We start from the raw sequence: 57,671 nt of genomic DNA, 5'->3' as shown, positions 1-57,671 counted from the left end.
GCGCATGAGCCGTACTCAAGCTTGGTTAGTGGTTGATGATTCCCTGTTGCTAAATGGTCTTGAGAAATGTGTCGGGTTCATTAATCTCGAGACGCATTTTCAACATAGAGGCTATATCGATAGCCTCTATGTGTTGCCTGCCTATCAAGGCAAAAGGGTAGCAACATCACTTTATTTAGCGATGGAGGCGTGGGCACAAAAGCAAGGTATATCGCACCTCTATGTTGATGCCTCCAAGCTGTCAAAATCACTTTTTTTAACTCATGGCTTTACCCTCAAGCATAAGAGCTATCAGGAGAAACGAGGCCAAATTCTTCAGAGTTTCTACCTGACTAAAGCGCTTGTCGATTAAGCGATGATACTATCAGCCACTGAAAGCTGATTAATATAAGTGACTGGTATAACTTACTTGTGGCTCAATATCGCCCATCAGTCCCTGCTCTCGCTCCATAAAACGAATAAACGCCTGTGGGAGTGTTAGCGTGGCAATAGCGGTCTGCCAATCGGCTTGCTGTAGCGCTTGATAACCCTCTTTTCCTGATGCTGTATATGCTGAAGATACACCAAAATAGTGCTTTTCTAACTCAACGTGTTGCCAAACTTCTGTACCAGACTGGTGCGATAGGACCTCGAGTTTTATCACTCGCTTGCCGACACTTTGACGGCCATCATAGTAATATTTAAGCCCGTAGGTATAGGGGAAACTGCCTGCACCTGTACCTGTGATACTGTTATTGGTCGCTGAGTTGATGGCTGATTCAATGGCCTGGTATAGGTGTTTACCTTTGATACGATATTTCACCAAAGGCAGATCAAACGGTAGCAGTCGCCCTAATACATCGGCCATCGTCAGTGGTCCTTTGTTTAATGACTGACGCACGCCGCCAGCGTTGTGCAGGGCAAAATCAACCTTATCACGCAAGCGTTTAGTTTCGTGGTAAATGCTTTTACACACCCAAGGGGCTATCTCGCTACCGTGTGGTAGCGCTTTGCTTGGCAAGCGTGTATGTACTAAGTTTTTAGGAATAAAGGCCAAGACTTGATGTTCTAAGGCCTTGATAGCTGGATGATATTTATGTTCGATAACCTGTGCAATTGTTTCATCGTGCTCATCGCCAAGTATGCCTTTATGGGCATGTATCGCTTGGGTTAATGCCTGGTAGGTTGCCGCATCAATTGGCTCATTAGTTTCAATCAGCAGGTGTTGGTCGAGCATAAAGTAGTTGTGACCATCAAGCGAAATAAGCTTGCCATCTGCGGTAAACTCAAGGTTACACAGCCCTATGGTTTCGGCATATTTGCCTGCATGTAAAATCGGTGTCCCATTGACCGCTTCACCATAGGGGAGGGCACTCATGCCTAGGTGATTGAATTCACCTTGCAGTGTGTGTGAATGCCCGCCAACGATGACGCTGATACCAGACACTTGCTGCGCCAGTTGTTTGTCCATCTCCCAACCTAGGTGACTGAGTACCACTATATGTCTAACACCTTGCTGGTGCAGGGCCTGGATGGTATTGGCGGTCGTGGTCACTGCATTGACAAAATGAGTGTCATCATCAGGGCGTGCAATCTCTTTCATCTGCTCTAAGGTGATACCAATAATCGCTAAGGGTTTATCACCGATAGACTTTATCAATACCTTTGCCGTTTGAGTGTCACTGTTGTAATCGAGAAGATTATGGTGTCCAGCTAGTCTTCCTGGCTTGTTGGCAATCTCTTGACTGAGATCCATATTGCCCGCTAGTAGCGGAAAACCGATATTGTCGAGAAAGTTTTTAACCGGTTCATTGCCTGCATCTATCTCATGATTACCTAATACCATAGCGTCAGGCTTTAAACGGTTAAGGAGGTCTGCATTCGCTGCGCCTTTGAACTCGCTGAAGTAAAGCGTCCCTTGAAAGCTATCGCCACCATGGAGAAACAGAAATGATTGCCCATTTTGAGCGGCTTCTGCCCGCGCTTGTTCTACCTGGTAACTGATACGCGCATAACCTCCACTGTGACTATTAATGTCATAGGTTTTACCTTGATGCTGGAGCTTAAATTGAACGCGTGTCGGATCGAAGTGTGAGTGGGTATCGTTAATGTGAGCAAGTTTTAAGGTATATCTGACTGTCATGTAGGCCTCTTTCGTCGACCGAGGAGTATAGCATTGGTAGCAGAAATGAAAAAGGGAAGCCGACGCTTCCCTTTTAATCGCATTCCATCACCTATTTGATGTGTGACTCACTCGATTGGCTGACACTTCCAGGGATTGGTAAGTCAGTTTCGTTATCACCCGAACCTTCATCAGAAAGACGAATCCCTTTGTGCGTCATGCGTCGCTGCCATAACTTACGGGCCAGCTGCTGCATATCGGTGACAGGGTCGTTACTGTCTACAATTTCGAGTCCAAGTAAGGACTCAATGATATCTTCAAGGGTCACAACGCCTTGATTACTACCGTATTCGTCAACCACCATGGCGATCTTGGTGTTGCGCTTAATCATCAATTGAAACAGGGGTAATATTTTTGCTGTTTCGGGGACGATAACTAAGTTACGTTTAAGCTTGAGGATCGGCTCTAACGGCGTATTACGTTCGGCTAGCAAGATATCATTACGGTTGATGTAACCGATTATGTTATCGCGATCTTGCTCGAAAATCGGAATTCGGGTGAAGGGAGTGCCCTTATGTTTATTAGCAAACTCTTCTTGAGTTAATTCACAAGGCAAGCTAAACATGACCGTTCTCGGTGTCATGATGGCCGTTACGGGCATCTCTTTTACCGATAACATCTGCGTTAGAATCTTAGATTCTTGCTCATCAAGTTCGCCAGATTCATGACCTATTTTTGCCATAGCACTCAGCTCTTGGCGAATATATTGGCCTTCATCCCCTTTGCCTAATTTTTTGGTTACCTGTTGTGACATCCAGATTAATGGCTTAGTAAGACGCTCCATCCACATTAGTGCAACCGATACGGTTGGGGCGAGGCTACGCCAGTAATTTGCACCGAGTGTTTTCGGAATAATTTCCGAGAAGAATAGGATTAAGAAAGTTAAAACACCGGAGAATAGTCCCAACATATCATCACCAAACACTTTGGCGGCTTGCGCACCAGCAACGGCGGCACCGACAGTATGAGCGATGGTATTAAGGGTAAGAATTGACACCAAAGGTGATTCAACATTCTCTTTTTGTCGACTCAGGCGATCTGCTGCAGCTGGATTAGTTTCTTGTAAATTAGCGATATAGCTTGGAGTGACCGATAGAAGTACGGCTTCAAACACACTACACAGGAACGAGACACCAATAGAGACTAGGATAATAACAATAAGGGTTATCATGGGGGAGGTAAAATAACTCCGAGTAACGAGCCAACATTAGCTCGGGAGGAATTCTACCATAGTCTATTTCGTTGCTGGCTAAAATTTATTGATATCTGTATAATTCGCCGCCCTGTAGCAGGATTTGGTGTTGAGGTTAGTCAAAATGAGTGAGAAAAAGATCAATTTATTGGATCTAGACCGTAAAGGGTTAAGAGCGCTATTTTCCGAAATGGGTGAAAAGCCATTTCGTGCCGATCAATTGATGAAGTGGCTTTACCATTTTGGCGTAAGTGACTTTGAACAGATGACAAATATAAACAAAGCATTGCGAGCTAAACTTGCGGCGCGTTGTGAAATTGTCGCGCCAGAGATTTCCAGCTATCAAAAGTCTACCGACGGCACCATTAAGTTCGCGATTAATGTCGGCCAAGGGCAAGAAGTTGAAACGGTTTATATTCCTGAAGAAGATAGGGCCACTTTGTGTGTTTCATCGCAAGTGGGTTGTGCGCTGGAATGTACCTTCTGCTCTACGGCGCAGCAAGGCTTTAACCGCAACCTAACGGTATCTGAGATTGTCGGCCAAATATGGCGCGTCTCTCATTTTCTTGGATTTCAAAAAGATACTGGCGATCGTCCAATCACCAATGTGGTGATGATGGGAGTGGGTGAGCCTCTGCTGAATCTAAAGAATGTGATTCCCGCTATCGATATCATGTTGGATGATTTTGGTTTTAGTCTATCGAAACGCCGCGTAACTGTGTCTACCTCGGGGGTTGTGCCAGCACTAGATATTTTAGGTGACAGTTTAGATGTGGCCTTAGCGGTCAGTATCCATGCGCCAAATGATGAACTGCGTGATGTCTTGGTTCCAGTAAACAAGAAATACCCACTTGAAGATTTCTTGGCTGGCATACGTCGTTATATTGCGAAGTCTAACGCTAACCGTGGCCGGGTAACGGTTGAGTACGTGATGCTTGACCACATCAACGACAGTACTGATCAGGCGCATGAGTTGGCTAAGCTGATGAAAGACACACCCTGCAAGGTTAATCTTATCCCGTTTAATCCATACCCAGGTTCACCATACGGGCGTTCATCTAATTCGCGTATCGACAGATTCTCTAAAGTGTTGATGGAATATGGCCTTACAGTGATAGTGCGTAAGACTCGTGGTGATGATATCGATGCCGCCTGTGGTCAGTTAGCAGGGGATATCCGTGACAGAACAAAACGTTTAGCGAAAAAACGCATGCAAGATAGCCAGATTTCAGTCACAATAAAGTAACTTATTGTATCTGCTACGAGATAGGCTTGCCATGATGCACCAAAAGCCAAAATTTTCGATTCTTTTAATCCTGACATCAATCATGGTGTCGGGGTGTGTTACCGAGCGAACATACAGTGGCACCGATGTGCCTGTGACCGAGCGTGCCTTCGATAATGTTACCGCTGCCCGTCAGCGAGTACAGCTTGGTTTGACCTATTTGAAAAAAGGTAATAGTGAGCAGGCAAAGTACAACCTTGATAAGGCATTGGAGTTTGCGCCAAATCTTGAAGATGTACATGTCGCATTAGCTTATTATTATCAATCTGTTGGCGAAATAGAGCTAACAGAGAAATCCTACCGTGATGCGATTAATGCCAGTGATGCCACTGGCGATTCCATGAATAATTTTGGTGTGTTTTTGTGTCAACAAGAAAAGTATGACCAAGCCGAAGAGATGTTTCTTAAAGCGGTTAAGATGCCTAAATACACCCGCTCAGCATCGAGCTATGAAAACCTAGGTATTTGTAGCCGTAAATCGGGCGACTTACAAAAAGCACAACGCTATTTTGGTATGGCCCTCAATTATGACCCTCGACGGGCGACTTCATTAATTGAGATCTCTGAGATTGAACTTGAACTGGGTAACTATTCGGCAGCCAAAGCTGGCCTGGCACGTTATCACAGAGTGGTGCCTGAATCAGCCCAAAGTTTAGCGTTGGGAATTAAAATTGAGCAAGGTCTTAATGATAGTGATGCAGTAAGAAAGTTTGGCATATTGTTACTCGCCAAGTTTCCTGCTTCATACGAGGCTAAGCAATATCGAGCAAGTATGCACTAATGACTGAAAATCAAACCGATATGCTCAAGGATGAAGCATCAAGTAACAAGGATGAGGCACCTACACCTAAATTAGGTCAGTTACTCAAAGACGCTCGCGAGCAGCGGGGAAGTAGTATAGCGCAGATCGCTGAGCAACTGCACCTGCGTCCATCCATTATTGAAGATATTGAAGCCGACAACTTTGAAAATATTGCCTCAGCCACCTACGTCAAAGGTTATATCAAAAATTATGCCCGTGTTGTGGAGCTAGATAAGACGATTGTAGAGCGGTGTTTGACCGAGTATTTTCCGGTGGCAAGTTCACCCACCATGCAGAGTTTTTCGCGTAAAACGACGCGTCAGGCGCGTGATGGTCGATTAATGATGGTGACTTATTTCATCGTCTTCACTTTGCTTGCTTTACTGGTGTTGTGGTGGGTTCAGAAGTCTGAGTTGATGTCGGGGATTGACTTGTCGACATTGACAGTGGAAGAGGTGGCTGACATTTCTTCCGATGTGGACGTCAATGCCGGCGAACCTAATGCTGCAATCCATAGCGCAGATGCGCAGGCTGCGACGGGTATTGAACCTGTGTCACGTGCCAATGTAAACCCTTCAGTATTATCATTAATTGATACCGACAGTGCGCCGCAGGGTAGTACTACAACAGAACTTCCCGAGGCAAGGTTAGCGCAAGTCTCCGCTACTGATACCGAGGTTACAACTGAGGATACTGCCGCGGCGCAAACAGCCATTGCTATCCGGTTAAGCAGCGACTGCTGGATAAAGGTCACAGATGCGGACGGCAAGACCTTAGTGAATGGGTTAAAGGTGGCTGGTAAAGAGCTCAATGTCTTTGGTCAGGAGCCATTTAAGGTTATATTGGGAGCACCTCAATCCGTCGCGTTGTCTATCAATGGCCAAGATGTCGATTTAGGTAAGTATCCCAGCGGCAAAGTCGCCAGACTGACACTATCAAGTCCAGTCAATCTTTGAAGTAGAAGAGTGAATTAAGATGTACAACGAGTCCCCCATTATTAGACGTCCATCGACCCGTATTTATGTAGGTGATGTGCCCATTGGCGATGGCGCACCGATTGCGGTGCAATCGATGACCAATACTCGCACTACTGATGTTGAAGCGACCGTTGCGCAGATCCGCGCTTTAGAAAAGGTCGGTGCCGATCTTGTGCGTGTATCGGTACCAACGATGGATGCAGCAGAAGCGTTTAAACTGATTAAACAGCAAACCAATATTCCCCTGATTGCCGATATCCATTTTGACTACCGTATTGCCCTTAAAGTGGCTGAATATGGGGTGGATTGTTTACGGATTAACCCAGGTAATATTGGTAATGAAGAGCGTATCCGTAGTGTGGTCGAGTGTGCTCGTGATAACAATATCCCGATCCGTATTGGGGTTAACGGTGGTTCATTAGAGAAAGAACTAATGGACAAATATAAGGAACCTACGCCAGAGGCTTTGTTAGAGTCTGCAATGCGTCATGTGGATATTCTTGACCGTTTGAACTTCGATCAATTCAAAGTGAGCGTTAAGGCATCGGATGTCTTTTTAGCGGTCGAATCCTATCGTTTGCTAGCGAAACAGATTAAGCAACCGCTGCACTTGGGGATCACTGAAGCTGGTGGCGCGCGTGCGGGCTCGGTTAAGTCGGCTGTAGGATTGGGCATGTTATTGGCTGAAGGGATTGGTGACACACTGCGCATCTCGCTAGCCGCCGATCCTGTCGAAGAGATTAAAGTGGGTTTTGATATCTTAAAGTCGCTACGTATTCGTTCTCGTGGGATTAACTTTATCGCTTGCCCATCATGCTCGCGCCAAGAGTTCGATGTGATCTCAACGGTAAACGAACTTGAGCAACGATTAGAAGATGTTGTGACCCCGATGGATGTATCGATTATTGGTTGTGTCGTCAATGGTCCCGGTGAAGCCTTAGTGTCAGATATCGGCCTTACAGGTGGCAACCGTAAGAGTGGTTACTATGATGATGGCGTGCGCCAAAAAGCACGCTTCGATAATGAACATATTGTTGAACAGCTCGAAGCCAGAATCCGCGCAAAGGTGGCGGTGATGGAAGCGAGAATCCCAAGCAAAGATATTACAAAGTAAAAGGGTGAACCACTGCGCCATTTCAACTGGTTAATAAGCCAAGTTGTGGTGCAGTTCACTGGCGCTAATCGTCAGTTTTGCGTTTATTCTTGTTGCGCCTATAATGCGAGGCGCTTTTTTTATTTTTATACCTAATTCGAATGAGTTGACACAGTGGCAAAACAGATCCAAGCAATACGCGGAATGAACGACATTCTGCCAACCCAAAGTCCTCTATGGCAAAAATTAGAAGCAGTCCTACGTGATACCGTTGCCGCTTATGGATACAGCGAAATTCGCACGCCGATTGTTGAAAGCACGGATCTATTTAAACGCTCTATTGGTGAAGTCACCGATATCGTTGAAAAAGAGATGTACACTTTTGCCGATCGCAATGGTGACTTGTTGACGCTGCGCCCAGAGGGCACTGCATCAACGGTACGTGCTGGTAACGAACATGGTTTGCTCTATAACCAGGAGCAGCGTTTGTGGTACATGGGACCTATGTTTCGCCATGAACGTCCACAAAAAGGCCGCTACCGTCAATTCCACCAGTTTGGTGTTGAGGTTTACGGTATCGGCAGCGCCGATGTCGATGCTGAAGTGCTAATGATGTCAGCACGTTTGTGGCAAAAGCTTGGGATCACTGAGCATGTCAAACTTGAGCTAAACACCTTAGGTGACCCTGCTGAACGTGCAAATTACCGTGATGCCCTTATTGCTTTTTTAGAGCAGTTTAAAGAGCAGCTTGATGAAGATTCTCAGCGCCGCATGTACACTAACCCGCTGCGTGTATTAGACACCAAAAACCCAGACGTACAGGCATTGTTAGCTGACGCGCCAGAGTTAATGGATTACTTAGGTGATGAGAGTAAGGCGCATTTTTCACATTTATGTGAACTACTTGACGCTGTGGGTATCCAATACACGGTTAACCCTCGCTTAGTGCGTGGTTTAGATTATTATAACCGTACCGTTTTCGAGTGGGTGACAGACAGTCTCGGTGCACAAGGCACGGTATTGGCCGGTGGTCGTTATGATGGCCTTGTGGGTCAGCTTGGCGGTAAAGATACGCCTGCTGTTGGTTTTGCCATGGGGCTTGAGCGTATCGTATTAATGCTAGAAACCTTAGCGTTAACCGAAGATGTTGCCGGCGCTGTAGACATCTATGTCACAGCTATGGGAGACTCTTGTCGCGTTGAAGCGATTAAGATTGCTCAAACTTTACGTGACGTGCCAGGACTTAAGGTCATGAGTCACTGCGGTGGCGGTAACTTTAAAAAGCAGATGAAGCGTGCCGATAAGAGCGGAGCAAAACTTGCTATCGTTATTGGCGAAAATGAACTGGCTAATAACCAAGTTGCTTTAAAGTATCTGCGTGAAGATAAAGAACAAGAATTGGTTGCACGTGATTCATTAGCAACTTACATTGCGGAACTGATTTAAAGAGGAAGAATTACAGTGGAAATTTATAGCACAGAAGAACAACAAGTTGATGCTATCAAACAGTTTTGGAAAGACTATGGCAGCTCTATCGTTATTGGTGCCGTCGTCGGCTTAGGTGGTTTATATAGCTGGAACTACTATTCAGATTATAAAGTCGCGCAATCGGAAGCGGCCTCTGAAAGTTTTCAAGCCATGAGCAATTCAGTTAAATCTGATACCAGCATGTTAGCGGCAGCTGAGAGTTTTGCTAAAGATCATGGCAGCCAGCAAGGTTATCAAGCACTGCTTGAACTTATCGTGGCTAAAGCGGCTGTTGAAAGCGGTGATCTCGCTAAAGCAGAGCAAGCGTTGACCAGCGTTATTGCTGCCAAAGCCGATGAAGGATTAGTTGCGGTAGCCACATTGCGTCTAGCTCGTGTTCAAGCTGAGCAAGGGCAATTTGCCACAGCAATAGCGACATTAGATCAAATCACTGTGCCAGCATTTAATGTGCAACGTGATGAACTAAAAGGTGACTTCTTAGTGCGCCAAGGCGAGGCTGATAAGGCCAAGAGTGCCTACCAATCAGCCATTGAAAATGGTGGCGCTACGGCTAGCCCAGCACTTCAAATGAAGCTTGATAATTTGAATAAGGCATAAGGATGCTGCCCATGAAGTCTTGGTGCAAAACGTTACTCGCATGTGGATTGAGCATTGGTTTGCTGTCGGCGTGTTCTTCTAGTGATGTAGAGGAAGAACCGATCAGTCCGTTGCCGCAAATTGAGGCAAGTGTCTTTCCACAAGTAAGCTGGAGTGCCAATGTCGGTAGCGGCGTGGGTGATTATTACTCAGGTCTGCGTCCTACTGTGCGCTACGGTAAGCTTTATGTTGTCGATCGTTATGGCGAGATCATCGCGTTTGACGAAGAAACCGGCAAAGAAGTTTGGAAAAAAGACATCAGTGGCGAGTTTAAACAGAGCTTACTGTCTAAAAACAAAGGTGCCCGTTTGGCTGCTGGTGTGACAGCGGCGCGTAACATGGTCTTTGTTGGTGGCGAAAGTGGCTTGTTTGGCGCGTTAGATGCTGAAACTGGCGAAGCCAAGTGGCATGTTGTAGCGGGAGGCGAGTTGTTATCTTCGCCTACTGTGGGTGAAGATGTGGTGGTGGTCAATACCAGTGCCGGTAACTTAGAAGCCTACAGTGTGGAAGACGGCGAGAAGCTATGGACTTATGAGAGTAAGCTACCGACGCTAACACTGCGAGGTACAGGCTCTGCCGTATATGAAGCTGGTGGCTTCTTCGTGGGTACTGCTGACGGTAAAGTGGCTGTTGTGATTAAGAGCAATGGTCAAGCTGCCTGGGAGCAAGCGATTTACACTCCAACCGGTGGCAATGAGTTTACGCGTATGGCCGACGTCGATATGCAACCGCTGATCATTGGTGAAAACCTTTATGCGGTGAGTTACAACGGTAACTTAGTGTCGATGGAACTGCGCAGCGGCCGTGTCGTTTGGACCCGCAAATACTCTAGCTTTAATGAGTTAGCGTCATCAGGGTTAAACCTGTTCTTAGTCGATGACCACAGCCGAATCTACTCAGTAGATCGCCGCAGTGGTTTAGAGTCTTGGAGCAATGGTGACCTGACCAATCGTAACCTTACTTCACCCGCGGTATATAAAGATTATATTGTTGTCGGTGACTTTGAAGGTTATCTGCACTTTATTAATCGTGCAGATGGTAAGATAGCTGGGCGTGTTCAAGTGGATAGTTCAGGATTATTTAGCCAGCCGCTAGTAATAGATGATAAAATCTATGTACAGACGCGTGGTGGCAAGGTCGCTAGAATAACGCTTCCATAAGGCGCACTAAATAGTTTATAGAGCCCCTGGACGTTAGTGCTGGGGGCTTTTTATTTTAGATTTTCAGAAAGATTTGTAGATTAGAGGCAAGAAAATGATTCCAGTAGTGGCCCTCGTTGGCCGACCAAACGTAGGTAAGTCGACCCTATTCAATCGTCTTACGCGCACCAGAGATGCCTTGGTAGCTGACTACCCAGGATTGACTCGGGATCGTAAGTACGGCCGTGCACACCTTTCTGGTTATGAGTTTATCGTGGTTGATACCGGTGGTATTGATGGCAGCGAAGAGGGTATCGAAACACGCATGGCTGAGCAGTCGCTGGCGGCGATTGAAGAAGCCGATGTGGTACTGTTTTTGACCGATGCTCGTGCAGGATTAACCTCAGCCGATGAAGCGATTGCAGCGCATTTACGTCGCCGTGAAAAAACCACTTTTGTGGTGGCTAACAAAGTTGATGGTATCGATGCCGATTCTGCTTGTGGCGAGTTTTGGGCCCTTGGCTTAGGCGAAGTGTATCAGATGGCTGCGTCGCAAGGTCGTGGTGTCACCAACATGATTGAATATGCATTAGCACCTTATGCCGAAGCTCTCGGTTTAACTCGTGATGGTGAAGAGGGCGAGCCTGAAGAGGAGCGTGAATACACCGAAGAGGAAGCGGAAGCTGAGCAGAAGCGCCTACAAGATCTACCGATCAAACTGGCGATTATTGGTAAGCCGAACGTGGGTAAGTCAACATTGACTAACCGCATCTTAGGTGAAGAGCGAGTGGTGGTTTATGATGAGCCAGGTACCACCCGTGACAGTATCTATATTCCCCTTGAGCGTGATGGTCAAGAGTATGTGATTATTGATACCGCTGGTGTTCGTCGTCGCAGTAAAGTGCATGAAACCGTCGAGAAGTTCTCGGTGATTAAGACATTGAAAGCGGTAGAAGATGCTAACGTGGTACTGCTTATTGTTGATGCCCGTGAAGGTATTGCAGAGCAAGATTTAGGGCTATTAGGTTTTGCCCTCAACGCTGGTCGTGCGTTGGTGATTGCCGTGAACAAATGGGATGGTATCGACCAAGAGGTGAAAGATCGTGTTAAGAGCGAACTAGACCGCCGTCTTGGTTTTATCGACTTTGCGCGTATTCACTTTATCTCAGCATTACACGGTACGGGTGTTGGTCACCTGTTTGAGTCAGTGCAAGAAGCCTATGAGAGTGCAACCCGTCGCGTCAGCACCTCGATGCTGACCCGTATCATGCAGATGGCGCAAGACGATCATCAACCGCCATTGGTTAATGGTCGCCGTGTTAAGCTTAAATATGCTCATGCGGGTGGTTACAACCCACCAATTGTTGTGGTGCATGGTAACCAGGTTAAGAAACTGCCTGATTCATACAAGCGCTTTATGATGAACTACTACCGTCGTTCACTAAAAGTGATGGGAACGCCAATTCAGGTGCGTTTCCAAGAGGGTGGCAACCCGTTTGAGGGTATGAACAGTAAGAAGCTAACGGTAAGCCAAGAGCGTCGCCGTAAGCGTATGATGACTCATATTAAAGATACTAAGAAATAATTTTATTTCGACTATCTGTCCCAAAAGGCCAGCGATGTAAATCGCTGGCCTTTTTTGTGTTTGGCTTATTGTTGCTTAGCTAGTAGCTAGTAGCTAGTAGCTAGTAGCTAGTAGCTATTAAGCTCTAAATACGCCAATTTGTTGTTTTATTTCTGCGGCTAAGTCAGAGAGTCCTTGCGCCGCATCAACGGTATCGGTGGCGCGCTGTTCACCATCACGTGCCAGCTCAGTGATTTGATGCAAGTTACGGGTGATCTCGTCGGCTACAGCACTTTGCTGTTCTGTGGCACTGGCAATGCTGCTCGACGCAATGGCTAACTCACCAATGCTGATAGTGATTTGATTGAGTTGCGTAGCGGCTTCCTCTCCTTGGTCTGCGGAGGCCGCACCGAGTTGATGGCTTTGTCCCATCTGCTCTGCGGTAATTTTAATCTGTGACTGCAGCTCAGTGATGGTTTGACCAATCTCAGAGATTGATGTTTGAGTGCGCTGGGCAAGGGTGCGCACTTCGTCTGCAACAACTGCAAACCCTCGGCCTTGTTCACCCGCTCTCGCCGCCTCAATGGCCGCATTGAGTGCCAGTAAGTTGGTTTGCTCTGCAATACTATTAATGACTTCGGTCACTTGGCTAATTGCTTCGCTTTGCTTGCTAACGCTTTCGACACTGACATGGCTGGCATCTAGCTGCTGGCTGAGTGTCGCTAGCCCTTTGACCACATTGTCTAAGGTTTGGTGACCCTCGCGCGATGCAATGTCTACTTGCTGGCTTTTTTGGGCACCATCACCTGCATGGGTCGCTACATCCCGAATTGAGGTAGACATCTCCTCTATCGCGGTGGCGATTTGGTCGGTTTGCGCCATCAGTGCTTGCGCTTCATCGCCGTTGAGCCGTGCAATTTCCTGGGCGCTTCGGGCTTGATTCTCTAATGTGTTGACCGAACTTTGTAGTGCGTGAATTAAGGCTTTTAAACTGTCAGCCATTTGTGAGGCACTAATCGTTATTTTATCGACTTCATTATCGCTGTTTTCGCTTGGCATAATGAACTGCTGGCTGAGGTCTCCTTGACCAAGTTGGGTTAGCTGTAGTTGTAATGCGCGCAGCGGCTTAAGGGTTCTAAGCAGTACAAAAGAGAGCAGCAGTGTAATAACGAATACGCCAATGGTGGCCACAGCGGCATTGATACTTAGTAGCTTTAAACTCTCCTCGTTAAGCTCACGCATTTTGGCTTGACCCAGTAAGGTCCATTTCCAACCCGGAATAGTGAGTGTATAGGCATACATTGGCTCTTTATTGTCGTTAAGGTATTCCCATGAACCTTTGTCTTGTTTTACCTGAGTCAACGAAAGGCCATCGAGTTGTTGTTCGGTAAGTTGGGTGCCAGGCGCTTGGTGTGGATTGGCGATAATGCTGTTATCGATGTTGCGTATCAGAGTAAAGAAGCCTGACTCTTCAAGGCGAAGTTGATTCATCGAGCGTTGCAGTTCGGTGAGTGAGTCAGAGATATCAAATCCGATATAGAGAATACCGATCGTGTCGCCTTTAGGCCCTTCGATTGGACGGTAAACGGTCATGTAATCGCGACCAAACAGGTTTGCGTAACCTTCGTACTCTTTGCCATTGATGAGTGCGTTGTACCCAGGGTGTGATTTACCTAAGTATGTGCCAAGCGCTCGTTTGCCGTCGGCTTTTTTTAGCGAGGTGGAGATACGGATAAAGTCATCACCATCACGAACAAATACCGTTGCGTTGCCGCCAGTTAAGTTTGAATAACGATCGACCTTACTTTTAGAGGCGTTAATCTGCTCTTTTTCATGCACCAGTGCAGGGGTTGGTTTCCCTAAGACTCTGACCGTCTTGTCAGGCTTAAAAAATTGTCCTGGATACATGGCGCGTAACACATCGGCGTTGCGCCTTGCTAGCATCAACAGACTGTTATATTGCAGTTCGATAAGATCGGCGGTGCTTTGCATCTGTGCTTGCATAGCTGTCTTACCTTTCTCTTCGAGGACCTTGGCGGCGGTAATGTAGGATACGCTGCTTAAAATACCAAAGACAAAAACGGTGAGGACAAAGGCTAGCACACCAATCTGTTTTGCGATTGGCCAATGTTTATAATTCATCTTATTAGTCCATCTCATTATTATAGTTGGCTTAATCTAGCGAAATAGAAAGATGAAAGTTTTGATATAGGTCTAATTCAAATTAATAAGTTAGAAACTAGTAGGTTATTTGTTTGTGTTTGAGAACAGACGCTCATCACTCATGGGATAAGTGATGAGCATAGCAAGGATTATGCTGAAACCTGTGTGGGTTGCAACGCATTATCTTTGGGGGCAGCCTTCATGACTAATTGATACATAGTGGGGACCCAAATGAGTGATAGTAGAGTGGTCAATAGGGTGCCGCCAGCGATGGCGATGGCGAACGGAGGCCAGAAACCGCCCCCTGCAATGATCAGTGGGAGAAAACCACCGATAGTGGTGATGGTGGTAGAGCCAATATGGCGCCCACAACTGCTGACCACTCGGACTATTTGCTCGGTGGTCTCAGCGCGAGCGTTAGGCATATCTTCCAGTTCGGCCAAAATCACGATGGCTGCATTAATGGCTAACACCATGAGTCCTAATAAACCAATGATCACGGTAAAGCCGAATGGATAACCAAACAGATAGACGGCTAATAGCCCCAAACCTGCTGATTGTAATGCGCTGAGCAGAATTATCCCTGTCAGCCTAAAGGAGTTGAATGATAGCACCACGGTTGCCAGTAGCAGGGTGACGACCAAGACGATATTTGACAGTAAATTCCCTACAGCTTCATTGCGTTTTGCGCTCTCACCGCCTACTTCAATCTGATAACCAGCTGGTAACTTAATGGCGTCAATTCGGGCTTTGGCATCGTCGAGCACTTGTTGAGGCAATACGCCGCTAGTGAGGTAGGCCTCGACAGTATTGACTCGTTGACCATCTCGTCTAGGAATCGCCCCTAAACTGACATCGATTCGGCTGCTTGATAGCGCTGATAGCGGAATGCCATTGCCCGTAGGTGACAAGAGGTTTATCTCAGAAAGTTTAGACTGTTGCTCTCGGTTAATATCTTGGGTGCGGACTCGGATGGGCAGCGACTCGGTTTGTTCGAGTATACTACCGCCATTAATGCCCGTTGTGGCCATTTGGATCTGGTTGGCAATATCGGTGAGTGATAGGCCACTCATTAAACTGGCATCCTCATTTAATTGAAACCAGACTTTCGGTGCTCCAGCACTTAAGGTTGCGCGGGTATGGATCACATCATGGGTGGTGATCAGTACCCGGCGAACCTCATCACCTAGTTCACGCAACTTATCTAAATTGGGCCCATAAATTCTCAATTCGACAGGGGCATTAAAAGGCGGGCCTTGTTCCAGTTTTCTAACTAAAATTTGGGCTTCGGTAAAGGTCTCGTCAAACTGGCGCTGCAATCGAGGGATCAACATGTTGGCGGTGTCAAAATCCGCCACTTTGACCATTGCTTGGGCGTAGTTACTCGCACCTTGCTGACGTTGTAAAAGGTTGTAGTAAAAGGAGGGAGTATTACCGCCGATCACCCAGTCAAGTCGTTCAATCTTGCCCGTATGTCTAAGTTCAGCGTCGATGCGTTCAACCAATTTTCGAGTGTAGTGAATACTTGACTGTGGTGGTAGATGTACCTCTATTTGAAACATATCTCTGTCAGAAGGCGGGAAAAACTGCTCGGTCATTTGCCCAGCAGCCATAAATCCTGAAATTGGCAATATACCTATAATAAGTCCCGCGAGAAGAGGGCGTTTAAGTGCTTGATGTAAAGTGAATGTAAATGCCTGACTGAGCGCAGGAAAACTGATGCCTTTTTGATACCATTTACTAGCCGTACCTGTAGAGCCAAATCGACCTGCGAGCCCTGCAATAAGGGTATGGGAGATAAGGTAAGACCCTAACAACGCAAACATCACAGAGATAGCGATACCGCCAACAAACTCCCCAGCAGCGCCAGGCATGAGTACAATAGGCGCAAAGGCGAGCATGGTGGTAATGGTGGAGCCTGCTAAGGGTAACCACAGGTGCTTAAGTGTGTCGGCGACCGCAGTGAGCTTATCAATGCCTTGTTGGCGGCGCTGAGCAATGGCATCGACAATAACAATCGCATTGTCGACCATGATCCCCAAGGCAACCACTAGCCCAGTTACTGACATTTGGTGTATTGGTAAGCCAATGTATTTCATACAGGCAAGGGTGAATAGCGCCGTTAATGGCAGTGACAGTGACACAATTACTGCATTGCGAAGCCCTAAGGTAAGCATTAATACGGCAAGAATAATAACAAAACCTAGCAATAGGCTACCAATTAGATCACTTAAGCGCTGAGTGGTATACCCCTCTTGGTCAAAAAGCCACTCAATTTTTATATTTGACGATAGCTCACCATTCATCTGCTCAACCACTTTGTGCACCCGCTGTAGCCATAAGTCGACACGAGTATTATTAAGCATTCTTGCAGAGACCATTACCCCTTGTTGTTGGTTGATTAAGGCAATACTGCTCTCTGGGGTTTTGGGTTGGCGCAATACCTTAGCGACTTCAGATAAACGCACTATTTGGCCTGAGGCGTCCACTTTTAGCGGGACTTGCTTAATGCGAGTTACCGAGTCGAGTTCACCTGAAACTTCAACCAAGGCGCGAAAATTCTCATTATTGATTTCGCCAGCGGAGACTTTAGTGTCAGCATTGGCAAGAATTTGTGCAATAGCAGCAGAAGTCAGCCCTAATTGATTAACGCGATTACCGTCCAGTTGCACTAAAATCTCTTCAGTGGGGGCACCGTAGAGTTTGACAAAGTCGGTACCGCTTACAAGGCGTAATTGGCTTTGCAGCTCTTTTGCATAACGATTGATGATATCTAGCCGAGGCTTGCCACTGCCTGCCCATACTAAACCAAGGATGGCAGTGTTGGCATAGCCAAGTTGATCATCAAGCAAGGAATTTTGTGCACTCAGTGGCAGTTTGGCTTTGGCGTCACTGACTAAGTCGCGTGCACGAGACCACACGGGATCGGTTTCTGTTACGCTGTCTTTTAGCTCAAGTTGAATGACTGAAATTCCTGGGTGTGACGTTGATTGAATAAGCTTTAGCTCCTCTAAACGTCGCAATTGGTTTTCTAAAACTTCAGTTACCAAGGCTTCAACACGTTCGGCCGATGCGCCTGGATAGTGGGTGACTACCGAGGCGAAACGGTTGGTAATGTTGGGGTCTTCCATGCGAGGAAGACTATTTATCGCACCCAGCCCTGCGACAATCAGCAGGGCGATGACAAGGCTGGCTAAGCGTCCATTTTCTACCAGAGCTTTAATCATCATTACCTCGATGCCACATCTGTATTAAGTGTCACGACTTCACCGACCACTAGCTTATGTAATCCATGGGTCACATACATTTCGTTGTCCCTGACAGCCCCGGTGATGTAAGCCTGCTTGCCGCGAGTGTAGAGGATCTCAATGTCACGACGTTCAATGCGGTATTGGCCTTTCTCCTCTTCAACCAATACGTAAATGTTCCAAAGTCCACGCAGGCCGTCTGTTAATGAAGATAGTGGGATCCAATAACCTGACTGTTCGATACGCTTTCCATAGTTAAGGTACGCCAACTCACCATTGATTACCGGAGCGTCAGTAGGCAGGGTAAAACGCACAGGTACGGTACGCGTGACTGGGTTGACTTCTGCCCCTATACCGGCAACGGTGGCGCTATAGTTAGTATCGTTAACGCGCAGTGGCAGCTTTTGGCCATCGTTAAGAGCTTGAGCAATATTCACTGGTACGCCAATAATGGCTTGTGGATTGTTCAGTTGGATAAGGGTAAATAGTGGGGAGCCAAGTGCTACCACTTCGCCTAAGTTGTTATTACGCTTTGCGATGACGCCATCAAACGGGGCGATGAGTGTTGATTTTTCTATACGTAGTTGATTAGCGGCAATCGATGCCCTGAGTCGTTGCCTTGCCGCTTTCAAACTGTTGAGCTGTCCTTTTAGCTCATCTAAAGTTTGCTCTGAGGTGTAACCTTGTTTTTTGAGTTCCAGACTGCGGTTAAGCGTGCTTTTGGCTAAATCAAGATCGGCACTGTTTTGCGCTAAGCTCGCTTCAAGCTCTTGTTTTTCAGCTAAGAGTAACGATGTATCTAACTGGGCGAGGAGTTGGCCCTGTTTGACGCTGTTACCGCTATCAACGGCTAATAGATTAATTTTACCTGCGAGTTCAAAACCGATGGCGGTGGTGTTTCCTGATCGAATGTTACCAGTAAATTGTTGTTCGATTTCATAAGCGCTTGCTTCGATCAGGGTGTTGCTGGCCACTTTGGTAATTTGAATCTGTCCAACGTCGGTAACGGGCCCTGGTTGACACGCACTCAAGGTGCCAGTGATTAAGACAAGTAGGGCGGCGCGACGACGTGATGCGACGTTAAACATTTTCATTCTGATACGCTTCCATGGTTAACAGTAGGTAATAAAATCGTTAAACTAGACTTGGTAGTCTAATTTGTGTGAACTAGACTGTCTAGTCTAGTTTGTGTGAAAATATGTCGATATTAACAAATCACTTAATGTGTGGAGAGTAAATGGTCCAGTCATCAATTAGCCGAAGCGAACAGAAAAAAGCGCAGATTTTGACCGCGGCAATCGACCTGTTTTGTGGCCAAGGTTTCCCTAACACGAGTATGGATGAGGTGGCTAAAAAGGCGGGAGTGTCTAAGCAGACGGTCTACTCGCACTTTGGCAGTAAAGACGATCTGTTTATTGCATCGATAGAGTCTAAGTGTGTTGTACACCAAGTGACCGATGAGTTATTTACAAATCCTGATGATCCCGTGTCGGCATTAATGCAGTTTGGTAGCTATTTTGGTGAGATGATTATTTCGCCCGAGGCATTAGACGTATTTAAAACGTGCGTAGCGCAGTCAGATTCACATCCTGAGATCTCTCAGTTATTTTTTAACGCAGGCCCACAACATTTACTCGGTTTACTAGAGCGCTATTTTATTGAAGTGGAACAACGCCACACCTATCGTTTTGGTGATTGCCGTGATGCTGGTGTGCGACTGTGCTTGATGCTGTTTGGTGAAATGCGACTAAAGTTAGAGTTGGGTTTGCCTGTGGATGATCTGGTGGCTAACAGAGAAACCTATATTCGTGACACTGTTGCGATGTTTTTACGTGCATACCGTTGTGATTAAGTTAGCTAGAGAGTGATCGTAAAGTTAAAAGCAAGCGTATTAGGTCTCTGATAATCAATATAAAGCTTTCAAAGTTGCTATGATGTTCATAGTATAAAATGTCATTAACTGTTGCTAATGGAGTTGGCATGAAAATTCGTACACAGCCCAATTTACTGTCTCTATCTTTGCTGCTTGCAGGCCTTGCGCTGGTGCCAGCCTCCCATGCTGCGAGTAAACCGTATTCCCCCTTTAGTGTTAGCGTTTCTCGTATTAGCACAGGTGATGCCGACATAGGTGATAGCAACTTGCAACTACAACGTGACACATGGTTGTTTGGGGCCAAAGCCTCAATCCCGTTAAACCGTGAGTGGTCAATGAGTATGAGTGCAAGTTATGACAAGCTAGATTATGACTGGGGAACACGTGGCGGCAGCTTGTTTGGTAATGGTGTCACCACATGGCCTTCAGTTGACCGTTATAGCGCTAGCATAGGCGTTAGTTACCGACCTAACAAACAGTGGATGTTTCTCTTTGCGCCAAAGATTCAGTATGCGTATGCCGACGGAACTTCATCTTCTAATGCCCAAAGTTATGGTGTGGTCGCCTCGGGGATGTATCGCTTCGAAAACGGCAATATGTTGGGACTAGGTGTTGCTTACTTAAATGATATTTCAGAGGTTCGAACCGTTCCCTATTTGGCCGTTAGTTGGCAAGTGACGGAAAACCTAAAGTTAAGCAATCCATTTTCAGCAGGCTTTAGTGGTCCTGCGGGCTTGGAGCTAAGTTATCAATTAACGGATGATGTGGATGTCGGTATTGGCACCTCAAAACGCACACAGCGTTTTTTAGTCAAAGATGATGAAACCACCATGGAAATAGATGAGTGGGTCAGTTTTCTGCGAGCGGGTTGGACTGCAACCTCATCCTTGTCATTTAATGGGTATGCTGGGTACTACTTTAATGGCGAACTGGAACTCAGTGACCCCAATAGCAGTGAGCAGATTGATAACCAGATGGCGCTGGCATTTGCTGCCGAATACAAATTTTAATAGTGGATAGCAAAAAGGCCAAATCATCGTGACTTGGCCTTTTATTTTAATCTGTACTTTTGTATTTATGATTGACCAAGCATCGCTTTCTTTAAGCTTTTTTGAGCAGGTTTATCTCCCAACCAAATCTTAAGCAGTGCTTGGCGAAATAGCTCCCCTTCAATGGTGGGCTGCTGTTGGCCATTTTTATAGGCGGTAACGCCAAACGCTTTTGTGGCTGCAAAGGTAAACTGGTCACCCTCTGCTATCTCATCGGAAAATAGCGCCATAAAGGTATCAATTTGTGCTTGGATGTTGGCGACATTTCCGTCAGTCGCATCATCAAATCCGTCGTTGATGGCATCGCTCATCTTGTCTGAAGTGATCATTCCAGAAGTCATATTGAGACGAATAACAACGATTGGTGCGTTAAGGATGTCATCAATGTTTGTGGTGCGTTGCGGCAGGTAAAGGCTACCAACGTAAAGGTCCATGAAAAATTTGCTGCGAACACCTGCACCATTTAAGTTTAGCGTATGCTCAGAAACCGAAATTGACTCGGCAATATCGACATCGGAGATGACCCTGGCTTGAGCTTCAGCATTCATTAGAAATAAAACGACTAACGCTATCTTAGTGAGGGACTTCATAAAACCTCTTTGTCTTGGCCGAATATGTTGACCGTTAATATTGAGTTTGATGATGGACTAATTAACTTGCCGCGCAAAGATTGACTAGCCACGGTTGCCTATTTGGTATTCGCCACTTTGATGAAAAAATGCTGCTTGTTTTTTCTTGGCAGAGATCAAGAGTGGACCGTCGTCAAAAAATAGAAAGCACTTCCAGTTGCGCACAAAAACGTCCCAACGTGTCTCAATGACGAGGTATTTTTCGTAGCAGAAATAGACTATCGTGTCGTCGGGCCAATCGAAATGGCTCGTCATCATCTCAGGTAGTGCGTCGTCTTCGCTGTCCCAAGCACTCTGCCAGTCTTGGAGCTCACTCCACACATCACCTTTAGCGGCCCAATCCCCTTTGGCAAACTGTTCTGCGCGGCTACTCTTGTTGCTTATCCACTTGTTCCACACTTCCATTGATGACTTTTGGTCTAAAGGCTTAACGAGTGCCTTGTCATCATCGGTCACAGGGAGATCTTTATGGTTAAAAATCCATTTGCGTTTGTATTGTTCCAGTGGAATGTAAGTATGTGCCACAAGGCCTCGCTATTGGGGAATGAATTATTCGGCGCTTATTATACGGTTTGATAGGCAACAAAGGAAATGAAGTGAAACCCATACTTTTCTCCAAGCGCTTTCACTTGTGGAAACAGTTTTTCTGCGGCTTGGCTAGGTTTTTTAAAACTACCTTGTTGGTAAAGCTCTATAGCACTGGCTTTGGTTTTAGCACCAGCTTGGTGACTGGCCATTTGGGTTTATGGCAAATGCTTTTATGATTTCTTCTTCGCTTACATCTTGGGGAACTATTTTTTCATAAGCTTGTGCGGCTGTAATGTACTTAAATAGATTGCTGACAACCGATTCGATCTCTTGAGGTAAATCGTCTTTATTAAATTCTTTAGAAGTGCGAACTGGATTAGAACTTAATAAAATATCGACTAAGGCTTGTTTATCCAAAGGTAGATTGAGTGGGGAAAACTCTTGACTCATTTGATGTAACTTCCATGTGATCTCTTAATAGAGAAAACTATTAGAAATGCCGTGAAAAGTCTACAACTGAGGTTAACTGAGTAAAACAGGCGTTATTCAACTAATACCAAGAGAATGTATAACAAAAAGTGCTAAAAAGGCCTGTTCTATGGCGGCACAGGGGCGGCACCAGATTTGTTAAAATCGTAAGCGATTGAATTTTATGGGTAAAAAGGCCTATCTGGTCTCCCCACAGGGACTCGAACCCCGATCGATCGCTTAGGAGGCGACTGCTCTATCCTGTTGAGCTATAGGGAGACGTCAGTGATTATACTGTTTTTCATCTCGATGAAAAGGCTTTAGATTTAGTTGCTTAAATAGTGCACTAAATGTCTGTTATATTTTGATCGCAATGTCGTTAATTTGTATATTAAGCGCTGCATTTGCGCCTTCTAGCACTGCAGTGGCACTCTCTTGTGTGACCTGATCAATCTTAATCGTTGCCCGGCTTTTTCCTGCAACGGCTCTCATATTGTCGAGTCTATCAGGCAGATTTTGTTGCAGCACTAATTGGAAACTATCACCGACTTTAATGCCATTGTTACGGCCAAGATTGATGATCACTCTATTGTTTTGCCGAGAGACGATTTGTCCAAGCAGTGGGCGGCAATTTAGGACGTTATCGATATCTTCACTAGCCTGCATCAATACACTATCGATGTTTTTACCGTAACTGGAAGCCCAAAAGCGATTGCTGTGCGCTGGCACGGTTATTTGCTTCTCAAACTCCCACAATGCTGGTGAATTGTAATATTCGCTCCAAATCTGCTCGCCACTAATGCCATGATAAAGTGATAAGCGAAGTTGAAATTGACGTTGTGGGTAGCTGTCCCATAAACCAAACATGCTGGCTTCGATGGGATCTGTTGAGATATCAATGATTTCAGGTAACAGCACATATTGGCTGTCTGTTATTTCACTCAGCCAGCTGGGGAGGCGATAACCTCGAATATCGACCAAGGACTGCTCAATGTCTAGCCGTTCATTAGCATGAACATTTGGGAAGCTGGCTTTGGCTTGGTTGCGCATGATGAAGCCGAGTCGCTCTGACATCGCTTTTTGTAAGTTTCCAAGGTTGCCATAACGTAATTGGGCTCTATCGCTAATTTGAGCCTGAGGCACTAATATGGCGGCTTTTAACGGGTCTAGATGGCACTTTTCATCTGTTGACGCAATAATATCTACACGAAGGTTGACGGTAAGAGTTTGTTTTTCTATGCGCTCATTAAGTAATTCAACGTGAGAAACCTGGGTTTGATTAGACATTGAAAACTTATCTTGGGTAAGTCTACCATTTTGTGTTTGTTGCTCGCTTGAGAAGCTACCACCAGAGCGTAACGCAACGTAGCTTAACGCTTGTTCAATGGCATCCTCTCGAGCTTGTGTGATATTGCCATTGATGATTTTTGCTTGGCCTGTTGCCTCAATCCATTGCGCGCTAACGTTAAAATGCAATAACGCAGTAATGATGATCAGTAGGTGTAGTGGCTTCATGGTTCTGTCTCAATCGTTGTTATCTATGGCGCTAAGTTATGTTGAGGTGCCAAAATGATGGCGTTAGGCCATGACATTTAGACATCGCGCTAGCTCTCTAATGCATAAGCAATAAGTGTGCCTCTATTTTGCAGTTTTAAAGAGTGGTTGCTAAAGCTTCTATTGTGTGGGTCGATAAAGCGATGAGGGCTCAGTAACTCTATTAGCCCATGAGGTCGATAATGAAGATTAGTGTTTATTATACTTATCCAGTTGTTGGCGCATTTATTGCTTTAGATTCATTACTTATTATTGACTGTGCTTAGATATATCGCCGCATAGTTTAGTGAAAGTATTAAAGATGACTTTTTTATAGGACCTTACCATGCGTAATGCTCTCATGTTGTTCTCACTAGTACTGCTTGGTGCGTGCTCATCTCAAGATGCGATTCAGGACCATTTTATTGACGGCAATAGTTTGCCGTCTAATTCTGCCGTGAATTATTTAACACAGCAGATTGCTAACGAACTCGTCAGACAAAACGATCAACTTACCTCAAAGCAAGCGCTGTTGGTGGCAACGCCAGTGTTGTTAGATGACTTGACCACGACCAACCCTTTGGGGTTGCAGATACAACAAGGGCTTATTACCGCGATGCACGATCATCAATTCAATTTGGTTGATCTCAATGTGGGTGAAAATGTCAGCGTAACCAATGAAGGGGAGTTGTTGTTGACCCGAGATTGGCGCAAGCTACCTGCAGACTTGCCTGTTGAGCACGTGCTGGTATCGACCATGAGTCTGTCGATGGACATGCTAGTTGTTAATAGTCGAATTGTGAATGTGACCAATAATCGAGTGGTGTCCGCGGCGGCGTCAAGTGTGGGTGTTGCCCAATTACCAGGTTACCTCAGAATGGCTGAAAAAGTGACCTCGAAGGATGGTAAGTTACATCGAAATAGTCAGCCTGGACAGGCGGATATCCAAATAATAGGAGCGAACCAATGAAGACGTGGGTTTTAGCTATCGGTCTCTTGTTAGTGGGCTGTGCCTCGCAAGATAGATATATACAGTGGGAAACCGAAGCGCCAGAGTCATTTCCAAAGCTGACAGCCATTGGGTATGCACCACTCGATACACAGCCGGCCAAAGAGCAATCGCAACGGGTGTTAATGGCTATGCAAGCCTCTAAGATTGCTGCTTATCGAGAGTTAGCAGAGCAGGTTTATGGTCAGCAGTTATCGGCATCAAGCCAAGTACGCGACTGGATGCTGTCCGATGATAGTATTCAAGCGTCGGTATCTGGTGTCATTAGAGGGGCTAAGGTAGTCAAAAGCTATCCAGCAGGTGAGCACTATGTGACTGAGTTAGAACTGGACTTTTCTCAGGTTTGGGCGCTGTATCAGCAACAAAATCGGCCACAGAAAGTGAAAGAAGTGACCTATTTTTAAGCTTTATCTAATGAATAAGGTTGGTCTAACAAAAAAAGCCGCGATTAAGCGGCTTTTTTATTCGTTATTTTTAGTCAGTCGTTAGGCTTTTAAGTTATTACCTAGCGTTGAAATAGTCGAGGTTTTACCCTTTTGGTCATAGGTGAGGCTCGAGGCGTTACGACTGGCTTGCAGTGCTTGTGAAAAACGATTTAGGCTGGCCATACTGTGCTCTATCAGTTTGCCATTTAACGCATTGAGCGTTTTACACTCTTCAAGTAGATTGGTTGCGTTTTCGACCTGTTTGACTATGTCGGCATTGGTTTTCAGTTCAGCGTTATCAGGATGAGCCGATAAACTTTCATCGTTTAATTTGATCTCATTTAGCAATTTGGCTTTATTGCTAGCTAGGCCAAGCAACCGATCGGCATCTTGTTCGATCAAGGCGGCTTTCTCTGCTTCAATAACCTCTTTTAGGTTAATAAGTAGGTTATGTTGATTAACGATGATATCGGCTATTGAATTCATAAACGCTTAATTGAGATCCCTTAATTCATTTTCAAACTGTTCGATGTTACTTGCCAGCTTTTCTGCGTCGATTTTGTAACGACCTTCAGCAATGGCAGCTTTAATTTCTTCTACCTTTTTGATATCCACTTCTGGGATATCATTGAGCTTAGCTTGTGCACTTTGAAGTTGCTGCGCTTGAGACGTGATTGAAACTGAATCACCTTTAACCGTTTGAGCCGCTGCACCAGCTGCTTGGCTTGAGCTCTGCTGTGATTTATTAGCTGAAGAGGTGCCAACTCTATTATGTGTGCCCGTATTTACGTGCTTAATATCAATAGCCATTTTGTATTCCAATTTGAGTAAATGAGATCAACATACTTGTGTATCGGCACTTATTCTTAAAGCTTTAGACAAAAAATTTAAATTAGTATAGATTTTCCTGCAATTAAAATCACCTATCTTACATTCTAACTTCCACACTGCCCACGCCAACGACGATGGCATCTATAGTTTTATGTGAGCTACTGTTTTTTATTTGAATTCTATCGCCCAAATTACCGTCTCTGATCGCTTCCCCTGTGGTTTTTATCTCAAAGTTACCTGAGCGCGCGTAGATTGAAACCATGTCACCAGCACACACAAAGCAGAGGTTGCTGCTAAAGATGGGTTGGTTTGGCGCTATTCTGCGTTTAACGCGGGTGCCAGTGACGTTGTCAACCGCATCAAATTGTTGTCCTCTAAGGGTGCTTTGCTCAACGTAAGCTAATGTCACCTGGTCTGCGCTGATAAGATCACCTGGACCTAGTGTATCTGTGGCTACCACTACAGGAAATAATATATCGACTCGGACAGAAATAAATATTTGCCATGGGTATTGCAAGCTGGCGGTATCACAACTAATTTTGACTGTGTTATTGCGACTAATCGCTCTATCACTGGCTATTTCGGCAGTGAGGGGAGAATTACAAAGCGGTGGTGATAGCCTATTGTCTAGGCTTTGGGGGCTAATTTTAACCTTTGCATTACTGGGTGCGGTTATCTTTTCCTCGACAACCGCTATAGCTAAACGTGAGATGGTCGATAAAGAAGGCACACTCGCTTCTTCTGCGGCGATGACTGGCGCAATGGAGAGTGAAACGATTAAGAAGCATATTAATTTTACTTTCATATTGAATAGACTAGCTTGATTAGCCAGATTACACCTATACTTTGTGGGCGACCTGAATCTTTGACATTTTTTGATAGAAATTAGTGTCATAAATTTGACAAATTTGAGGTCTGGTTGTCATATAGGTAGATAAAGCAATTAGTATGCCTATACTCATTAATATGGATGAGTGCAGGTAAGCATTCACAGGGCAACAAGGCAAAGGCATTATGTCGAGTATTCTTGAATCAGTTAACAAACGTACCCAACTTGTTGGACAAAACCGCTTAGAACTTTTGTTGTTTAAGTTAAATGGGCGGCAAAGGTTCGGTATTAACGTATTCAAAGTAAAAGAAGTATTACAATGTCCACCATTAACAGGACTTCCTAAGCTAAACCCATTTGTTCGCGGTGTGGCTCATATCCGTGGACAAACAATATCGGTAATTGATTTAAGTGCCGCGACTGGTGGCCGTCCAATAGAAGATACCGCGAATTGTTTTATCATCATTTCCGAGTACAACCGAAGTGTTCAGGGCTTCCTTGTTAAGTCTGTTGAGCGCATTATTAACATGAACTGGGAAGCGATATTGCCACCGCCTCAAGGGGCTGGGCGTTACTCTTACTTGACCGCGGTCACTGAAATTGAAGGCGAACTAGTTGAAATCTTGGATGTTGAGAAGATCCTTGATGAAATCTCTCCTGTTAAGACTAAGATAAGTCAGGAAGTTGATGAGAAACTGACTATAGATAGAGAGCGTCATTTCCATATTATGGTTATTGACGACTCGGCGGTGGCGCGCAAGCAGATTATTCGTGCGCTTGAATCGTTAAGTTTGCAGATTGACACTGCTAAAGATGGCAGAGAAGCATTAGAAAAGCTGAAGAGTGTAGCGGCTGAGATGGATAATGTAGCGACCGAGATTCCGTTGATTATCTCGGATATTGAGATGCCTGAAATGGATGGCTACACACTCACCGCAGAGATCAGAGATAATCCGAAACTCAAGGATATTAAAGTCGTGTTGCATACATCATTGAGTGGTGTATTTAATCAGGCCATGGTCGAAAAGGTCGGCGCCAATGATTTTATTGCCAAGTTTAATCCAGATGAGCTAGCAGCTGCAGTGAATAAGCACTTAAGTCTTTAGTTTGAAGTCATTGTTATTTCGGACTAGTTTTGAAGAGTTTGGGTTGTATCAATGAGTTAGCTCATGTATAACGCACAGCTCTTTAACGCTTGCTATAGTGTAACTTGTAGCGTGTTTTCTTTTTGATATTGGGATATCAGGGTGCCGAATAAATCACTTGCTGAAGCAGAGTACAATCAATTTAGGCTTTTTCTTGAACAGCACAGCGGTATCGTGCTGGGAGACAATAAGCAATATTTGGTTCGCAGTCGCCTTGCCCCATTAATGGGGAAATACAATCTACCCTCATTGTCAGAGGTGGTAAAGCATTCGATGAAGCCTACTGAGCGTCAGTTAAGGGCTGAAGTCATCGATGCCATGACCACCAATGAAACATTGTGGTTTAGGGACCGTTATCCGTTTGAGTTATTATCCAATACCTTGTTGCCTGAATACTCTCGGCTTGGTCGTCCCATAAAAATTTGGTCGGCGGCCTGCTCGTCTGGTCAAGAGCCATATTCTTTGGCAATGACCATATTAGAGTATCAACAGCGCAAACCGGGGGCCTTGCCTGGCAGCGCGTCGATTTTGGCGACCGATCTGTCACCGTCAATGCTAGAACGCTGTAAAACGGCTGAGTATGATAATTTGGCTCTCGGTCGCGGACTATCAGATGAGCGTAAGCGGCAGTTTTTTGAATCGACTGGCAGTGGAACTATGATGGTCAAGCCAAACGTTAAGCGCTTCGTTAATTTTAGGGCCCACAATTTGCTTGAGAGTTATACCTTGCTGGGTAAGTTTGACATTATCTTTTGCCGTAATGTACTGATCTATTTTGCGCCTGAGGCAAAGGCGAAAATACTGCGGCAATTTGCTGCCGCACTTAACCCTAAAGGGATCCTGTTTTTAGGCGCATCAGAGTCAATCGCTGGCTTAACCGAAGAGTTTGACATGGTACGGTGTAATCCAGGCATCTATTACCAAAAGCGTACATAATTACATAGTTTTATACATTTTATCTTTGATTTTTCGTCGTATATGCCAGTAATTTACTGGCATTTTTTATGGCTGAATATTCCTCCTTCATCATAATGCTCACCTAATACTTTTTTGGCATGACTATTGCTTTATTTATTGCATCTGTATGAGGAGGCAATTTTATGGCGATTAATTTTGATAAGGCATTAGGAGTGCATCAGTATACGTTAGGTATACGTTCTGCCCGTGCTCAAGTGATCTCGTCCAATATCGCTAATGCCGATACACCTCACTACAAAGCCAAAGATCTGGATTTTGACAAAGCGCTTCAGGCAGCAAGGACCACTCAAGGCGGCCTCTCCATGAGCAAAAGTGATAGTAAACATTTCGATTTGGCAGCGTTGTCGCAGCAACATATTAGTTATCGCGTACCCAATCAGCCCGACACGGGCGATGGTAATACGGTTGATATTCAACAAGAGCAATCTGAGTTTATGCAAAATGCGCTTGAGTATCAGATGTCTTTGGGTTTTCTAGACAGCAAATTTGCTGGCATGAAAAAAGCACTTAAAGGAAATTAGTGATGAGCTTATTTAATATCTTTAATGTTGCAGGTTCAGGTATGTCGGCGCAGTCGATACGTCTGAATACTACTGCCAGTAATATCGCTAATGCTGATTCAGTGTCCAGCAGCATAGATCAAACCTATCGCGCCCGCCACCCAGTGTTTGAAGCTGAGATGGCCAAAGCAAGCCATCAGCAACAAACATCACAGTCGGTAAAAGTTGCCGGTATTGTAGAAAGTGATAAACCATTACAAAAAGAGTATTCGCCAGATCATCCATTGGCGGATGCAGATGGGTTTATTTATAAGCCCAATGTGAATGTGATGGAGGAGATGGCAAATATGATCTCTGCATCACGTTCTTATCAAATGAACGTACAAGTAGCTGAAGCGGCGAAATCTATGCTTCAGCAGACTTTACGAATTGGCAAATCCTAGGAGGTAGGTAGTGAGCCTCATTAACCCACTAAGCAGCCAGTCCCCTTTAAGTACTCAAGGTACAAGTGGACAAGGGATAGCACCTGCATCGTCAAGCGGGGCGTCTGCAAACAGCAGTACGACGACGCAGACACAGACGACAGGCAATCCGTTTCTTGATGGTATTCGTTTGCCAGAAGAATCAAGTATTCCTGAAGCCAAAAGCCAAGAGCTGACCCAAGAGGATTTCTTTTCATTATTGAGTCAGCAGTTGTCAATGCAAGACCCATTTAAACCCGTCGACAATGATCAAATGATTGCACAAATGGCATCATTTTCAACGGTCGATGGCATTACCAAGCTCAATGAAGAGATTGTTAATCTCAATACTGTGATGACCTCTAGCCAGGCATTGCAAGCTTCGGGGCTTGTGGGGCAGAAAGTCCTGATTCCTTCAGATACCGGACATATATCGGCTGAAGATCCATCGCTCAAAGGGATCATCAGCACCCCAGAGGCTATCGACACCATTACGGTACGTATTGAGGATGAAAAAGGGCAATTAGTTAAAACCTATACTGTCGATGGCAGTGCCGGAGGAAATATTGATATTGCCTGGGACGGTCTAGATAAAAATGGTGAGCCTGTTACCAGCGGTAATTATTCAATTAAGGCGAGCGGACGAGTAGATGGTGAGAGTCAAGACTTGGCCGTTTCAACCTATGCACATGTAACGAGTGTTTCATTGGGTACCGCTAGCACTGGGGCGATATTAAACCTCAGAGGCATTGGTGGTATTAAACTTGGTGATGTACTTGCTGTGTCTGAAACATAGATAAGCAACAGTTAGGGCATAAGGTCCAACACGATTTTTTAAATTTTAAAGAGGTGATTTATGTCATTTAACATTGCATTGAGTGGTATTTCAGCATCACAGAAAGATCTCAATACCACGGCAAATAACATTGCTAACGTTAATACTGTCGGTTTTAAAGAATCCCGTGCGGAATTTGCCGATGTATATGCTAATTCAATCTTTGCTAACAGCAAAACGATTGTTGGTGGTGGTGTGACGACGGCACAGGTTGCGCAGCAGTTCCAGCAGGGCAGTTTGCAGTTTACCAATAATGCACTCGACATGGCGATTAACGGCGGTGGTTTTTTTGTGACCTCTTCTGAAGTGGGCTCTCAAGACCTTTCGTATACACGTGCAGGCGCATTTAAAGTTGATGCAAACAGTTACTTAGTTAACTCAGCGGGTAATTTTTTACAAACTTTCCCAGTTGATAAAGACGGTAATTCGACATCGGTGAGTTTAACGACCACTCAGCCTGTTAAGATTCCTGACACGGCGGGCAGCCCACAAAAAACCGAAAACATCGGCATTCAGATGAACCTGAATGCGGGTGAAGCGACGCTAGATCCAGCCGCATTTGATCCCAACAATCCAGACACCTTTAATAACTCAACCTCAGTGACTATGTATGATTCATTGGGTGAGCCTCATATCTTAACCTCCTATTTCGTTCGACCACCAGAAGCTGCCTACACTGGCGAAAGTAACTGGGTTGCCTTCTACGCAGTGGATGGTAAACAGGTCGACTTAGCGGGCGCTGCTGGTACTTACGGTCGTGACACAACTGGTGATGGCGTGGCTGATGCTACAGGCACAGCGGTTAATGCCAGCGGTTGGAAGGGGTCAACGATTTCATTCAATGATACCGGTGCCTATACTGGGAGCGATCCAGCGATTATTACCACAGAGCAACTGGGCGTTGGTGGAGCGAACGTACTCGGTCCTGGTACCGATGGTACACAGACGTTAACGCTTAACTTTAACAACCCGACACAATACTCGTCACCATTTGAGGTCACTGAGTTGACACAAGACGGGACGACAGTGGGTCGTTTGACTAACGTAGAAGTCGGTGCAGATGGTTTGATTAACGCAAGTTATAGTAATGGTTCAACAGTGCCTTTAGCACGTGTTGCGCTGGCGCGTTTCTCTAATGAGCAAGGTTTAACACAGGCAGGTAATACCTCTTGGAAAGAGAGCCTTGACTCTGGTCCTGCGCTGGCGGGTGAAGCTAATAGTGGTACCTTTGGTAGTATTCGCTCATCTGCACTTGAGCAGTCGAACGTTGACTTGACCACAGAGCTTGTTGACCTAATTTCGGCGCAGCGTAATTTCCAGGCAAACTCAAGAACCCTAGAAGTGAACAATACGCTACAGCAAACAGTGCTACAGATCCGCTAATTGCTTAGTTAACATAATGGAATGTGTTGCCGCCACGGCAACACATTTCCGCTTTTTCATTTATCCCTTCCTCTATTCCTTCTATCTGCTTGTATTTAACCGTTAGACGATAACCTTTGTTGGCATGATGTTTGCTTTGTACTGTTATTAGACAGTTTTTAGTTGAAACATTGACGGAGCAGCAAGTGGATAAATTACTCTATGTCGCCATGAGTGGCGCCAAGCAGAATATGAATTCGCTGGCAGTGCGAGCTAACAACCTTGCAAATGCCAATACCGACGGCTTTAAGTCGGATTTAGAGCAAGCGCGCTCTATGCAGGCTTTTGGTGAAGGTCTGCCGACCCGTGTGTTTTCTATGACAGAAAGTCCGTCAGCTAATTTTGGCCATGGTCCGATTAAAACCACTGGTCGGGATTTGGATATCGCCGTGAAAGGCGATGGCTGGCTCGCGGTACAGGGTGCCGACGGCGGCGAAGCTTATACGCGTTCAGGTAGCTTAAGTTTTGACTCCACTGGTTTACTTCGCAATGACCGTGGCAACCCTATTATGGGTGACGCGGGTCCAATTGTATTACCGCTTCCTATTGAAAAAATTGAGATTGCCCAAGATGGCGTGATCTCTGTCCGTCCATTGGGTTCAACTGCTGAAGTGATTGAAGAGGTGGGCAGAATTAAACTGGTTAATCCGGGCAATCAAAACCTGATGAGAGGTGAAGACGGACTGTTTCGTCAAATCTCTGGCGAAGTTGCCGCAGCCAATCCTTTTGTATCGATAGAGAGTGGTGCAATAGAAGGCAGTAATGTTAACGCTGTCGACGAGATGGTGTCTTTGATTGATTTGCAACGCCAATTTGAGATGCAAGTCAAAATGATGAAAACCGCCGAAGAGATGGATCAAGCCTCTTCGTCATTAATGCGCATTAGTTAGGAGATAGATTATGCATCCCGCGTTATGGATTAGTAAGACTGGCTTAGATGCCCAGCAAACAGATATCTCGGTGATCTCCAACAATGTGGCAAATGCTAGCACTGTTGGTTACAAGAAAAGCCGTGCCGTATTTGAAGATCTGTTATATCAGACTGTTAACCAAGCCGGTGGTATAAGTGCTTCTAATACCAAACTGCCGAACGGTTTAAATATTGGTGCTGGTACCAAAGTGGTCGCCACCCAGAAGATGTTTACCCAAGGCAATATGCTGACCACCGATAATTCGCTGGACTTGATGATTGAAGGTCCAGGATTTTTTGAAGTGCAGATGCCAGATGGTACAGCGGCTTATACCCGAAACGGCCAGTTCACTTTGGATGATACAGGGCAAATCGTAACGCCTGGTTCAGGTTATGTGCTGCAACCTGCGATCACCATTCCCGATGATGCCATCAGTATCACCGTATCATCAGAAGGGGAAGTCTCGGTTAAAACACCGGGCACCGCTGAAAATCAAGTGGTTGGTCAGTTGCAGATGTCTGATTTTATTAATCCAAGCGGCTTAGATCCAATGGGACAGAACCTCTACACAGAGACCGGAGCCAGTGGTACACCTATTCAGGGAACAGCTTCACTTGACGGTATGGGGGCTATTCGCCAAGGGGCGTTGGAAACGTCAAACGTGAATGTTACCGAAGAGCTTGTAAACCTTATTGAAAGCCAACGCATTTATGAAATGAACTCAAAAGTGATTTCGGCCGTCGATCAGATGTTGTCTTATGTTAATCAGAATTTGTAGAGGCTTATTATGACTAAGTACCTCATTTTCGCCGCTGCAGTTATCTTGGTTGGTTGTAATTCTACCAATAATAAGCCAATAGCGGATGATCCTTATTACGCGCCGGTTTATCCAGAGGCGCCGCCAACGAAAATCGCGGCCACTGGGTCTATGTATCAAGATAGTCAGGCATCGAGTCTCTACTCAGATATTAAGGCGCTCAAGGTCGGCGACATCATTACGGTGATTTTACAAGAATCAACCCAAGCATCAAAAAGTGCCAATAATGAAATTAAGAAGGGCTCTGACTTAACACTCGATCCTATTTATGCGGGCGGTGGCAACGTCACCATTGGCGGGCAACCGATTGACCTGCGTTATAAAGATAGCATGAATACTAAGCGTGAGTCTGATTCGGATCAGAGTAACAGCCTATCGGGCAGCATCTCAGCAAATGTGATGCAGGTGCTCAATAATGGCAATTTAGTCATTCGTGGCGAAAAGTGGATAACCATTAATAATGGCGATGAATTTGTCCGCGTCACAGGCATTGTTCGCTCTCAAGATATTCGACCTGATAACACCATTGACTCCCAGCGCGTCGCCAATGCTCGTATTCAATACAGCGGCACTGGCACATTTGCTGATGCTCAAAAAGTGGGTTGGTTAAGTCAGTTTTTCATGAGTAGTTGGTGGCCTTTCTAAGGAGTATGTCATGAAAATGAAGATGATTTTGGCGGTAGCACTCGTGCTGTTTTCAGCCGGTAGTGCTGCCCAGCGAATTAAAGATATTGCCAATGTACAAGGGGTACGTAGCAACCAACTGATTGGCTATGGCTTAGTGGTTGGTTTGCCGGGAACGGGTGAAAAAACCCGTTACACTGAGCAGACATTTAAGACGATGCTGAAAAATTTCGGTATCAACCTCCCTGATAACTTTAGGCCTAAAGTTAAAAACGTTGCAGTTGTTGCTGTGCATACCGATATGCCCGCTTTTATTAAGCCTGGGCAAACGTTAGATGTGACTGTGTCGAGCCTAGGTGAGGCAAAGAGCCTTCGTGGTGGAACATTACTGCAAACCTTCCTCAAAGGGGTCGATGGTAATGTATATGCTATCGCACAGGGCAGTATGGTGGTGAGTGGTTTCAGTGCTGAAGGCTTAGATGGTTCTAAAGTCATTCAAAATACACCTACGGTTGGCCGTATTCCTAACGGTGCCATTGTTGAGCGAACAGTCGCAACGCCATTTTCTACTGGCGATCACCTGACGTTTAATTTACGCCGTGCTGATTTCTCTACTGCCAAGCGATTAGCCGATGCAATCAATGAACTACTCGGTCCTGGCATGGCGCGTCCCTTAGATGCGGCATCAGTGCAGGTGAGTGCACCGCGAGATGTCTCTCAACGCGTGTCATTTTTAGCAACGCTTGAAAATATCGAAGTGGAGCCAGCTTCTGAATCTGCCAAAGTGATTGTGAATTCTCGTACTGGCACGATTGTCGTCGGTAAAGATGTTCGCTTGCTGCCAGCTGCTGTGACTCATGGTGGACTAACGGTGACAATTGCTGAGGCCACCCAAGTTTCACAGCCAAACCCATTTGCTGGTGGTAATACGGTTGTGACCAGTGACAGTACTCTCGATGTATCTGAAGAAGATAATCGTATGTTCCTCTTTAATCCAGGCACCACACTTGATGAGCTCGTCAGAGCGGTCAATTTAGTGGGCGCTGCGCCTTCTGATGTCCTTGCAATCCTTGAAGCCTTAAAGGTGGCAGGAGCTTTGCATGGTGAACTTATCATCATCTAATTTCTGTCGGACTGACTATGGATAAGCTGTCAAACTCATCACACTTTTTGGACATAGGGGGCCTAGACTCCCTACGTGCCAAAGCGCAAAAAGATGACCAGGCAGCCCTGAAAGAAGTTGCACAGCAGTTTGAGGGGATCTTTGTGCAGATGCTGATGAAAAGCATGCGAGATGCCAATGCAGTGTTTGAGTCTGACAGCCCGATGAACAGTCAATACACCAAGTTTTACGAGCAGATGCACGATCAGCAGATGTCAGTGAACCTGTCTGATAAAGGGATGTTAGGCCTAGCGGACTTAATGGTGCAACAACTCTCTCCCGAGACCAGTGCCATGACCCCCGCCTCGGTACTCAGAGGCAATATTCCAAATACATCGGGCGTCAATATGATGTCACCGAGCCTTGACCAACTAACAATGGCTAAACGAGCCGAGCCAAGGGCCAATCATGTCATTGATGATGTGATGAGCGGCAAAGTGTTGCCATCGCAAGCGAGCAACAAGGGATTTGAGAGTCGTGAGGCGTTTATTACTGCGCTATATCCTCATGCACAGGAAGCGGCTAAAGCAATAGGGACGACGCCAGAAGTGCTCATTGCACAATCGGCACTGGAAACGGGCTGGGGGCAAAAGATGATCCGCCGCGCCGATGGTGAGCCCAGCAATAACCTTTTTAATATTAAAGCTGACCGTCGTTGGCAGGGTGATAAAGCGGGTGTGAGCACATTGGAGTTTGAGCAAGGTGTTGCGGTTAAGCAGCGTGCAGATTTTCGCGTATATGAGGATTTCAAACAGAGCTTTGATGACTTTGTTTCTTTTATTAAAGAGGGACCAAGGTATCAAGAGGCCGTTAAGCAGGCTGCAAACCCTGAGCGTTTTATTAAAGGGTTACAAGATGCTGGGTATGCGACAGATCCTAAGTACGCAGACAAAGTAATGAAAGTATTGCAGTCGGTGACCAAAGATATTAAAGCGGCTGCGTCGGAGGTGACGCCATGATGTGCCAGGCAATAACGGGTGATAATTTAAGGAGTGTTGGCTAATGTCAATGGATCTACTCAACATCGCGCGCACCGGGGTATTAGCCTCGCAGTCTCAATTGGCTGTGACGAGTAATAATATCACCAATGCCAATACTCAAGGTTATCATCGTCAGGTCGCAGAGCAATCTAGCTTAGAGTCACAGCGTTTTGGCAACAGTTTTTATGGTGCTGGCACCTATATTACCGATGTTAAACGCATCTATAACGATTATGCTGCGCGCGAGCTTCGGATTGGGCAAACCGCTGTCAGCCAAGCTGAAACGACTCAAGTTAAGATGGGCGAGCTCGACCAACTGTTTTCGCAAATTGGTAAGGCTGTTCCTCAAGGACTAAATGATCTGTTTGCGGGCCTCAATAGCCTTGCTGATTTACCCGATGATATCGGTATTCGCGGTACCGTATTAGGTAATGCCGGCCAATTGGCCACAGCCCTTAACCAGATGCAATCTCATCTTGATGGTCAGATGAAGCAAACAAACGATCAGATTTCGGCGATCACCGATCGGATTAATGAGATCAGTAACGAGCTTGGCCACCTCAACCAAGAGTTAATGAAATCCCAGGGTAATGATTCACAGTTACTCGACAAGCAAGATGCACTCATTCAAGAGTTAAGCGAATATTCACAAGTTAATGTAATCCCACTGGAATCAGGTGCAAAAAGTATCATGCTTGGCGGCGCGGTAATGTTAGTGTCTGGCGAAGTATCTATGCAGATGGGGTCTACCACAGGTGACCCCTATCCAGGTGAATTGCGAATTACCACATCAGCGGGTGCTCAAAGTTTAGTGATTGATCCTGCCAAAATGGGCGGCAGTTTAGGGGCGTTGTTTGAGTTCAGAGACGAAACATTGATCCCTGCGCAACTGGAGCTTGGTCAACTGGCCTTAGGGGTTGCGGATGCATTTAACGAAGCCCAATCGCAAGGTTTTGATCTCAATGGCCAAGTAGGATCAGATTTGTTTTTAGATATCAATGACCCAAAAATGACTGTGGGACGAGTGGGTGACTTTGCCAATAACACAGGTAACGCGGCGCTTAGGGTAAATATCGATGACGTGAGTGCGTTAACAGGTGAAAGCTATGAACTTAGTTTTACGGCTCCTGCAACCTATGAATTAACAGACAATCACGGCAACGTAACGCCACTAACATTAAATGGCACTGAACTTAGTGGGGGTGACGGCTTTACCATTAACATTGATTCAGGGGCGTTTGCATCTGGGGACCGATTTGAAATTCGCCCAACTTCTGGTGCGGCAGCAGGAATATCTGTGGTGATGACCGACCCTAAAGGTATTGCGGCAGCAGGGCCTACCATTACGGCTGATTCAACTAATTCAGGTAATACTGCGATCACATTGAACGCAATGGATGCATCTGCCCCAGGATTTCCTGGCGTTGGTGCTCAAATTACCTTTGAAATCGATACGACGACCAACAGTTATGAAGCATTTGATGTAGCAGGCACTTCATTAGGAACTGGAACCTATACAGCGCCAACGATCGATGCGTTTGGAATGAACTTTGATGTGCAAAGTAGCACAGGCGCTTTGGCAGACCGTTTTACCTTTGAGCTTTCCTCTGCTGAGGGCAATAACAGTAATGCCGTTGCTATGGCCAAATTGAATGAAGCTAAATTAATGGCTGGTGGTAGCGCAACACTTTCAGATGTTTATGAGAACACTAAATTACAAGTGGGTGGTAAATCTAAGGCTGCCCAGGTCGCACTAGGTAGTGCGGAAGCGGTTTTCTCTCAGGCGTATAGCCGAGTTCAGAGTGAGTCAGGGGTTAATTTAGATGAAGAAGCTGCCAACTTAATGCGCTTTCAACAGGCTTATCAAGCCTCGGCACGCATCATGACCACAGCCAATGAAATATTTAATACGTTATTTAGTTCGGTGAGATAGGAGTAAGACGATATGAGAATCTCAACGGCGCAGATGTTTAATCAGAGCATTAATAGTGTTTTAGACAGACAAACATCGACCAGTAAAATTTTAGAGCAACTTTCTAGCGGTAAACGTGTCAATACCGCAGGCGATGATCCCGTGGCTGCTATCGGCATTGATAATCTCAATCAGCAAAATGCTTTGGTCGATCAATTTATGAAGAATATCGATTACGCCAATAATCGTTTGTCATTAACAGAAAGTAAGCTCGGAAGTGCAGAAACGCTAACTGGATCGGTAAGGGAGCAAGTCCTACGTGCAATTAATGGCGGCCTATCTGATTCTGAGCGGCAAATGATTGCCGATGAGCTACGCGGTACGCTTGAAGAACTGCTTGCTGTAGCCAATACCAAGGATGAATCGGGTAATTTCATGTTTGCTGGCTATGAGACGGGTAAGCAACCCTTTGCATTTGATGCCTCGGGTAACGTGGTTTATAGCGGCGATAGCGGTGCTCGTGATGCAATCGTAGGCTCAGGAGTCACGGTTGCAACCAATATCCCAGGCGATAAAGCCTTTATGAATGCACCATCAGGACTTGGTGATTTTAGTGCCAATTATTTGTCGACTCAAGTTGGCGACTTCAATATTCAAAGTGCTTCGATCGCCGATCCGCTGACGTATGTGGAAGATACTTATACCTTTACCATGGTTGGCACCAACCTGGAAGTAAGAGATTCCAGCGCTGCGCTAGTGACGACAGTGCCTGCTTTTGATGCGACTAATCCTGTTAGCTTTAATGGTATAGAGGTCAAACTTCAGGGCCAACCTGCTGCGGGAGACAGTTTTAGTATTACGCCGCAAAGTGAAGTGAGCATTTTCGACACAATCAACCAGGCAATATCCTTAGTTGAAGATTCCAGCAAAGTGGATACCCCACAGGGGATGTCGGAATTGGCACAGATATTGAATAACTTAGATAGTGGCGTCAATCAGATAAGTATCGCGCGCGGTCAAGCTGGTAACAGTTTAAAAAGTGTAGAGAGTTACAGTGCTACCCATACAGAAGAAAAATTAGTGAACAGTTCGGCGTTATCACTGTTAGAGGATTTAGATTATGCCTCGGCGATAACAGAGTTAGAGAAGCAGCAACTCGCTTTAAACGCGGTCTCTAGTGTTTTTAGTCAAGTTGGCTCAACAACACTATTTGATTATATCTAAATAATGCGATCCATGAAGGGTCAACCAATACGAATTTTTAGCCAAGCTCAACGTCTTGGCAGTGCAACCAAGAAGAGGAAAACACAATGGCTATTACCGTTAATACTAACGTGACATCGATGAAAGCTCAGAAGAATCTAAATACTTCTAGCGGCAACCTAGCAACCTCAATGGAGCGTCTATCAAGTGGTCTTCGTATTAATAGTGCGAAAGATGATGCGGCGGGTTTAGCGATCTCGAACCGACTAAACTCTCAAGTTAGAGGTCTAGATGTGGGGATGCGAAATGCAAACGATGGTATTTCTGTGGCGCAGGTTGCGGAAGGTGCTATGCAGGAGCAGACCAATATGCTACAGCGTATGCGAGACCTAGCGGTTCAGTCCGTGAACGGTGCAAACTCTGCCAGTGACCGGACGGCTCTGCAGGCTGAGATTACTCAGTTAACAACAGAAATCACCGCCATTGCCGATACCACAGCATTTGGTAATACTAACCTGCTTGATGGATCGTTTACGGCGAAAGCATTTCAGGTTGGTCATCAGGGGGGGAGAACATCTCTATTAGTATTACTGATACCGATGCAACCGTTTTGGGTGTGAATGCTCTGGCTGTTGATACCGATGCGAACTCTGCACTAGCTATTACAGCGATCGATGCTGCGATTGCCACAATTGATGGTCAGCGTTCAACTTTGGGTGCGGTGCAGAACCGTATGGCGCATAACATCAGTAACAGTGCTAACACCCAGGCAAACGTGGCCGACGCCAAGAGTCGAATTGTAGATGTTGACTTTGCCAAAGAGACGGCGACCATGACCAAGAATCAGGTACTGCAGCAGACAGGTAGTTCTATGCTTGCACAGGCAAACCAGTTGCCTCAGGTAGCGCTTTCTTTACTCGGATAAGCATGAATACCGCGATAAAGTGGCTTCACATTATTCCATTCAGAAGCCACTTTAAGCGATTTCGTAAAAAAACAGAAATTTTTACTATTGATTTTAAAGAGTTTTATTTTTTTTGCTGCTTTTTTAATAAAAGTTGCTAAAGATAAGAAATCCTCTGCCGTTAAATATACTGTAACCAATTAGCTCCGCCTGGCTTGAAGTAGACAGGCAAGTTTTTAAGTCAGGTATAAAGAGGAAATAAATCATGGCTATTACAGTAAATACTAACGTCACATCTATGAAAGCCCAAAAGAACTTGAACTCATCAAGTGGTGCCTTAGCAACCTCTATGGAGCGCCTATCGAGTGGTCTTCGCATTAACAGCGCGAAAGATGACGCCGCTGGTCTTGCTATTTCTAACCGTTTGAATTCTCAGGTTCGCGGTTTAGATGTGGGGATGCGCAACGCTAACGATGGTATTTCAGTTGCTCAAATCGCAGAGGGTGCGATGCAAGAGCAAACTAACATGCTGCAGCGTATGCGTGATTTGGCGGTACAATCTGTGAACGGTGCAAACTCTACCAGTGACCGGACTGCTCTGCAGGCAGAAATTACCCAGTTGGCGACAGAGATCACAGCGATTGCTGATACTACTGCATTTGGTGATACCAATCTGCTTGATGGTACCTTTACAGCTAAGGCATTCCAGGTTGGTCATCAGGGCGGTGAAAATATCTCAATTTCTATCACGGATACAGATGCGACCGTTCTGGCTGTGAATGCTCTGGCTGTAGATACTGATGCAAACTCTGCACTAGCTATTACAGCGATCGATGCTGCGATTGCTACAATTGATGGACAGCGCTCGACTTTGGGTGCAACTCAAAACCGTCTATCTCATAACATTAGTAACAGTGCTAACACTCAAGCTAACGTTGCCGACGCGAAGAGCCGTATTGTGGATGTTGATTTTGCAAAAGAAACCTCTGCGATGACTAAGAACCAAGTACTACAGCAAACAGGTTCAGCGATGTTAGCTCAGGCTAACCAGCTTCCTCAGGTAGCACTCTCATTACTATAAGTAGCAATGAGTTAGTCTAAGTATGGATACTAATGAGGGAGGTTCGGTGACGAATCTCCCTTTCGTGGTTTTAAGGATAAATAGAAATCAGAGTAGAGGTGAATGTGATGGATATCAACACAGTTAACGCATCTAATGCCACAACTGCTAAAATTGAAGTAGGCGCATCTGCGATAAAATTTCGTACTGAGCAGGGTTCGGAGCTTAATCCTAACGCTATCATTCAAGCGGTTGATGAAAGTCAAAAAGCTGAAGATGAAAAGGATGATAAGCCCCAGCAGAGTCCTGAAGAGATGCAAAAGTTAGTCGCTGAGCTTTCAGATATGATGTCAGTTATGCGTAAAGGACTCGCGTTTAAGATAGATGAAGATTCTGGCACAAATATTGTTAGTGTAATGGATGTTGATTCGGGTGATATTATCCGTCAAATTCCGAATGAAGAAGCACTAGAGTTAGCCCAGAAGCTATCTGAAGTCACTGGATTATTAATGAAAACGGAAGCGTAGTGCTTTCCATTGGTTGTATTGAAGAGAGGCTTTTATGGCATTAACAGCAACAGGTATTGGTTCTGGTCTAGATATTAGTAATATCGTAAAGGTATTAGTTGATGCTGAAAAGATACCAAAAGAGGCGATTTTCAATAGAACAGAACAATCAATTGATGCCAAAGTATCTGCTATGGGAACACTCAAGAGTGAGTTGGCCAAATTTCAGGATGCTCTTGAAAAGTTACAAAGTGGCGATGAACTAAATCAACGTACTGTATCGACAGGTGACAGCTCTTATCTGACAGCTGAAGCGAGCAAGAGTGCACAGGCTGGCAGTTATAATATTCAGGTTGAGCAGCTGGCTAAACAACATAAGGTTGCAGGTATTAATGTTGCCGACCCAGCTTTACCCGTTGGGGATGGCAGTTTACAGTTTAGCGTCAATGGTAGCGATTTTACCGTCGCCCTAGATGGTACTGAATCGCTGGAAGATATTGCCGGTAAAATAAATAATGCTTCCGATAATGTGGGTGTGACCGCCACAGTTATTACCAGTGATGCCGGTAGTCGTCTGGTTTTTACCTCCGATAAGTCAGGTTTAGACAATCAAATCACTGTCACTGCCACGGACACATCAGGTACCGGGTTAAATGACATGTTCAACGGCGCAAATTTGTCGACCTTGCAAAATGCTGATAATGCGATACTTCATATAGATGGTCAGCAAGTCACCTCCCAGAGTAATGAAGTAAAAAATGCCATTTTGGGTGTGTCTCTGAATCTCACTGATGCCGATTTGAGTAAAACCACAACGTTGAAAATTGAGCAGGATGATGCAGCGGTAAAAGAAAATGTTAAGGGGTTTGTCGAATCTTATAACGCCCTTATGGAGGCAATTGATAAAGTTTCTTCCTATGATTCAGAGAAGAAAACGGCCGCGGCATTACAAGGCGATTCAATGATCCGTTCGCTGGAATCTCAGTTAAGAGGTATAGTCAGTGAGCGTGTGTCAGTTGATGGCAATTCATCAGCTTTGTATGAACTTGGGATTGAAACTGATCGTTATGGCAAAATGTCAATAAATGATACCAAGCTTGATAGTGCTATTGCAGATAATATGGCTAGTATAGAGATGGTATTCTCGACTGCTGGCACTGGCTTGGCTAATCGGTTTGATGACATAATTAAAGGTTATGCCAAAACTGGTGGATTAATTGATGACCGAAAAAATGCTTATACGGCAGATAAGCAACGCCTTGATGATCAGCGTGATGCCTTTAAGTTGAAAATGGAACAACTCGAAGCCAGACTATTTAAGCAATTTAATGCAATGGACTTAATAGTTGGCCAATTGAACCAGCAATCCGCTGGGATTGTAAGTGGATTAAATTCACTACCTGGTGTGGTTCAGCAACAGAATTAGAAACATTTATTGATTAAAGGTGAGGCCAAATGTCGTCGTTAGACAGACTGAATCATGAAATTACTAAAGTTATTCAACATTTGCAGGAAGTGCCTGCGGAAGATATTGAGTCCGATGAGTTGGTATCAAACTTGCTTGATTTGGTGGCGCAGCGTCAACTTTTACTCGATGATGTGCTTAAGGAGCCAAAAGATGAAGATAAATCATTTTTAGAGGCGCAATTAGTGCTAACGAATCAGTTCACAAAAGAAGCTATTTCGTTGTTAAAGCACCGTCAAGAGCTCCTGCATTTAGGACGTAAAAGCCAGCGCCAACTTAATGTGTATAAGTCTATAGATTCGAACAGGTAGGTATTTATGAGAAAGTCACTTCAATCATATCGCAAAGTGTCAGTAGAAAGTGAAATCTCTGTGGCCTCGCCACATCGCATTATCCAAATGATGTTTGAGGGTGCGCTGCAACGCCTTGCTCAAAGCCGTTATGCCATTGAGCATAATGATATTCAAAATAAAGGCATTTATATCAGTAAAGCGATAGGTATTATTACAGGTTTAAACAATAGTTTAAATATGGATGCTGGGGGAGATATAGCTAATAATTTAAGTAACTTATATGATTTCATGTTGCTTAGGATAACGGAAGCTAATCTAAATAATGATGTTCAGGCAATTGATGATGTGTGTGAGATTATTCGCACGATTAAAGAGGGCTGGGACGCAATTCCTCAAGAGCAACACCATATAGCCTCTCATACAGAAGCGGTTTAACCAGTATATACTGTAATGACTTAACCGTTCAAAATATTGGCAAGCGTCAACTGTTTGACGTTTGCCGCTTGATACGTTGAGAATTTGTTCTAAAATCAGATGAGTTAGTCAGAAAATGAATCTGATACTTGCTAATATGTCGCTGATAATACACTATTCCTCTTGATAGTTATTTTATGGAAATGTATTAAAACAATTATCTCGCTTTCGAAGCAACTAACACTAATAATTAATGCGAATAACACTGAGCGCTTTACGGCCTTCTTAAATGATGCAAACAGATCAACGAATTCTACTTGTCGGTAATCAATCAGAGCGAATTAATCGCTTATCGTGTGTATTCGAGTTTCTCGGTGAACAAGTTGAACTGCTTGCCGTTGACAAGCTTGAAGCACGAATTTCTAATACCCGATTTAGAGCGCTAGTCATTGCTCAAGAATCGCAATCGAAAGAACTCCTACTATCTATTGCTGCAAAGCTGCCATGGCAGCCCATTTTACTGCTTGGTGAACTGGGCGAGGGCAATGCGTCTAATATTTTAGGTCATATTGAGGAACCACTCAATTATCCGCAATTGACCGAGTTATTGCACTTTTGCCAAGTATATGTTCAGGCAAAACGACCTGATGTACCTACCAGCGGTAACCAGACCAAACTGTTTAGAAGCCTTGTTGGCCGTAGTGATGGTATTGCTCAAGTCCGTCACCTTATCAACCAAGTTGCGACGTCAGATGCAACAGTTTTGGTATTGGGACAATCAGGAACGGGTAAAGAGGTTGTGGCAAGAAATATTCACTATATTTCAGAGCGCCGTGATGGACCTTTTATTCCGGTCAACTGTGGCGCAATTCCGGCTGAGCTGTTAGAAAGTGAACTCTTTGGTCATGAAAAAGGGTCGTTTACGGGAGCGATTAGTGCGCGTAAAGGACGTTTTGAACTCGCCGAAGGCGGTACGCTGTTTCTCGATGAGATCGGTGATATGCCTCTGCAGATGCAAGTTAAATTACTACGAGTATTGCAAGAGCGTGTCTTTGAGCGCGTTGGCGGTAGTAAAGCGATAAAAACCGACGTTCGTGTAATTGCAGCGACGCACCGAGAACTAGAAACCATGATCGCCGATGGTGAGTTTCGTGAAGATCTGTTTTATCGGTTGAATGTGTTCCCGGTTGAAATGCCTGCGCTATGCGAGCGAAAAGATGATATTCCACTGTTGCTTCAAGAACTGGTCAGTCGCGTTTATAACGAAGGACGTGGCAAGGTTCGTTTTACCCAGAGAGCGATAGAGTCTCTTAAAGAACACTCATGGTCTGGCAATGTGCGTGAACTCTCTAATTTAGTTGAACGGCTCACCATTCTTTATCCGGGTGGGTTGGTTGACGTTAATGATTTACCAATAAAATATCGCCATATTGATGTGCCTGAATATCAGGTACAAGTGAGTGAAGAGGAGCTTGAGCGAGACGCATTGGCTTCTATTTTTAGTGATGAAGTTCAAGTGGATATTCCTGAAAGCCGATTCCCGAGCGAATTGCCACCTGAAGGGGTTAATCTGAAGGATCTGCTTGCAGAACTTGAGATTGATATGATCAGGCAAGCGCTAGATCAACAAGATAACGTGGTTGCTAGAGCCGCTGAAATGTTGGGGATTCGCCGAACTACCTTGGTAGAGAAAATGCGCAAATATGGCATGAGTAAAGATTAACCGCGATATAATAGACTTTCTATGTGGCTCTATGGACAGAGCCTGTACCCACCAAATTAACTCATCTTACTGTTTTAAAATAGATAATTTTTGGCATTAAACCTGCATTGACTCCGTTAGCAGCAATTTATTGACGGAGTGTATATGTCCGCTAACCCCAAACTACATTTTCCTGATTTTTTGTCAGCTCAGCCTTTGGCAACCAACTCGGTCGCTAATGACGCGATGACGAGCAGAATGGAACACATTTTACAGGCAATGCCATCTGGCGTAGTGATCATCAATGGGGATGGTATTGTGACAGAAGCCAACCCAGTAGCCGTGCAACTGCTTGGCCAGCCATTGGCCGGTATGCGCTGGCTACAGATCATCAATCGTGCATTTTCTCCCCAGGATGATGATGGGCACGAAGTCTCTTTAAAGAATGGTCGCCGAGTTAAGTTGGCGATAACACCACTTACTCCAGAACCTGGACAGCTGATTGTGTTAACCGATCTGACAGAAACACGGTTATTGCAAAAGAATTTGTCACACCTACAACGTCTATCTGCACTGGGGAAAATGGTGGCAAGTCTAGCTCATCAAGTTCGAACACCATTAACCGCTGCGCTGTTATACGCTTCTAATCTTGGCAGCCCCAGGCTCTCTGGTGATGCACGCCAGCGCTTTCAAGGTAAACTCGTCGATCGGCTAAATGAGCTGTCAAGCCAAGTCGATGAGATGCTTTTGATGGCTAAAGGACGACAGCAAGCTTTGTGTGATGTCGTTACTATGACTGATGTCATCAATACAGTGCAGGCCAATTGCGACCCCATTGCTTTGCAAAAAAAATGTCAGTTAACAATACAAAATAGTTCAACATTACCTTTTAAAGCTAACAGCGCAGCCTTGAGTTCAGCCATTAATAATCTGGTGATTAACAGTATGGAAGCAGGGGCTACTCAGGTATGGATATGTGCTAAAGATGATAGTCACCAAATATGTTTTGAAGTGATTGATAACGGTAAAGGGTTAGACAAGGCGATGCAGGAGCAGGTACTTGAACCGTTTTTTACCACCAAAGCACAAGGAACGGGCCTTGGACTTGCCGTGGTGCAAACGGTTGTCGCTAATCATCATGGCAAGTTACAGCTAAATTGTATTAAAGATAGAGGTTGCCGCGCATCATTTACATTGCCTGCGCTGGACGACGAAAACGTGATGGAGGTGTCCCATGTCTGAAGCAAAGCTACTGTTGGTTGAAGATGATGCAGCGCTGCGTGAGGCGTTGGTTGATACCTTGCTATTAGCCCAATATGAGTGTGTTGACGTTAACTCTGCTGAAGCCGCGATTATCGCACTTAAAGAGTATCAATTTGATATGGTGATCAGTGATGTGCAGATGGAGGGAATTGGTGGGCTCGGGCTTGTCAATTATCTACAGCAACATCATAGCCAACTGCCGATATTATTGATGACGGCATTTGCAACAATAGATAATGCAGTAAGCGCCATTAAACTGGGCGCGGTTGATTATTTAGCCAAGCCGTTTGCACCTGAAGTATTATTAAATCAGGTTTCACGTTATCTAAAACCCAAGTTGGTTCAGAACCAACCTATTGTCGCCGATGATAAGAGTTTGGCTTTATTGGGTCTTGCACAAAAGGTTGCAGCATCAGATGCATCAGTAATGATCCTAGGGCCAAGTGGTTCAGGTAAAGAGGTGTTAGCGCGTTATATTCATCAAAACAGCAGTCGAATTGATGGCCCATTTGTTGCAATTAACTGTGCTGCTATTCCTGAAAACATGCTTGAAGCGACGCTTTTTGGTTACGAAAAAGGTGCATTTACTGGGGCTTACCAAGCTTGCCCTGGAAAATTTGAACAGGCGCAAGGCGGGACATTATTACTCGATGAAATATCTGAAATGGATTTAGGTTTGCAAGCCAAGCTGTTGCGGGTACTTCAAGAGCGAGAAGTTGAAAGGTTAGGTGGTCGAAAAACCATTAAGTTAGATGTGCGGGTGCTTGCGACATCCAATCGAGACTTGAAGGCGATCGTGTCGCAAGGAGAGTTTAGAGAAGATCTCTATTACCGAATTAACGTATTCCCGCTCACTTGGCCAGCACTTTATCAACGACCTGCAGATATTCTGCCGCTAGCACGTCACCTTGTTCAGCGTCACGCTGAGACGTCAGGGATGGCATCATCACCATTAATTGATGAGTCAGCCTGCCGACGTCTGTTGACTCATCGCTGGCCAGGTAATGTACGTGAATTGGATAATGTGATTCAACGCGCACTCATTTTGCAAACGGGCGAGTCGATTACTGCCAGCGATATTATTATCGATGCGCAGGATGTGATTTTAGATAAGGATCTATTGACCGAGGCTCAACCTCCAGAGATGGATGGGTTGGGTGATGAACTTAAAGCCCAAGAGCATGTGATTATTCTTGAAACCTTGTCCCAATGTAATGGCAGTCGAAAGTTGGTCGCTGAGAAATTGGGGATCAGTGCGCGAACACTTAGGTACAAAATGGCTCGTATGCGTGACATTGGCATACAGATCCCTGCTTAGGGGCGATGAACACCAGATATGGTGCTCACCTCAAAATTAGGGCGAATGGTTAATACCGTTCGCCGCTCTTTTTTACCTATCTAGACATCCCCAAAGTATTCCTCTCATTGATACAGTCAATTTGGCAAACATTTTGCATTACCCTATTTAACGAGTGAATTTCGTCAAATATTCGGCGACAGAGAGGTTAGTATGCAGATTGGTGCCAACTCATTATTACAAGAGATGCAAACGCTTAGCGGCGAAATAAAGCCTAATGGACTCACATCTGGCATAACGCAGCAGGTCGCCAATACCAGTGGTAGTGATTTCGGCCAGTTGCTTTCCCAAGCCGTTGGCAGTGTCAATTCACTGCAAGCAAACTCTTCGTCTATGCAAACCAGACTCGATATGGGTGATACGCGAGTGACCCTGTCTGATACGGTCATTGCGCGTGAAAAAGCCAGTGTAGCATTTGAAGCGACAGTGCAGGTGCGTAACAAGCTGGTTGAAGCTTATAAAGAGATTATGAGTATGCCTGTTTAAGGCATGCCATTTTCAATGATTTTTAATGACACCATGATCAAGAAAAGCAGGTATCTATTGTGAGCACAGATATGGTAGTTGGAACAAATTCCACTGCAGGTGATATGTTAGCCGGTGGGGTTCAAGAGGAGCATAAGCCAAGAGGCAGTGCCTTTGGCGGTGTCGATATGCTACGCCAAGTGACTATGATATTGGCCTTAGCTATCTGTTTAGCCTTAGCGGTGTTCGTCATGTTGTGGGCACAAGAACCAGAGTATCGCCCATTAGGCAAGATGGATACGCAAGAGATGGTGCAAGTGCTCGACGTACTTGATAAAAACAAAGTGAAGTATCAAATTGAAGTTGATGTGCTCAAAGTACCCGAAGATCAATACCAACAAGTGAAAATGATGTTGAGTCGCGCTGGTATTGATAACAGTGCCGCTAAAAATGACTTCCTTACACAAGATAGTGGCTTTGGTGTGAGTCAACGTATGGAGTCGGCGAGACTCAAACATAGCCAAGAGCAAAACTTGGCTCGTACCATAGAAGAGCTTAATAGTGTTAGTCGCGCTAAAGTGATTCTCGCCATTCCTAAAGAAAATGTGTTTGCTAGAAATCGTTCTAAGCCTAGTGCAACTGTGGTTATCAATACTCGCCGTGGTGGGCTGGGACAAGAAGAGGTCGACTCCATTGTCGATATCGTTGCATCGGCAGTTCATGGTTTAGAACCCACACGTGTGACGGTCACAGACTCAAATGGTCGTTTATTAAATTCTGGCAGTCAGGATGGAGTGTCGGCTAGAGCAAGACGTGAATTAGAACTCGTTCAGCAAAAAGAAGCTGAGTATCGCAGCAAGATTGACTCAATTTTAATGCCAATTCTTGGACCGGAGAACTTTACAGCTCAGGTTGATGTCAATATGGACTTCACCGCTGTTGAGCAAACTGCTAAGCGCTATAACCCCGATCTTCCAGCGGTGCGCAGTGAAATGACAGTTGAAAATAGTTCTACGGGTTCATCGACTGGTGGTATTCCTGGAGCACTGAGCAATCAACCGCCAATGGAAGCCAACATCCCGCAAAATGCTACTGAAAACCAAGAAGCCAATACGAATCCAGGTTCCAGTCATAAAGAGGCGACTCGTAACTATGAACTGGATACTACAATTAGTCATACGCGCCAACAAATTGGTGTGGTCAGACGCGTGAGTGTCTCAGTGGCCGTTGATTTTAAAACGGGCGCCGCAGGTGAAGACGGTCAAGTATCACGTGTGGCGAGAACCGAACAAGAGATGGCAAATATCCGCCGTTTATTAGAGGGGGCAGTTGGATTTAACACCCAACGTGGTGACATGATTGAAGTGGTCACTGTGCCATTTATGGACCAACTTATCGAGGAAGCGCCAGCCCCAGAACTTTGGGAACAGCCATGGTTCTGGCGAGCGATTAAGTTAGTCATGGGTGGTATTATCATCTTAGCGCTGATTATTTTTGTGGTGAGACCAATGCTTAAACGCTTGATTTACCCTGATGCGCATAATATGCCAGATGAGCCATCACTGGGTGATGAGCTAGCCGAGATTGAAGATCAGTATGCTGCCGATACACTTGGGATGCTTAATCGACCCGATGCAGAGTATAGTTATGCCGATGATGGTTCAATTTTGATCCCCGATCTGCATAAAGACGATGATATGATCAAAGCTATTCGTGCGTTAGTGGCTAATGAGCCTGAACTTTCCACGCAAGTCGTTAAAGGTTGGTTACAAGACAATGAGTGATGAAAAGAGTGTAGTCGCTACCGGCGCATCGGGTGAATTTAATGTCGATGACCTAACGGGTATCGAGAAAACCGCGATTTTATTGTTGAGCTTGAGTGAAGCGGATGCTGCGTCAATTTTAAAGCATCTAGAACCCAAGCAAGTGCAAAAGGTGGGTATGTCGATGGCCGCCATGAAGGACTTTGGTCAAAACAAAGTGATTGGTGTGCATAAGCTGTTTCTTGAAGAGGTCCAAAAGTACTCATCTATTGGTTTTAATAGTGAAGAGTTTGTCAGAAAGGCATTAACTGCCGCCTTAGGTGAAGATAAGGCGGGTAATCTGATTGAACAGATCATTATGGGCGGTGGGGCTAAGGGTCTAGAATCGTTGAAATGGATGGATGCAAGACAAGTTGCGACCATCATTCAAAACGAGCACCCTCAGATCCAAACCATTGTTTTGTCCTACTTGGAGCCAGATCAAGCTGCAGAAATTTTTGCACAGGCGCCAGAAAATACCCGTCTCGATTTAATGATGCGTATTGCAAATCTAGAAGAGGTTCAGCCAGCTGCACTGCAAGAGCTTAATGACATCATGGAAAAACAGTTTGCCGGTCAAGGCGGTGCGCAAGCCGCTAAGATGGGTGGTCTGAAGGCGGCAGCTAACATTATGAACTACCTCGATACCGGGGTAGAAAGTCAGCTAATGGAAACTATGCGCGAATCTGATGAAGAGATGGCACAGCAGATCCAAGATCTGATGTTTGTATTTGAAAACCTCTCTGATGTGGACGATATGGGCATACAAACCTTACTACGCGAAGTACAACAAGACGTACTGATGAAGGCGTTGAAAGGGGCTGACGATCTGCTTAAAGATAAGATTCTACGTAACATGTCTAAACGTGCGGCAGAACTACTTAAAGATGATTTAGAGGCAATGGGTCCAATTCGCATCAGCGAAGTTGAAGTGGCTCAAAAAGAGATCTTGTCTATTGCTAGACGCCTTAGTGATGCGGGTGAAATCATCCTTGGCGGCGGTGGCGGAGAAGAGTTCTTATAATGACAAATCCAGACGATCAAGCTGATAAAACTGCGGCGCATGAGGAGAGTCAAACAGGCTTTAGCCATTGGCAGTTGCCCGATGTTACGCCTGTGGTCGATACGTCGGCAGAAAACATGTTTGGTCGTAAGGCGGCTCAACGCGAACCAGTGGAAGTTGAGCAACGTATTTTACCGCCGACGTTGGCTGAAATAGAAGAGATTAGAGCCGAGGCGGAAACCGAAGGTTTTTCCCAAGGACAACAGCAAGGTTATCAAGAGGGATTAGAGAAGGGGCGTTTAGCTGGTCTTGAGCAAGGGCATCAAGAGGGCTTTAGCCAAGGCCATGAACAAGGCTTGCAAGAGGGATTAGCACAAGCCGCCGAAAAAATCGCTCAATTTGATACATTGCTAGCGCAGTTCAGTGCGCCGCTGTCGCTGCTGGATACTGAGATTGAGCAATCGTTGGTGAAATTAAGTATGTCATTGGCAAGGTGCGTCATAGGTCATGAACTGAACACTCATCCTGAACATATTCTCACTGCACTGCGTCAAGGCATTGATGCGTTACCGCTTAAAGAGCAGGGTATCAATGTGCGCTTACATCCAGAGGATTTGGCATTAGTTCATCAACTCTACGGCAAAGAACAACTTGGGAAAAATCGTTGGCAACTCGAAAGTGATCCGTCATTACGTCAAGGTGAGTGTGTCGTCAGCAATGTTCGCAGCCGTGTAGACATGGGGTTAGAACACCGCATTGCAGCCGTGTTTGAGGGATTAGTGCAGAGCGATAATCGGCTGGAGCAGCAAAAAGTGCAACAGCAACAGGCGATAGAGCAACAGTTGACTGCGGATAAGTCCACTACAGCGCCGATAGACGAGATGGCAGGAGGCGATGAGTCTGCATCGGTCAACCCTACAACAGCCAGTCCCGTCGCCGATAACCCCCAAACTGACTTGAGTGAACAATCCCATGACGACCCGTCAACACCAACTGCTCAATAAACTTAATCTACATGAGCAGCAAGTTAACGCTTTCTTGCCAGATGCCAGCGGTCAGCTGGTACGAGTGGTAGGGTTAACCCTCGAAGCCACCGGTTGTCGAGCACCTGTTGGAAGTCTATGCAGTATAGAAACCATGGCGGGCGACCTCATTGCTGAAGTCGTCGGCTTTGACGATGAATTACTCTATTTGATGCCGATTGAAGAACTTAGAGGTGTAATGCCTGGCGCAAGAGTCACGCCGCTTGGAGAGCAAACAGGCCTTAATGTTGGTCTGGCATTACTCGGTCGAGTCTTAGACGGTAATGGCGTGCCGCTTGATGGATTAGGTGATTTGCATACCGACCAGAAAGCATCCCGTCATGCACCTATGATTAACCCGCTGGCTAGAAGGGCCATCACAGAACCGCTAGACGTAGGTGTGCGCTCTATTAACGCCATGCTAACGGTTGGTAAAGGTCAGCGTATGGGCCTTTTTGCCGGATCGGGCGTGGGTAAAAGTGTGCTATTAGGTATGATGACTCGTGGCACAACCGCAGATGTGATTGTGGTTGGGTTGGTGGGCGAACGTGGTCGCGAGGTGAAAGAATTTATCGAAGAGATCCTCGGCGATGAAGGCCGAGCGCGCTCGGTTGTGGTTGCCGCGCCGGCTGACACATCGCCGCTTATGCGCTTACGAGCCTGTGAAACCTCAACTCGTATTGCCGAATACTTTCGGGACCTGGGTTACAATGTTTTACTATTGATGGACAGCCTAACTCGTTATGCTCAGGCGCAGCGTGAAATAGCCCTCGCGGTGGGCGAACCACCTGCAACCAAAGGCTATCCGCCTTCAGTTTTTGCGAAATTACCCAAACTCGTTGAACGCGCCGGAAATGGCGGTGTTGGTCAAGGGTCGATTACCGCTTTTTATACGGTGTTAACCGAAGGGGATGACTTGCAAGATCCTATTGCGGATGCAGCACGCGCGATTTTAGATGGTCATATCGTGCTATCAAGGACACTCGCTGATTCTGGGCACTATCCTGCTATTGACGTCGAGGCATCAATCAGTCGTGTAGCACCTATGGTTATTAGTGAGGCCCACCTTGAAGCAACACGCAGAGTGAAGCAGATGTACTCTGTTTTCCAGCAAAATCGCGATCTAATCTCTATCGGAGCATATACCCAAGGCAGTGATCCACGTATCGACAATGCCATTAGATTGCAGCCTGCAATGAACGCATTTTTACGTCAAACGATGAAAGAAGCGATCTCATTCGATAGTAGCGCTTTGATGCTTGGGCAGTTAAGTGCGCAATGCCAAGTCTGATGACACACACTATTTTAGATAAGAAGTGGATGTAATGGCTAAACATGATCCCTTAGATACGGTATTAAAACTGGCTTTAGAGGCAGAAGAAAAAGCGGCATTGCAACTGAAGTCGGTTCAAATCACGCTTAAAAAGTGCTTGGATCAACAGCAGGCGTTGCAAAACTATCGCCTTGACTATATGAAGCAGATGGAGCAACAACAAGGTAGCGTGATCTCGGCCAGCAACTATCATCAGTTTCATCAATTTATTCGGCAGATTGATGACGCAATCTCTCAACAGGTCATTGCTGTGTCACAAGCTGAAGTGCAAAAAAGTCATAGTCAGCAAAATTGGCAAGCTAAGCAGCAGAAACGTAAAGCCGTTGAGCTACTGCTAGAGCACAAAGCGGATCAAAGAGCGTTGCTAGCGCGAAAGCAAGAGCAGAAAATGACTGATGAATTTGCGTCTCAGCAGTTTTTTAGGCAGTCACGTCGTTAGTCTGTGCCTGCAACTCACTCAGCACTCCCCATAAAAAACATAACTACCATACACTTGGCATTTTTTTTGCTTTAACTTGTAATATTAGTTAGGACTCATAGCAGTTAATTGACGCTTGCTGCCAGAATTGAAGTTGAGGCTCGTCGTCTCAATCGGGGTTGGAGGAAATATGCCACAAATGACCAATGTACTATTAGCCAATGTGGACGTTACTGGTGATAAAGTATCACGAGTGTCTGCTAGCTCGGCGGCTAAAGGCACTGAAAATAGTGAGTTTTCTATCGCCTTGGAACAAGCATCGGTGAATACGAAACAAGAGGCAGCATCCTCAGATAATGCTGAGCCAATGCCTGCTACCCATACCTCCTCTGACACTGAAGTTGAGCCCAAAGAGGCTAAAAATAGCGATGAGGTGTCTCATGTATTGGCGCAAATTAACCTGGCGACACAATTAGCTGAGGAAGAGACGCTTGCCGTTGACGGCGCAAATTTGCCGCTTCCAATGGGGGAGATGTCTAATATCGCTAATTTGCAAGATGTTGATAACACCGCGGAAGCGACTTCAGTGGTAGAAGTCATTAGTGATAAAGTGAATACAGAGCTTAATTCCAGCTTGATTAGTGATAGCGATGACAATGCGGTGCTTGCTCCAGCCGTATCAGATAGTGATGACAATGCGGTGCTTGCTCCAGCCGTATCAGATAGTGATGACAATGTGGCGCTTGGGGAGCAAGAGATTGAGTTGCAACTTAACCAACTGACATCATCGCAAATTGACAGCTTAGTCACCCAAAGTGGCTTATCTGAGCAGCAATTGTCTGCGCTACCGCCACAAGCACTCAATGAGATACTTATTGCGATAGAAAGCGATGACCCTTTAAAGCTGCAACAAGCTGTCACGGAAGCTAAGGGAATTCTCGGTCTATTAGCAACTGCAGACCTTAACGGTGCAGAGACAACTATTGCCAATTCGGGTAAGCATGGTGCAGAAGCCGCCCCTGTAACGGTGAACCCAAATATCAAAGTTGATGTGAATGCAATGGTGAATAGCGAGAATAAACCGACCATGACGGAGGGGAAATCATCAGTATTACCATCGTCAGAGTCGCTTTCTGAACGTGGTAATATTTTAGGTGAAGCTAAACAAAAAGACACTGAAAGCCAGTATATTAAGGTAGCAAAAACTGAGGTGAACCAAGGGAATGTGCCAACGATGGATCTTAAGCAGGCTAAACTTGAAGTCACAATGCAAAAGATCCTTGTTTCCCAGCCAGCTGGACAAGAGTTCGCCGATACCTCCAGTAGTGAATCAAAGTTAGCCTCAGCAACGTTATCGCCAATACCAACACCAACATCTATGGCAAGGGGCGAGGCTTTGCCTCAATATCAGGTGTCAATCAAACCGACCGGTGAACCTGCGCAACAGATGCAAGAGATGATTGCTAAGTTTTCTCCCGTCATGCGTCAACAATTAGTCGCGATGGTAAGCCAAGGTGTTCAGCATGCGGAAATTCGACTCGATCCCCCTGAGCTTGGACAGATGATGGTGCGAATTCAAGTACAAGGCGACCAAACACAAGTTCAGTTTCATGTGATGCAGAATCAAACGAAAGATATTGTTGAACAAGCGCTACCTCGTTTGCGAGAGATGTTAGCAGAACAAGGAATGCAGTTAACTGACAGTAATGTTTCTCATGGTGGTGGAGGGCAAGGGCAAGGCGATACTGATTCTAGCGACAGCCAAGGTGATCGCTTGCAGTCTGAAATGGATGAATTATCAGCAGAAGAGAGTCTCCTTGTCTCAAATAGCTCAACAAGTTACCGCTCAGGTATAGATTATTATGCATAAGCAGGTAACCTATAGGGTTAGATGATTGTTCAATTCTATGGGAAGCGCCAAATATCAAAAAGGTATAGTCGCGCGATAGGGATTAAAGATGGCTGAAGAAGAAACACTAGAACTAGAAGAGAACGCCGAGCCTAAAAGTAAAAAGAAGCTGATTATATTTGGCGCAGTTGGTGTCGTGGTTTTATTGATCGTCGCTGGCGTGTTGTGGTTTGTTATGGGATCGAGTGAGTCCACTGCTACCACTGAAGATGGTGAAACACCGACAGAACAAACAGAAGAGGTTAATTCTGGTGAAGCCTTTTATGTAGGCATGCCAAGGCCGTTTCTGTTTAATCTTCCAGGGCAAAATCGCTCCAGATTGGTGGAGATTAAGGTACAGTTGATGGTTCGCGGTCCTGATGATGACGTTCTGATAAAGAAACATATTCCGCTGATTGAGGATGCGCTATTGACTACATTCAGTAGTGCCGACGTTCAAAAACTAAGCTCTCTTGCCGGTAAAGATGAGCTTCGTCAACTGGCACTGCTAAATGTTCAGAATACACTGCAGCCGGTAACAGGTAGAAAAGTCGTTGAAAAAGTGTTGTTTACAGGGTTTGTCATGCAATAAGCATGGTAGATTTTTGAGGTTAAATAATGAATAGGGCGATATTGTGAGTGATCTATTAAGCCAAGACGAAATTGATGCGTTACTGCATGGTGTCGATGACGTTGAAGAGGATGATATAGGTGATGCTGGCTTAGATGCTCGCTCCTATGATTTCTCATCTCAAGATCGTATCGTCCGTGGGCGTATGCCGACGCTTGAAATTGTGAACGAGCGATTTGCACGCCATTTGCGTATCAGTATGTTTAATATGATGCGTCGTGCTGCTGAAGTGTCAATTAACGGCGTGCAGATGCTAAAGTTTGGTGAGTATGT

Annotated in this window: 56 protein-coding genes, 1 tRNA gene and 1 pseudogene (2 of these 58 cut by a window edge); 44 read left to right on the top strand and 14 right to left on the bottom strand. The window is 45.4% G+C overall.

Translation table 11 applies throughout. The features are described from left to right. A protein-coding gene (locus tag L876_RS0119070) for a GNAT family N-acetyltransferase (protein ID WP_028765258.1) crosses the window boundary here: on the top strand, positions 1–352 show its 3' portion. Its footprint begins 152 nt before the window's first position; 352 of the gene's 504 nt are visible here — the last part of the coding sequence; its start codon lies beyond the left edge, outside the window; it ends in the stop codon at positions 350–352. A 30-nt stretch (positions 353–382) separates the two neighbouring features. Here the strand turns inward: L876_RS0119070 and L876_RS0119065 are convergent, their stop codons facing one another. Next, positions 383–2,122 (bottom strand): bifunctional metallophosphatase/5'-nucleotidase, encoded by a 1,740-nt coding sequence (locus L876_RS0119065; RefSeq protein ID WP_028765257.1) that lies wholly within the window; start codon positions 2,120–2,122, stop codon positions 383–385. Positions 2,123–2,213: 91 nt separating this feature from the next. Beyond that, positions 2,214–3,332, bottom strand: coding sequence for a CNNM domain-containing protein (locus tag L876_RS22120; RefSeq protein ID WP_037429312.1), 1,119 nt, complete (start codon positions 3,330–3,332; stop codon positions 2,214–2,216). A 145-nt stretch (positions 3,333–3,477) separates the two neighbouring features. On the opposite strand from L876_RS22120, the gene rlmN reads away from it, so the two are divergent. From rlmN to der, 8 genes are all read left to right on the top strand, one after another. Continuing rightward, complete coding sequence (gene rlmN, locus L876_RS0119055) at positions 3,478–4,599, top strand: dual-specificity RNA methyltransferase RlmN (protein WP_028765256.1); 1,122 nt, start codon at positions 3,478–3,480, stop codon at positions 4,597–4,599. A gap of 31 nt (positions 4,600–4,630) precedes the next feature. Beyond that, positions 4,631–5,419: a type IV pilus biogenesis/stability protein PilW gene (gene pilW / locus L876_RS0119050; protein ID WP_028765255.1), complete on the top strand. Its 789-nt coding sequence runs from the start codon at positions 4,631–4,633 to the stop codon at positions 5,417–5,419. Beyond that, on the top strand, positions 5,419–6,396 hold the full coding sequence (locus tag L876_RS0119045; protein ID WP_028765254.1) for a RodZ domain-containing protein: 978 nt from the start codon (positions 5,419–5,421) through the stop codon (positions 6,394–6,396). Before pilW ends, L876_RS0119045 begins: the two co-directional genes overlap by 1 nt. A 19-nt stretch (positions 6,397–6,415) precedes the next feature. Continuing rightward, the gene (ispG, locus tag L876_RS0119040) at positions 6,416–7,531 is read left to right on the top strand and encodes a flavodoxin-dependent (E)-4-hydroxy-3-methylbut-2-enyl-diphosphate synthase (protein ID WP_028765253.1); all 1,116 of its coding nucleotides are present in this window, start codon (positions 6,416–6,418) and stop codon (positions 7,529–7,531) included. Positions 7,532–7,684: 153 nt separating this feature from the next. Beyond that, positions 7,685–8,956: a histidine--tRNA ligase gene (gene hisS / locus L876_RS0119035; protein ID WP_028765252.1), complete on the top strand. Its 1,272-nt coding sequence runs from the start codon at positions 7,685–7,687 to the stop codon at positions 8,954–8,956. 15 nt (positions 8,957–8,971) lie between these two features. Next, on the top strand, positions 8,972–9,595 hold the full coding sequence (locus L876_RS0119030) for a tetratricopeptide repeat protein (RefSeq protein ID WP_028765251.1): 624 nt from the start codon (positions 8,972–8,974) through the stop codon (positions 9,593–9,595). An 11-nt stretch (positions 9,596–9,606) separates the two neighbouring features. Next, positions 9,607–10,794 carry an outer membrane protein assembly factor BamB gene (gene bamB, locus L876_RS0119025; RefSeq protein ID WP_028765250.1) on the top strand — a complete coding sequence of 396 codons (1,188 nt, stop codon included), beginning with the start codon at positions 9,607–9,609 and terminating at the stop codon, positions 10,792–10,794. A gap of 94 nt (positions 10,795–10,888) precedes the next feature. Next, positions 10,889–12,358, top strand: coding sequence for a ribosome biogenesis GTPase Der (gene der, locus L876_RS0119020; RefSeq protein ID WP_028765249.1), 1,470 nt, complete (start codon positions 10,889–10,891; stop codon positions 12,356–12,358). Between the two features lie 117 nt (positions 12,359–12,475). Here der and L876_RS0119015 read toward each other — a convergent pair whose 3' ends face one another. The 3 genes from L876_RS0119015 to L876_RS0119005 all read right to left on the bottom strand — a co-directional run bounded on the left by L876_RS0119015 (position 12,476) and on the right by L876_RS0119005 (position 18,842). Continuing rightward, on the bottom strand, positions 12,476–14,479 hold the full coding sequence (locus tag L876_RS0119015) for a methyl-accepting chemotaxis protein (RefSeq protein ID WP_028765248.1): 2,004 nt from the start codon (positions 14,477–14,479) through the stop codon (positions 12,476–12,478). 170 nt (positions 14,480–14,649) lie between these two features. Beyond that, on the bottom strand, positions 14,650–17,727 hold the full coding sequence (locus tag L876_RS0119010; RefSeq protein ID WP_028765247.1) for an efflux RND transporter permease subunit: 3,078 nt from the start codon (positions 17,725–17,727) through the stop codon (positions 14,650–14,652). A gap of 2 nt (positions 17,728–17,729) precedes the next feature. After that, complete coding sequence (locus L876_RS0119005) at positions 17,730–18,842, bottom strand: efflux RND transporter periplasmic adaptor subunit (RefSeq protein WP_028765246.1); 1,113 nt, start codon at positions 18,840–18,842, stop codon at positions 17,730–17,732. Positions 18,843–18,985: 143 nt separating this feature from the next. On the opposite strand from L876_RS0119005, the gene L876_RS0119000 reads away from it, so the two are divergent. Both L876_RS0119000 and L876_RS0118995 read left to right on the top strand, forming a co-directional pair. After that, complete coding sequence (locus tag L876_RS0119000) at positions 18,986–19,600, top strand: TetR/AcrR family transcriptional regulator (RefSeq protein WP_028765245.1); 615 nt, start codon at positions 18,986–18,988, stop codon at positions 19,598–19,600. Positions 19,601–19,728: 128 nt separating this feature from the next. Further along, positions 19,729–20,631, top strand: a complete 903-nt coding sequence (locus L876_RS0118995) for a DUF6268 family outer membrane beta-barrel protein (RefSeq protein ID WP_028765244.1) — start codon at positions 19,729–19,731, stop codon at positions 20,629–20,631. A gap of 65 nt (positions 20,632–20,696) precedes the next feature. Here L876_RS0118995 and L876_RS0118990 read toward each other — a convergent pair whose 3' ends face one another. The 6 genes from L876_RS0118990 to L876_RS0118965 all read right to left on the bottom strand — a co-directional run bounded on the left by L876_RS0118990 (position 20,697) and on the right by L876_RS0118965 (position 23,810). Continuing rightward, on the bottom strand, positions 20,697–21,260 hold the full coding sequence (locus L876_RS0118990; protein ID WP_028765243.1) for a chalcone isomerase family protein: 564 nt from the start codon (positions 21,258–21,260) through the stop codon (positions 20,697–20,699). Between the two features lie 84 nt (positions 21,261–21,344). After that, on the bottom strand, positions 21,345–21,824 hold the full coding sequence (locus L876_RS0118985; protein ID WP_028765242.1) for a DUF2947 domain-containing protein: 480 nt from the start codon (positions 21,822–21,824) through the stop codon (positions 21,345–21,347). Between the two features lie 38 nt (positions 21,825–21,862). Next, positions 21,863–22,036, bottom strand: a complete 174-nt coding sequence (locus tag L876_RS22815; RefSeq protein ID WP_156029453.1) for a hypothetical protein — start codon at positions 22,034–22,036, stop codon at positions 21,863–21,865. Further along, positions 22,011–22,277, bottom strand: coding sequence for a hypothetical protein (locus L876_RS0118975; RefSeq protein WP_028765241.1), 267 nt, complete (start codon positions 22,275–22,277; stop codon positions 22,011–22,013). Before L876_RS0118975 ends, L876_RS22815 begins: the two co-directional genes overlap by 26 nt. A 221-nt stretch (positions 22,278–22,498) precedes the next feature. Further along, positions 22,499–22,574, bottom strand: a tRNA-Arg gene (locus tag L876_RS0118970). A 78-nt stretch (positions 22,575–22,652) separates the two neighbouring features. After that, positions 22,653–23,810: a flagellar assembly protein FlgT gene (locus L876_RS0118965; RefSeq protein ID WP_028765240.1), complete on the bottom strand. Its 1,158-nt coding sequence runs from the start codon at positions 23,808–23,810 to the stop codon at positions 22,653–22,655. Positions 23,811–24,174: 364 nt separating this feature from the next. Here L876_RS0118965 and L876_RS0118960 point away from each other — a divergent pair, with 364 nt between their 5' ends. Together L876_RS0118960 and L876_RS0118955 are read left to right on the top strand one after the other, a co-directional pair. After that, a complete protein-coding gene (locus tag L876_RS0118960) occupies positions 24,175–24,798 on the top strand; it encodes a FlgO family outer membrane protein (protein ID WP_028765239.1) in 624 nt (207 codons plus the stop codon). Beyond that, positions 24,795–25,241, top strand: coding sequence for an LPP20 family lipoprotein (locus L876_RS0118955; protein ID WP_028765238.1), 447 nt, complete (start codon positions 24,795–24,797; stop codon positions 25,239–25,241). The genes L876_RS0118960 and L876_RS0118955 overlap by 4 nt, the downstream gene beginning before the upstream one ends. An 81-nt stretch (positions 25,242–25,322) precedes the next feature. On the opposite strand, the gene L876_RS0118950 is transcribed toward L876_RS0118955, so the two are convergent. The 3 genes from L876_RS0118950 to flgA all read right to left on the bottom strand — a co-directional run bounded on the left by L876_RS0118950 (position 25,323) and on the right by flgA (position 26,898). Next, the gene (locus L876_RS0118950) at positions 25,323–25,748 is read right to left on the bottom strand and encodes a flagella synthesis protein FlgN (protein WP_028765237.1); all 426 of its coding nucleotides are present in this window, start codon (positions 25,746–25,748) and stop codon (positions 25,323–25,325) included. Between the two features lie 6 nt (positions 25,749–25,754). Then, the gene (gene flgM, locus L876_RS0118945; protein ID WP_028765236.1) at positions 25,755–26,072 is read right to left on the bottom strand and encodes a flagellar biosynthesis anti-sigma factor FlgM; all 318 of its coding nucleotides are present in this window, start codon (positions 26,070–26,072) and stop codon (positions 25,755–25,757) included. Between the two features lie 118 nt (positions 26,073–26,190). Further along, positions 26,191–26,898 carry a flagellar basal body P-ring formation chaperone FlgA gene (gene flgA / locus L876_RS0118940; protein ID WP_028765235.1) on the bottom strand — a complete coding sequence of 236 codons (708 nt, stop codon included), beginning with the start codon at positions 26,896–26,898 and terminating at the stop codon, positions 26,191–26,193. A 209-nt stretch (positions 26,899–27,107) separates the two neighbouring features. On the opposite strand from flgA, the gene L876_RS0118935 reads away from it, so the two are divergent. The 31 genes and pseudogenes from L876_RS0118935 to fliM form a co-directional block, all read left to right on the top strand. Then, positions 27,108–28,028, top strand: a complete 921-nt coding sequence (locus tag L876_RS0118935; protein WP_028765234.1) for a chemotaxis protein CheV — start codon at positions 27,108–27,110, stop codon at positions 28,026–28,028. A gap of 135 nt (positions 28,029–28,163) precedes the next feature. Then, positions 28,164–29,003, top strand: a complete 840-nt coding sequence (locus L876_RS0118930; protein WP_028765233.1) for a CheR family methyltransferase — start codon at positions 28,164–28,166, stop codon at positions 29,001–29,003. 164 nt (positions 29,004–29,167) lie between these two features. Beyond that, positions 29,168–29,566, top strand: a complete 399-nt coding sequence (flgB, locus tag L876_RS0118925) for a flagellar basal body rod protein FlgB (protein WP_028765232.1) — start codon at positions 29,168–29,170, stop codon at positions 29,564–29,566. A 2-nt stretch (positions 29,567–29,568) separates the two neighbouring features. Continuing rightward, positions 29,569–29,988, top strand: coding sequence for a flagellar basal body rod protein FlgC (flgC, locus tag L876_RS0118920; protein WP_028765231.1), 420 nt, complete (start codon positions 29,569–29,571; stop codon positions 29,986–29,988). A gap of 10 nt (positions 29,989–29,998) precedes the next feature. Further along, positions 29,999–30,802, top strand: a complete 804-nt coding sequence (gene flgD, locus L876_RS0118915; RefSeq protein ID WP_028765230.1) for a flagellar hook assembly protein FlgD — start codon at positions 29,999–30,001, stop codon at positions 30,800–30,802. Between the two features lie 60 nt (positions 30,803–30,862). Beyond that, positions 30,863–32,224 carry a flagellar hook protein FlgE gene (gene flgE, locus L876_RS0118910; RefSeq protein WP_028765229.1) on the top strand — a complete coding sequence of 454 codons (1,362 nt, stop codon included), beginning with the start codon at positions 30,863–30,865 and terminating at the stop codon, positions 32,222–32,224. A gap of 185 nt (positions 32,225–32,409) precedes the next feature. Further along, entirely contained in the window at positions 32,410–33,153 is a 744-nt protein-coding gene (gene flgF / locus L876_RS0118905) for a flagellar basal-body rod protein FlgF (protein ID WP_028765228.1), read from the top strand. Between the two features lie 10 nt (positions 33,154–33,163). Beyond that, positions 33,164–33,952 (top strand): flagellar basal-body rod protein FlgG, encoded by a 789-nt coding sequence (gene flgG / locus L876_RS0118900; RefSeq protein WP_028765227.1) that lies wholly within the window; start codon positions 33,164–33,166, stop codon positions 33,950–33,952. 9 nt (positions 33,953–33,961) lie between these two features. Beyond that, on the top strand, positions 33,962–34,636 hold the full coding sequence (gene flgH, locus L876_RS0118895; RefSeq protein WP_028765226.1) for a flagellar basal body L-ring protein FlgH: 675 nt from the start codon (positions 33,962–33,964) through the stop codon (positions 34,634–34,636). Between the two features lie 10 nt (positions 34,637–34,646). After that, entirely contained in the window at positions 34,647–35,738 is a 1,092-nt protein-coding gene (locus L876_RS0118890) for a flagellar basal body P-ring protein FlgI (protein ID WP_028765225.1), read from the top strand. Between the two features lie 17 nt (positions 35,739–35,755). Beyond that, a complete protein-coding gene (gene flgJ / locus L876_RS0118885) occupies positions 35,756–36,736 on the top strand; it encodes a flagellar assembly peptidoglycan hydrolase FlgJ (RefSeq protein WP_028765224.1) in 981 nt (326 codons plus the stop codon). A gap of 43 nt (positions 36,737–36,779) precedes the next feature. Further along, positions 36,780–38,690, top strand: a complete 1,911-nt coding sequence (flgK, locus tag L876_RS0118880; RefSeq protein WP_028765223.1) for a flagellar hook-associated protein FlgK — start codon at positions 36,780–36,782, stop codon at positions 38,688–38,690. A 12-nt stretch (positions 38,691–38,702) separates the two neighbouring features. Beyond that, positions 38,703–39,893 carry a flagellar hook-associated protein FlgL gene (flgL, locus tag L876_RS0118875; protein WP_028765222.1) on the top strand — a complete coding sequence of 397 codons (1,191 nt, stop codon included), beginning with the start codon at positions 38,703–38,705 and terminating at the stop codon, positions 39,891–39,893. An 86-nt stretch (positions 39,894–39,979) separates the two neighbouring features. Next, positions 39,980–40,797, top strand: a pseudogene (locus L876_RS22115) (flagellin N-terminal helical domain-containing protein). A 244-nt stretch (positions 40,798–41,041) separates the two neighbouring features. Beyond that, the gene (locus L876_RS0118865) at positions 41,042–41,857 is read left to right on the top strand and encodes a flagellin N-terminal helical domain-containing protein (RefSeq protein WP_028765221.1); all 816 of its coding nucleotides are present in this window, start codon (positions 41,042–41,044) and stop codon (positions 41,855–41,857) included. A 107-nt stretch (positions 41,858–41,964) separates the two neighbouring features. Then, the gene (locus tag L876_RS0118860) at positions 41,965–42,363 is read left to right on the top strand and encodes a flagellar protein FlaG (RefSeq protein WP_028765220.1); all 399 of its coding nucleotides are present in this window, start codon (positions 41,965–41,967) and stop codon (positions 42,361–42,363) included. Between the two features lie 34 nt (positions 42,364–42,397). Next, positions 42,398–43,768, top strand: a complete 1,371-nt coding sequence (fliD, locus tag L876_RS0118855; RefSeq protein WP_028765219.1) for a flagellar filament capping protein FliD — start codon at positions 42,398–42,400, stop codon at positions 43,766–43,768. A gap of 29 nt (positions 43,769–43,797) precedes the next feature. Next, positions 43,798–44,118 (top strand): hypothetical protein, encoded by a 321-nt coding sequence (locus L876_RS0118850; RefSeq protein ID WP_028765218.1) that lies wholly within the window; start codon positions 43,798–43,800, stop codon positions 44,116–44,118. Positions 44,119–44,124: 6 nt separating this feature from the next. Further along, on the top strand, positions 44,125–44,535 hold the full coding sequence (gene fliS, locus L876_RS0118845; protein ID WP_028765217.1) for a flagellar export chaperone FliS: 411 nt from the start codon (positions 44,125–44,127) through the stop codon (positions 44,533–44,535). Positions 44,536–44,803: 268 nt separating this feature from the next. Next, a complete protein-coding gene (locus L876_RS0118840) occupies positions 44,804–46,237 on the top strand; it encodes a sigma-54 dependent transcriptional regulator (RefSeq protein ID WP_028765216.1) in 1,434 nt (477 codons plus the stop codon). Positions 46,238–46,381: 144 nt separating this feature from the next. Continuing rightward, on the top strand, positions 46,382–47,458 hold the full coding sequence (locus L876_RS22110; RefSeq protein WP_037429298.1) for a sensor histidine kinase: 1,077 nt from the start codon (positions 46,382–46,384) through the stop codon (positions 47,456–47,458). Continuing rightward, positions 47,451–48,797, top strand: a complete 1,347-nt coding sequence (locus tag L876_RS0118830; protein ID WP_028765215.1) for a sigma-54-dependent transcriptional regulator — start codon at positions 47,451–47,453, stop codon at positions 48,795–48,797. The genes L876_RS22110 and L876_RS0118830 overlap by 8 nt, the downstream gene beginning before the upstream one ends. 192 nt (positions 48,798–48,989) lie before the next feature. After that, a complete protein-coding gene (gene fliE / locus L876_RS0118825; RefSeq protein ID WP_028765214.1) occupies positions 48,990–49,322 on the top strand; it encodes a flagellar hook-basal body complex protein FliE in 333 nt (110 codons plus the stop codon). 71 nt (positions 49,323–49,393) lie between these two features. Then, a complete protein-coding gene (gene fliF, locus L876_RS0118820) occupies positions 49,394–51,085 on the top strand; it encodes a flagellar basal-body MS-ring/collar protein FliF (protein ID WP_028765213.1) in 1,692 nt (563 codons plus the stop codon). After that, positions 51,078–52,127 carry a flagellar motor switch protein FliG gene (fliG, locus tag L876_RS0118815; RefSeq protein ID WP_028765212.1) on the top strand — a complete coding sequence of 350 codons (1,050 nt, stop codon included), beginning with the start codon at positions 51,078–51,080 and terminating at the stop codon, positions 52,125–52,127. The genes fliF and fliG overlap by 8 nt, the downstream gene beginning before the upstream one ends. Next, positions 52,127–53,110 carry a flagellar assembly protein FliH gene (gene fliH / locus L876_RS22105; protein WP_037429295.1) on the top strand — a complete coding sequence of 328 codons (984 nt, stop codon included), beginning with the start codon at positions 52,127–52,129 and terminating at the stop codon, positions 53,108–53,110. The genes fliG and fliH overlap by 1 nt, the downstream gene beginning before the upstream one ends. Further along, positions 53,079–54,419, top strand: a complete 1,341-nt coding sequence (gene fliI, locus L876_RS0118805; RefSeq protein WP_028765211.1) for a flagellar protein export ATPase FliI — start codon at positions 53,079–53,081, stop codon at positions 54,417–54,419. Before fliH ends, fliI begins: the two co-directional genes overlap by 32 nt. A gap of 34 nt (positions 54,420–54,453) precedes the next feature. Next, positions 54,454–54,900 (top strand): flagellar export protein FliJ, encoded by a 447-nt coding sequence (gene fliJ, locus L876_RS0118800; RefSeq protein WP_028765210.1) that lies wholly within the window; start codon positions 54,454–54,456, stop codon positions 54,898–54,900. Between the two features lie 169 nt (positions 54,901–55,069). Beyond that, the gene (locus tag L876_RS22355) at positions 55,070–56,749 is read left to right on the top strand and encodes a flagellar hook-length control protein FliK (RefSeq protein ID WP_051413195.1); all 1,680 of its coding nucleotides are present in this window, start codon (positions 55,070–55,072) and stop codon (positions 56,747–56,749) included. Between the two features lie 88 nt (positions 56,750–56,837). Further along, positions 56,838–57,359: a flagellar basal body-associated protein FliL gene (gene fliL / locus L876_RS0118790; protein WP_028765209.1), complete on the top strand. Its 522-nt coding sequence runs from the start codon at positions 56,838–56,840 to the stop codon at positions 57,357–57,359. A 43-nt stretch (positions 57,360–57,402) separates the two neighbouring features. Beyond that, on the top strand, positions 57,403–57,671 hold the start of the coding sequence (fliM, locus tag L876_RS0118785; RefSeq protein WP_028765208.1) for a flagellar motor switch protein FliM. The gene runs 760 nt beyond the window's last position; only the first 269 of its 1,029 coding nucleotides appear in the window; it begins with the start codon at positions 57,403–57,405; the stop codon falls past the right edge of the window.

This window comes from Shewanella colwelliana ATCC 39565, from assembly GCF_000518705.1.
Lineage (GTDB): Bacteria > Pseudomonadota > Gammaproteobacteria > Enterobacterales > Shewanellaceae > Shewanella > Shewanella colwelliana.
Note: the sequence above shows the minus strand (reverse complement) of the source record. Positions and strands in the feature narration are given on the sequence as shown.

Bases quoted from the DNA above. Each gene is read 5' to 3' on its own strand.
- L876_RS0119065 (WP_028765257.1), bottom strand. From the start codon at position 2,122: ATGACAGTCAGATATACCTTAAAACTTGCTCACATTAACGATACCCAC.
- L876_RS22120 (WP_037429312.1), bottom strand. From the start codon at position 3,332: ATGATAACCCTTATTGTTATTATCCTAGTCTCTATTGGTGTCTCGTTC.
- rlmN (WP_028765256.1), top strand. From the start codon at position 3,478: ATGAGTGAGAAAAAGATCAATTTATTGGATCTAGACCGTAAAGGGTTA.
- pilW (WP_028765255.1), top strand. From the start codon at position 4,631: ATGATGCACCAAAAGCCAAAATTTTCGATTCTTTTAATCCTGACATCA.
- L876_RS0119045 (WP_028765254.1), top strand. From the start codon at position 5,419: ATGACTGAAAATCAAACCGATATGCTCAAGGATGAAGCATCAAGTAAC.
- ispG (WP_028765253.1), top strand. From the start codon at position 6,416: ATGTACAACGAGTCCCCCATTATTAGACGTCCATCGACCCGTATTTAT.
- bamB (WP_028765250.1), top strand. From the start codon at position 9,607: ATGAAGTCTTGGTGCAAAACGTTACTCGCATGTGGATTGAGCATTGGT.
- der (WP_028765249.1), top strand. From the start codon at position 10,889: ATGATTCCAGTAGTGGCCCTCGTTGGCCGACCAAACGTAGGTAAGTCG.
- L876_RS0119015 (WP_028765248.1), bottom strand. From the start codon at position 14,479: ATGAATTATAAACATTGGCCAATCGCAAAACAGATTGGTGTGCTAGCC.
- L876_RS0119010 (WP_028765247.1), bottom strand. From the start codon at position 17,727: ATGATTAAAGCTCTGGTAGAAAATGGACGCTTAGCCAGCCTTGTCATC.
- L876_RS0119005 (WP_028765246.1), bottom strand. From the start codon at position 18,842: ATGAAAATGTTTAACGTCGCATCACGTCGTCGCGCCGCCCTACTTGTC.
- L876_RS0119000 (WP_028765245.1), top strand. From the start codon at position 18,986: ATGGTCCAGTCATCAATTAGCCGAAGCGAACAGAAAAAAGCGCAGATT.
- L876_RS0118995 (WP_028765244.1), top strand. From the start codon at position 19,729: ATGAAAATTCGTACACAGCCCAATTTACTGTCTCTATCTTTGCTGCTT.
- L876_RS0118990 (WP_028765243.1), bottom strand. From the start codon at position 21,260: ATGAAGTCCCTCACTAAGATAGCGTTAGTCGTTTTATTTCTAATGAAT.
- L876_RS22815 (WP_156029453.1), bottom strand. From the start codon at position 22,036: ATGGCCAGTCACCAAGCTGGTGCTAAAACCAAAGCCAGTGCTATAGAG.
- L876_RS0118975 (WP_028765241.1), bottom strand. From the start codon at position 22,277: ATGAGTCAAGAGTTTTCCCCACTCAATCTACCTTTGGATAAACAAGCC.
- L876_RS0118965 (WP_028765240.1), bottom strand. From the start codon at position 23,810: ATGAAGCCACTACACCTACTGATCATCATTACTGCGTTATTGCATTTT.
- L876_RS0118960 (WP_028765239.1), top strand. From the start codon at position 24,175: ATGCGTAATGCTCTCATGTTGTTCTCACTAGTACTGCTTGGTGCGTGC.
- L876_RS0118955 (WP_028765238.1), top strand. From the start codon at position 24,795: ATGAAGACGTGGGTTTTAGCTATCGGTCTCTTGTTAGTGGGCTGTGCC.
- L876_RS0118950 (WP_028765237.1), bottom strand. From the start codon at position 25,748: ATGAATTCAATAGCCGATATCATCGTTAATCAACATAACCTACTTATT.
- flgM (WP_028765236.1), bottom strand. From the start codon at position 26,072: ATGGCTATTGATATTAAGCACGTAAATACGGGCACACATAATAGAGTT.
- flgA (WP_028765235.1), bottom strand. From the start codon at position 26,898: ATGAAAGTAAAATTAATATGCTTCTTAATCGTTTCACTCTCCATTGCG.
- L876_RS0118935 (WP_028765234.1), top strand. From the start codon at position 27,108: ATGTCGAGTATTCTTGAATCAGTTAACAAACGTACCCAACTTGTTGGA.
- flgB (WP_028765232.1), top strand. From the start codon at position 29,168: ATGGCGATTAATTTTGATAAGGCATTAGGAGTGCATCAGTATACGTTA.
- flgC (WP_028765231.1), top strand. From the start codon at position 29,569: ATGAGCTTATTTAATATCTTTAATGTTGCAGGTTCAGGTATGTCGGCG.
- flgE (WP_028765229.1), top strand. From the start codon at position 30,863: ATGTCATTTAACATTGCATTGAGTGGTATTTCAGCATCACAGAAAGAT.
- flgG (WP_028765227.1), top strand. From the start codon at position 33,164: ATGCATCCCGCGTTATGGATTAGTAAGACTGGCTTAGATGCCCAGCAA.
- flgH (WP_028765226.1), top strand. From the start codon at position 33,962: ATGACTAAGTACCTCATTTTCGCCGCTGCAGTTATCTTGGTTGGTTGT.
- L876_RS0118890 (WP_028765225.1), top strand. From the start codon at position 34,647: ATGAAAATGAAGATGATTTTGGCGGTAGCACTCGTGCTGTTTTCAGCC.
- flgJ (WP_028765224.1), top strand. From the start codon at position 35,756: ATGGATAAGCTGTCAAACTCATCACACTTTTTGGACATAGGGGGCCTA.
- flgK (WP_028765223.1), top strand. From the start codon at position 36,780: ATGTCAATGGATCTACTCAACATCGCGCGCACCGGGGTATTAGCCTCG.
- flgL (WP_028765222.1), top strand. From the start codon at position 38,703: ATGAGAATCTCAACGGCGCAGATGTTTAATCAGAGCATTAATAGTGTT.
- L876_RS0118865 (WP_028765221.1), top strand. From the start codon at position 41,042: ATGGCTATTACAGTAAATACTAACGTCACATCTATGAAAGCCCAAAAG.
- L876_RS0118860 (WP_028765220.1), top strand. From the start codon at position 41,965: ATGGATATCAACACAGTTAACGCATCTAATGCCACAACTGCTAAAATT.
- fliD (WP_028765219.1), top strand. From the start codon at position 42,398: ATGGCATTAACAGCAACAGGTATTGGTTCTGGTCTAGATATTAGTAAT.
- L876_RS0118850 (WP_028765218.1), top strand. From the start codon at position 43,798: ATGTCGTCGTTAGACAGACTGAATCATGAAATTACTAAAGTTATTCAA.
- fliS (WP_028765217.1), top strand. From the start codon at position 44,125: ATGAGAAAGTCACTTCAATCATATCGCAAAGTGTCAGTAGAAAGTGAA.
- L876_RS0118840 (WP_028765216.1), top strand. From the start codon at position 44,804: ATGATGCAAACAGATCAACGAATTCTACTTGTCGGTAATCAATCAGAG.
- L876_RS22110 (WP_037429298.1), top strand. From the start codon at position 46,382: ATGTCCGCTAACCCCAAACTACATTTTCCTGATTTTTTGTCAGCTCAG.
- L876_RS0118830 (WP_028765215.1), top strand. From the start codon at position 47,451: ATGTCTGAAGCAAAGCTACTGTTGGTTGAAGATGATGCAGCGCTGCGT.
- fliE (WP_028765214.1), top strand. From the start codon at position 48,990: ATGCAGATTGGTGCCAACTCATTATTACAAGAGATGCAAACGCTTAGC.
- fliF (WP_028765213.1), top strand. From the start codon at position 49,394: ATGGTAGTTGGAACAAATTCCACTGCAGGTGATATGTTAGCCGGTGGG.
- fliG (WP_028765212.1), top strand. From the start codon at position 51,078: ATGAGTGATGAAAAGAGTGTAGTCGCTACCGGCGCATCGGGTGAATTT.
- fliH (WP_037429295.1), top strand. From the start codon at position 52,127: ATGACAAATCCAGACGATCAAGCTGATAAAACTGCGGCGCATGAGGAG.
- fliI (WP_028765211.1), top strand. From the start codon at position 53,079: ATGACGACCCGTCAACACCAACTGCTCAATAAACTTAATCTACATGAG.
- fliJ (WP_028765210.1), top strand. From the start codon at position 54,454: ATGGCTAAACATGATCCCTTAGATACGGTATTAAAACTGGCTTTAGAG.
- L876_RS22355 (WP_051413195.1), top strand. From the start codon at position 55,070: ATGCCACAAATGACCAATGTACTATTAGCCAATGTGGACGTTACTGGT.
- fliL (WP_028765209.1), top strand. From the start codon at position 56,838: ATGGCTGAAGAAGAAACACTAGAACTAGAAGAGAACGCCGAGCCTAAA.